Genomic DNA, 47,500 nt, shown 5'->3' on the forward strand with positions numbered 1-47,500 from the left:
CGGCCGTAACTATAACGGTCCTAAGGTAGCGAAATTCCTTGTCGGGTAAGTTCCGACCCGCACGAAAGGTGTAACGATTTGGGCACTGTCTCAACCAGAGACTCGGTGAAATTATAGTACCTGTGAAGATGCAGGTTACCCGCGACAGGACGGAAAGACCCCGTGGAGCTTTACTGTAGCCTGATATTGAATTTTGGTACAGTTTGTACAGGATAGGCGGGAGCCATTGAAACCGGAGCGCTAGCTTCGGTGGAGGCGCTGGTGGGATACCGCCCTGACTGTATTGAAATTCTAACCTACGGGTCTTATCGACCCGGGAGACAGTGTCAGGTGGGCAGTTTGACTGGGGCGGTCGCCTCCTAAAGTGTAACGGAGGCGCCCAAAGGTTCCCTCAGAATGGTTGGAAATCATTCGTAGAGTGCAAAGGCATAAGGGAGCTTGACTGCGAGACCTACAAGTCGAGCAGGGACGAAAGTCGGGCTTAGTGATCCGGTGGTTCCGCATGGAAGGGCCATCGCTCAACGGATAAAAGCTACCCCGGGGATAACAGGCTTATCTCCCCCAAGAGTCCACATCGACGGGGAGGTTTGGCACCTCGATGTCGGCTCATCGCATCCTGGGGCTGTAGTCGGTCCCAAGGGTTGGGCTGTTCGCCCATTAAAGCGGTACGCGAGCTGGGTTCAGAACGTCGTGAGACAGTTCGGTCCCTATCCGTCGTGGGCGTAGGAAATTTGAGAGGAGCTGTCCTTAGTACGAGAGGACCGGGATGGACGCACCGCTGGTGTACCAGTTGTTCTGCCAAGGGCATAGCTGGGTAGCTATGTGCGGAAGGGATAAGTGCTGAAAGCATCTAAGCATGAAGCCCCCCTCAAGATGAGATTTCCCATAGCGTAAGCTAGTAAGATCCCTGAAAGATGATCAGGTTGATAGGTTCGAGGTGGAAGCATGGTGACATGTGGAGCTGACGAATACTAATAGATCGAGGACTTAACCATATAATATGTAGCAATGTTATCTAGTTTTGAAGGAATATGCCTTCATAGTTTGGTGATGATGGCAGAGAGGTCACACCCGTTCCCATACCGAACACGGAAGTTAAGCTCTCTAGCGCCGATGGTAGTTGGGACCTTGTCCCTGTGAGAGTAGGACGTCGCCAAGCAACTAAAAACACAAGTCATTTGACTTGTGTTTTTTTGTATTGTTAAAAAGAATAGGAAAGAAGTAAGGGTAATACAAACACGTTGCCCAAGAGTTAATCATATTATATAAAAGATGGGTGTATATTTTTCTGTAAATTGTTAAGGATTAGAAGTATAAAATAGGTTCACTTAAATAGGGAGGGAAGGTTATGAAATTACAAAGTGAAGTTTGTATTGTTTGTGAGACGAAAAGAAAAGAAGGTATATATGTTTATAATAATTTAATATGCTATGAATGTGAAAAGGATATGGTGAATACAGAGACAGATGATCCGAAATATATACATTATTTAAAGCAGCTTCGAAAACTAGAAGTATCATATTTTTAAATAGGCATATGCCTATTATTTTTTTTGTTCTGTATAATAGATAGAGAATGAATAATAAGGAAGAGATGTAGATGAATCAAAATCGTATGCCTTTATATGAGGCGTTAATAGAGTTTAAAGAAAGAGGGCCGTTATCCTTTCATGTTCCAGGTCATAAGAATGGTTTAAACTTCCCTCAGGAGGCAATAAGAGAGTTTAAAGATATTCTATCTATTGATGTAACTGAGTTAGCAGGACTAGATGATTTGCATAGTCCGTTTGAATGTATAGATGAGGCACAACAATTATTGGCTGAAGTTTATAATACAAAGAGGAGCTATTTTTTAATTAATGGTTCAACAGTCGGGAACTTAGCAATGATTTTGTCTTGTTGCGGGGAACATGATATTGTTCTTGTACAAAGAAATTGTCATAAATCAATTATTAATGCTTTAAAACTTGCGGGAGCAAATCCCATTTTTTTAGATCCATGGATTGACGAAGCTTATAATGTACCAGTGGGAGTTCGTAACGAAATTATTAAGAAAGCAATTGGAAAGTATCCAAATGCGAAAGCACTCATTTTAACGCATCCTAATTATTATGGTATGGGGATGGATCTAGAGGCAAGCATCGCTTTTGCACATGCACATAAAATACCTGTTTTGGTAGATGAGGCACATGGGGCACATCTGTGTTTGGGAGAACCATTCCCGAAGTCAGCATTAACATATGGTGCAGATATTGTAGTTCATTCTGCACATAAAACATTACCCGCAATGACAATGGGTTCCTATTTACATATAAATAGTCACTTAGTAGATGAAGAGAAGGTTACTACTTATTTAAGTATGCTACAATCTAGTAGTCCATCGTATCCAATTATGGCTTCCTTGGATATAGCACGCTTTACAATGGCACGTATAAAAGAAGAAGGTCACAGTGAAATTGTTGAGTTTTTACGAAGATTTAAGGAACAACTACGTTCTATTCCTCAAATCGCCATTTTAGAATATCCGTTGCAAGATGAGTTAAAGGTCACCGTACAAACTCGTTGTCAGTTATCAGGGTACGAATTACAGTCTGTATTTGAAAAGGTCGGTATATATACAGAGATGGCTGATCCGTACAATGTCCTATTTATTTTACCACTACAAGCAAATGAGGGGTATATGAAGGTTATAGAGATGATCCGAGTAGCATTGCAACATTATGAGGTGAAAGACAAGAGAGAATCTATTCGTTATACTTATAAAGGTGAGTTCTCTCTTTTACCGTATACGTATAAACAACTAGAAGGATATAAAACAAAGATAGTATCTATAGAAGAGGCTGTTGGAATGATAGCGGCGGAAATGGTGATTCCGTATCCACCTGGAATTCCATTGATTATGTATGGAGAGAGAATTACTTCAGGGCATAAAGAGCAAATTATGTATTTAGAGAGAGCAGGAGCTCGTTTTCAAGGGAATACGAAATATATGAAAGTGTATGATATAGAAAGTAGGTTTTAGGATGAAGGGATTATTTGTAACAATTGAGGGCCCAGAAGGTTCAGGTAAAACAACGTTAATTAAAAGCTTATTGCCATATTTTGAAAAAAAAGCACAAAAGGTAATGGCGACAAGGGAACCAGGCGGTATTGCAATTTCTGAGGACATTAGGACGATTTTACATAAACAAGAATATACGATGATGGAAGCACGTACAGAAGCGCTTCTTTATGCTGCTGCGCGCAGACAACATTTAGTAGAAAAAGTTATGCCAGCACTTAATGAGAACTACCTCGTGTTATGTGATCGTTTTATAGATAGCTCTTTAGCATACCAAGGCTATGCAAGAGGATTGGGTATGGATAAGGTATTTGAAATAAATCGTTTCGCAACAGAGGACTGTATGCCTAGTTTAACAATTTATCTAGACATTGAGCCTGAGGTTGGTTTGGCTCGGATTGAAAAAGATGCAGGACGTGAAGTAAATCGACTAGATATGGAAGATATCTCTTTCCATAAACGTGTGCGCGAAGGGTATTTACAAGTTGTAGAACGTTTCTCGGATCGTATTGTATTGGTAAATGCTGATCAGCCGATGGAAAAACTTATAGAAGAAGTTGTTCAGATTATAGAAGATAAATTGTTATAATAGAAGGAAAGAATGAAATAAGTGAGGTATGCATTATGACGAAGACGTGGGAGCAGCTTTCTGCTATACAACCCATCGGTGTAAAAATGTTGATGAATAGCATTGCAAAAGAGCGTATATCCCACGCTTACTTGTTAGAGGGAGGGAAAGGGACAGGAAAGTTTGCGACAGCAATTCAAATGGCAAAGAGTTTCCTCTGTTCTGAGCGGAATGGGGTAGAGCCCTGCCATGTATGTACAAACTGTAAGCGAATTGATTCAGGTAACCACCCTAACTTACATATTGTAAAACCAGACGGATTATCTATTAAAAAGCAGCAAATTCATGATTTACAAGAAGAGTTTTCAAAAACAGGATTAGAGGCAAATAAAAAATTATATATTATTGAGCACGCAGATCGTATGACAGCAAATGCGGCAAATACACTTTTGAAATTTTTAGAAGAACCAAGTAGTGATACAACTGCTATTTTACTTACTGAACAAAGTCATCAAATTTTAAATACGATTTTATCTCGTTGCCAAGTTGTTACGTTTAGACCGTTATCTACGGAATCTTTAATTAGAAGATTACAGGATGAAGGGATTACAGCATCTTTATCGACACTTGCTGCTCAACTTACAAATAGTTTTGATGAAGCTTTAGCTTTATGTAGTGATGAATGGTTTGCACAAGCACGAGCTTTAGTGATAAAATTATGTGAAGCGCTCGAAAAAGATAAAACCTCTATTTTTTTTGTACAAGAAAAATGGGGAAAACACTTTGGAGAGAAAGAACAATTACAGCAAGGTTTAGATATGTTACTCCTTATTTATAAGGATTTATTATATGTTCAACTTGGAGAAGAAGATCGTCTTGTTTTTCATGATCAAAAAGAGATGTTTGAATCGTTTTCCTATGCTCAGAAGCGCATTGTATCAGCTCTCTTTAATATATTAGAGGCAAAAAATAGAATCAACGCTAATGTAAATGCGCAGCTTGTGTTCGAACAGTTAGTGTTGCGGTTGCAGGAGGGATGACCGTTTTGTATGATGTAGTAGGTGTTCGCTTTAAGAAGGCCGGAAAGGTATATTACTTTGATCCAAATCAGTTCGATATCTCTGAAAATGAGTTTGTCATTGTAGAAACGGTAAGAGGTATTGAATACGGAAAAGTAGTTATTACCAAAAAACAAGTTGATGAAAACGACGTTGTATTACCGCTAAAAAAGGTTATTCGTATTGCAAATGAAAATGATCGTACCATTGTTGAAGAGAACAAACATGCTGCAAAAGAAGCATATCAAGTCTGTCAACAAAAGGTAGTAGAGCATAATCTTGATATGAAACTTGTAGATGTAGAGTATACATTCGATCGTAATAAGATTATTTTCTATTTTACTGCGGATGGTCGGATCGATTTCCGCGAACTAGTGAAGGACTTAGCCGCAATTTTTAGAACAAGAATTGAACTAAGACAAATTGGTGTTCGTGATGAAGCGAAGATGCTAGGTGGTATTGGTCCATGTGGTCGTATGCTTTGTTGTTCTACTTTTTTAGGGGATTTTGAACCTGTATCCATTAAAATGGCAAAGGATCAAAATTTATCATTAAATCCTGCAAAAATCTCTGGTTTATGTGGTCGCTTAATGTGTTGCTTAAAATATGAGAATGATGAATATGAGGCAGCAAAGGAACAACTTCCTGATTTAGATCAACGTATACAAACCCCGCATGGTACTGGCCGTGTTATCGGATTAAATATTTTAGAAAGATTAATTCAAGTGGAACTAGTAGACAAGGAACGGATAGTAGAATATACGTTAGATGAGTTAGTGAATAAAGGGGTCGTTTCGAGTCAAACCACAGATTAATGAGGTGGGTGCTTGTGGAGAAAAAAGATATTTTTGAATCGGTTTCTAGTATGGAAGAGCAAATTGGACATTTATATAAACAGTTGGGAGAGTTAAAACAGCATCTTGCAGAGTTGTTGGAAGAAAACCAGCATATAAAAATGGAAAATAACAATTTGCGACACCGTTTTGAAGAAGTGCAGAATAAAGAAAAACAAAAAACTCAAAAACGTAAAGAAGTGAAGCCGAAAACAGATATTGGTGAAGGCTATGACAATTTAGCGAGACTGTATCAAGAAGGTTTTCATATTTGCAATCTACATTATGGAAGTGTACGTAAAGAGGGAGATTGTTTGTTCTGTCTGTCATTCTTAAATAAAAAGTGAAATTACCTTTCCAATTATAATTGGAAAGGTAATTTTTTATACATGAAATAGGGTAGGTTAAGGGTAAGAAAAGGAGCAGTATATGAATTTATATGAAGATGAACGTTTAGATTACTTATTAGCACAAGACATGAAGATTATACAAAGCCCATCGGTATTTAATTTTTCTTTAGATGCCGTTTTACTTGCAGATTTTGTATGGGTACCAATTCAAAAGGGGAATTTACTTGATTTGTGTACAGGTAACGCGGTTGTTCCCCTTCTATTAAGTACAAGAACAAAAGGAAATATTACTGGTGTGGAAATTCAAGAACGCTTATATGATATGGGAGTAAGAAGTGTTCAATACAATGGGTTGGAAGAAAGAATTCACCTCATACATGGAGATTTGAAAGATATGCCAGAGAAACTTGGGCGTCATCAATATGATGTTGTTACATGTAATCCACCATATTTTCAAACACCTCAAACTTCAGAGAAAAATATGAATGAACATTTAGCGATAGCTCGTCATGAAATTATGTGTACATTAGAAGATGTTGTATCTGCAAGTAGTCAGTTAGTAAAACAAGGTGGGAAAGTAGCGTTTGTACATCGTCCAGGGCGATTACTAGACATTGTCACATTAATGCGTAAATATAAAATTGAACCAAAGCGTGTGCAATTTGTTTATCCTAAGGTTGGAAAAGAAGCAAATACATTGTTAATTGAAGGAATTAAGGATGGAAATGCAGATTTGAAAATCTTACCGCCTCTCGTTGTATATGAGAACAATAACGAATATACAAAGGAGCTACGTTCAATTTTATATGGAGAAGAATAAGCACTTTTTTTATGTGGTAGAGTGCTCTGATGGAAGTTATTATGCTGGATATACAAACCATATAGAAAAGAGAATTCAGACTCATAATAGCGGCAAAGGGGCTAAGTATACACGTGTCAGGCTTCCTGTCGTTTTAAAATATGTAGAGACCCATGATGATAAGCGTACAGCTATGCAAGCGGAGTATTACTTTAAGAAATTAACGAGAAAACAAAAAGAGGCATATATGCAAAAAGGAGAACGCTATGTGGCAACAAAAAAGCTTTCAACAAAATGAAAAGGGAGTTTTATATTTAGTACCAACTCCTATTGGAAATCTAGAAGATATGACATTTCGTGCAATCCGAATTTTAAAAGAAGTTGATTTAATTGCTGCTGAAGATACGAGACAAACGAAAAAACTTTGTAATTATTTTGAAATTGAAACACCTGTCACGAGTTATCATGAGCACAATAAAGAAGTAAGTGGGAAGAAACTATTAGAGAAATTAGAGGATGGAAAGAATGTAGCACTTGTTAGTGACGCTGGTATGCCATGTATTTCTGATCCAGGTTACGATATTGTCGTTGAGGCAGTAGCTGAGCAATATCATGTAATTCCGCTTCCTGGAGCAAATGCAGCCCTTACAGCATTAATTGCATCTGGTCTTGAAACAAAGCAGTTTTATTTCTATGGTTTCTTGCAGAGAAACAAAAAGGAACGGAAGATGGAGTTAGAAAAGCTTCGTTATGTACAAACTACAATGATGTTTTATGAAGCACCTCATCGTTTAGATGATACTTTAATTTCGATGCAGGAAGTGTTGGGAAATAGAGAGATTGTATTATGTCGAGAGTTAACGAAAAAATTTGAGGAATTTATTCGAGGAACAATCGAAGAAGCAATTGAGTGGACGAAGCAAAATGAAGTACGTGGTGAGTTTTGTATTTTAGTAGCTGGTTCAACAGAAGAACCTGCTCCAGAAGAACAATGGTGGGAATCTCTTTCGGTATATGATCATATTGAATATTATATAAATGAAAAAAGTATGAATTCAAAAGAAGCGATTAAAACAGTCGCTAAAGATCGAGATTTGTCGAAAAGAGATGTATATCAAATCTATCATGTCGATAAAAAATAAGCTTCTCATAATTGAGAAGCTTATTTTGCTGTTTCGATATAATCTTGAAGTTCGTTTAAGATTTGCTCAGCGCCTTCTTTGCTTAAGATGATTTTACCTTCAGCTAAAGAAAGGTTACCGTCAGATACTTCACCAGTTACTTGGCAAGTCATGTTTGGTTTATATTTCTTTAAGATGATTTTTTCGTCATCAACATAGATTTCAAGAGCGTCCTTTTCTGCAATACCTAAAGTACGGCGTAATTCGATTGGAATTACTACACGACCTAATTCATCAACTTTACGAACAATACCAGTAGATTTCATAATTTTTTTCCTCCTAAATAAATAGTTTATAAGTTTCGAGTCTATTTTTAGATTCGTCATTTTTCGACAAAATACCCTATGGACATATGATACCAATCATTTACATTTCCGTCAATTCTTAAATTCTATATTTTTTAAAAAGATTTATAGATTTCTTATTTCTTATATATAATAGATTGAGAGGAAATTCCACAATTATTTACATTATTTTCTGAAAAAATAATAAATTTAAAGTAGATATTGTATATTTTTTTGAAATATGAGCAATAGATGATAAAGATATCGAGCATTAAGACCTAAATTTAAAATTAGGTTGGCGTAAAGAAGATAAGTTAGATTTGGGCTGCTCGTAAAAGCCCAATTAACGTGGGCTAATAATTAGTGGGGAGGAACAAAACCCTACTGATTAAAGTTTCACTTTATATATGAGTTTTTGATATACTGTTTATAAATACATATGAGGTTATTCGGGAGGTCCAAAACAATGACAGAGGAAAATAAGTCCTTTTATATTACTACCCCAATTTATTATCCAAGTGGAAAATTACACATTGGACATGCTTATACGACAGTAGCAGGAGATGCGATGGCACGATATAAGCGTATGCAAGGTTATAATGTGCATTATTTAACAGGAACTGATGAGCATGGACAGAAGATCCAAAAGAAAGCAGAAGAGTTAAATATTACGCCACAGGCATATGTTGATAACATTGTTGCAGGAATCAAAGAGCTTTGGGAGAAGATGGATATTTCTTATGATGATTTTATTCGTACAACTGAAGATCGTCATAAAGATGTTGTCGAAAAAATCTTTAAGCAATTAGTAGATCAAGGTGACATTTATCTTGATGAATATGAAGGTTGGTATTCTGTACAAGATGAGACGTTCTATACAGAGCATCAATTAGTAGATCCAATTATGGAAGGCGACAAAGTAGTTGGAGGAAAAAGCCCAGATAGTGGTCATGATGTAGAACTTGTTCGTGAAGAATCTTATTTCTTTAGAATGGGTAAATATGTCGACAGACTATTAAAGTTCTATGAAGATAATCCACATTTCATTCAGCCGGAGTCTCGTAAAAATGAAATGATTAATAATTTTATTAAACCAGGATTAGAAGATTTAGCGGTTTCTCGTACTTCATTTGACTGGGGAGTTCGTGTTCCTGGTAACCCAAAACACGTTATTTACGTATGGGTTGACGCATTATCTAACTATATTACGGCGTTAGGTTATGGAACAGCAAATGAAGAGAAATATAAAAAATTCTGGCCTGCAGATGTGCATTTAGTTGGGAAAGAAATTGTTCGTTTCCATACAATTTATTGGCCGATAATTTTAATGGCATTAGATTTACCTCTTCCGAAGAAAGTCTTTGCTCATGGCTGGATTTTAATGAAGGATGGAAAGATGAGTAAGTCAAAAGGAAACGTAGTAGATCCAGTTACATTAATCGATCGTTACGGATTAGATGCATTACGTTATTACCTACTTCGTGAAGTTCCATTTGGATCTGATGGCGTATTCACACCAGAAGGATTTGTGGAGCGTATTAATTTCGACTTAGCAAATGACTTAGGTAATTTATTAAATCGTACAGTAGCTATGATTGATAAGTATTTTAACGGAGAAATCCCTGCATTTAAAGAAAATGTGACGGAATTTGATGAAACGTTAGTAGCGTTTGCACAAGATACTTTGAAAAAAGTAGAAGAAGCAATGGAGAATATGGAGTTCTCTGTAGCGTTAGGATCTATTTGGCAACTAGTTAGTCGTACGAATAAATATATTGATGAAACACAACCATGGGTATTAGCAAAAGATGAGAATGATCGTGAAAAGTTAGCCTCTGTAATGGCTCATTTAGCAGAAGTACTTCGTCAAACAGGTATTATGCTTATGCCATTCTTAACAGTAGCACCAAGCAAGATGTTTGCTCAGCTTGGCCTTACTGATGAAGCTCATAAATCTTGGGAAAGTCTATCTACAATTGGCTGCATTCCAGCTGGAACAAAAGTAGAAAAAGGAAACCCAATTTTCCCTCGTTTAGAAATGGAAGTGGAAGTAGAGTACATTAAAGAACAAATGAAAAGCTCTGCTCCTAAAGTAGAAGAGAAAAAAGAAGAAGAACCGAAGGCAGAAGAAATTACAATTGATGATTTCTTTAAAGTAGAATTACGCGTAGCTGAAGTACTATCTGCTGAACCTGTGAAAAAAGCAGACAAGTTGTTAAAAATTCAACTAGACTTAGGCACAGAAAAGCGTCAAGTTGTTTCTGGAATTGCAAAATTCTATTCGCCGGAAGACTTAAAAGGTAAAAAGGTTATTTGTGTAACAAACTTAAAACCTGTAAAATTACGCGGTGAATTATCGCAAGGTATGATTTTAGCGGGCGAAGAGAATGGCGTATTGTCATTAGCATCAATCGACCAAAATCTACCAAATGGTACGAAAATCAAGTAATTAAGACAAGAAAAGAGATGTTTCACGTGTAACATGTGTGAAGCGTCTTTTTTCTTTTTACACTCTCTATTTTTGCATTAAGATTGTAGTATTGTTATCGTTAAGTTATTAAAGAACTTATTTTTGTAGAATAAACTTGATTTCAATATAAAAGGAGTTATGTAGTATGTTGTTTGATACACATTCACATTTGAATGCAGAGCAATTCGAAGAAGATTTGCAAGAGGTTATTTCCCGAATGAAAGAAGCGGGAGTTACTTATACAGTTGTTGTTGGTTTTGATGAAGTAACGATAAAAAAGGCGATGGAATTAGCTGAAGCCTATGATTTTATTTACGCTGCGGTTGGCTGGCATCCAGTTGATGCAATCGACATGACAGAAGAACATTTAGCTTGGTTAGAAGAACTTGCTTCTCATCCTAAAGTCGTTGCACTTGGAGAAATGGGCTTAGATTATCACTGGGATAAGTCTCCAAAAGAAATACAGAAAGAAGTATTTCGTAAACAAATTGCATTAGCGAAAAAAGTAAATTTGCCGATTATTATACATAACCGCGATGCAACTCAAGATATTGTTGATATTCTAGAAGAAGAGAATGCAGCTGAAGTAGGGGGCATTATGCATTGCTTTAGCGGTAGCGTAGAAGTAGCAGAGCGATGTGTTGATATGAACTTTTTAATTTCGTTAGGTGGACCAGTTACATTTAAAAACGCTAAGAAACCGAAAGAAGTTGCTACGGAGATTCCGTTAGAGAAATTGTTAATAGAGACGGATTGTCCCTATTTAACGCCGCATCCATTTCGCGGGAAACGAAATGAACCGAGTTATGTAAAACTCGTAGCAGAAGAAATTGCGAATTTAAAAGGAATTTCTTATGAGGAAGTAGCAGAAATGACAACTAAAAATGCAAAAGTTTTATTTGGTGTTGAATAAAAAGAACGGGGGAAACCTGTTCTTTTTTATTTTGAGAAAAACTAGTAGAAGTAATCAAGAAAATAAATGTGAATGATGAAGTGTTACAATAAGAACAGGGAACAAAGATTTTTCTATTCTATTTTTTAAAATATAAGAATGGGGAAAATAATAATGGAAAAGTCGTCATTTTTTTGTTTTACTAAGTAGAGACGAAATGAGTGTGGAGGCAAGCATGAAAATAAAAGAGATTATCGTTGTAGAAGGTAAAGATGATACAGTTGCGATTAAGCGTGCTGTTGATGCGGATACAATTGAAACGAACGGTTCAGCAATCGGTGATCATGTTATTGAGCAAGTTAAATTAGCGCAGCAAAAAAGGGGCGTTATTATTTTCACAGATCCGGATTATCCTGGAGAGCGTATTCGAAAAATTATTTCTGACAAGGTTCCTGGCTGTAAGCATGCTTTTTTACCGAAGGAAGAAGCGCTTGCTAAAAGGAAAAAGGGTGTTGGGATTGAACATGCTTCTAATGAGTCGATTCGCCGTGCTCTAGAGAATATACATGAAGAAATGGAAGCTTACACAAGTGAAATTAGTTGGAGTGATTTAGTCGATGCAGGCTTAGTGGGCGGAGAAATGGCAAAGAGCCGCAGAGAAAGAATGGGTAAGCTATTAAAGATTGGTTATACAAATGCAAAACAGTTACATAAACGATTACAGATGTTTCAAGTTTCAAAGGAATCATTTGCAGAAGCTTATAAGCAAGTAATACAGGAGGAAAAAAAATGAAGGATATCGCAACGCCAAATCGTACAAAAGACATTGTTGAAAAATATGGATTTTCATTCAAAAAAAGTTTAGGACAAAACTTTTTAATTGATACAAATGTATTAAATCGTATTGTCGATCATGCAGAAATTGGTTCAGAAAGTGGTGCAATTGAAATTGGACCAGGTATTGGTGCATTAACAGAGCAATTAGCGAAGCGTGCTAAAAAAGTAGTGGCTTTTGAAATTGATCAAAGACTATTACCAATTTTAGATGAGACGTTAGCGCCATATGGTAATGTTACAGTTATTAATAAAGACGTACTAAAAGCAGATGTACATGAAGTATTTAATGAGCAATTTGAAGAAGGGCAAGATGTAATGGTAGTAGCTAACTTACCATACTATATTACAACGCCAATTTTATTTAAATTGCTTGAAGAAAAGTTACCAGTTCGTGGATTTGTTGTTATGATGCAAAAAGAAGTTGGAGATCGTTTAGCTGCTAAACCTGGAACGAAAGAGTATGGTTCTTTATCGATTGCCATTCAGTACTATACAGAGGTTGAAACAGTTATGACTGTACCGCGTACAGTGTTTGTACCACAGCCAAACGTTGATTCTGCAATTATCCGCCTTCTAAAGCGTCCTAAACCGGTTGTAGAGGTGACAGATGAAACGTTCTTCTTTGAAGTAGTACGAGCAAGTTTCGCACAGCGCCGTAAAACTTTAATGAATAATTTATCAAATAATTTAAATGGTTTCCCGAAAGATAAGGAGTTATTGGATCGAATTTTAACAGAAGTAGGAATTGATCCAAAGCGAAGAGGCGAAACGCTATCTATTGAAGAGTTTGCAACATTAAGTAATGCATTAGTTCTTCATAAATTATCATAAGAATATGAAAGGGACAGTTCAAGTTGAACTGTCCCTTTTGTCACCTTTCTCTCTCTAAATTCATACTTTAAAAACAGGTAAGATGGCCTAATGAGTTTGGAGGTAGGAGAATGGTTTTACATGTTGGAGAGTTAGTGGAACGATATTCTCATAAGAGGGATATTCTTTTTCGTATTATAGAAATAAAAGGCGAGATAGCTATATTGTTTGGAGAGGAAATTAGACTGGTGGCGGATGCGCCACTGGAAGATTTAATTAGTATAGATCAAAGAGAACATAAAAAAAGGGTGAAGCGTGAGAAAGAAACAATGGAGCGCACGTATCGTTTGTTTCAACAAGATTATGTACTGATGAAACAAAGGCATGAACATACTTCAACTGGTGGATACACAAGTGAGGTAAATTATTTTCAAATGCCGGGACGTGTATTGCATATAGATGGAGACCCTTTATATTTGCGCAAGTGCTTAGATTTATATAATAAAATTGGCGTTCCTGTTCAAGGTATTCATTGTAAAGAAACGGAGATGCATGAAAAAGTAGTAGACTTAATAGATCACTTTCGCCCAGACATTCTCGTTATTACAGGGCATGATGCATATACAAAATCAAAAGGAGTGAAGGGAGATTTAGCGGCATATAGGCATTCAAGGCATTTTGTACAGGCTGTTCGTGAAGTGCGAAAAAAATATCCATCATTGGATCAACTTGTTATTTTTGCTGGGGCATGTCAATCACATTTTGAGGCACTAATTCGTGCAGGGGCCAATTTCGCTAGTTCACCATCTAGAATTAATATTCATGCACTAGATCCTGTATATGTAGTTGGTAAAATTAGTTTTACTTCATTTATGGAGAGAGTCAATGTATGGGATGTCGTACGTAATACAATTACTGGTGAAAAGGGACTAGGTGGAATTGAAACGAGAGGGATTTTACGAACGGGATTACCTTTTCAACATTACGAAGAGTAAGCAGGATACATATGTATCTTGCTTTTTGTATGGAAGGATTTAAATGAATTTGGATAAAAAGAGGTAAGAACGTAAAGACTACGTAATGATACTTTTACAATATAGTATTTCTTCTATCTATTCAAACGCAGGATGATATTAGCTGTGAATCGCGGTTAATAATTAGGATAGATATATCGTGCTTTAAGTGTTCAATCTAAATTACAGCGAGGTGTAGCGAAGTATATGTCAAAACGTTTAGATGAAATTAAAAGCGAATTAGATCACCATCTTGGACAGCGACTTATGTTAAAAGCAAATAGTGGAAGAAGAAAAACTGTGGAGCAATCAGGTGTACTAGCAGAAACATACCGCTCCGTTTTTGTTGTACAATTGGATCAACAAGAAGATGCGTTGCAACGTGTATCTTATAGTTATGCAGATGTTTTAACAGAGACAGTAGAGTTAACATTTTATGGAGACCCTCATAATGAGGTCATTTTATAATCTGTATATCATTACATATATTCCCATAAATGAAAAGCTATATTATTTTGCATACTAACTATACCGTAGCAAAATAAGGAGGGACTCTGCATTGAGTAGACGAAGAGGTGTCATGTCAAACCAATTTAAAGAAGAGCTAGCAAAAGAGCTTGGCTTTTATGATGTTGTTCAGAAAGAAGGATGGGGCGGAATTCGTGCGAAAGATGCTGGTAACATGGTGAAACGTGCTATAGAAATTGCAGAACAGCAATTAATGAAACGAAACCAGTAGTTGTAAGATACTTTCTATGCTACGGTAGCCGAGGAGACATTCCTCGGCTTTTTGTACTCTAAAAGGTGCCATCATTTTACATAAGTAGTTTCATTCTGAATGCTTTTCGTTATAATTAGGGAAGTGTCATCGTCTTACTATAAATTTATGGTAAAATAAACGATAAAAGATTGAGTACATAGAGTGGGTGAATAGATTGAAGCTACTAGTGAAAGCACCAGCAAAGATTAATCTGTCGTTAGATGTACTGGGAAAAAGACAAGACGGATATCATGAAGTGAAAATGATTATGACAACCATTGATTTAGCAGATCGTCTAGAACTAACGGAATTAGCAGAAGACCGTATTGAAATTTTATCCCATAATCGGTATGTCCCAGACGACCAACGAAATTTAGCTTATCAGGCAGCGAAATTATTAAAAGAGAAGTTTAATGTAAAAAAAGGTGTATCTATTACTATTGAAAAAACGATTCCAGTAGCAGCTGGATTAGCAGGTGGAAGTAGTGATGCAGCAGCGACATTACGTGGTCTTAATAAATTATGGAATTTAGGGCTTACAATTGATGAGTTAGCAGAGCTTGGCGCAGAAATTGGATCAGATGTATCGTTCTGTGTATACGGAGGCACAGCAATTGCCACTGGAAGAGGAGAGAAAATTGAGCATATAAAGACTCCGCCTTCTTGTTGGGTTATTTTAGCGAAACCACATATAGGTGTATCTACTGCTGATGTGTATGGAAATTTAAAGTTAAATCGAGTTACACATCCAAATGTAGATAAAATGGTTGATGTCATAAATTCTGGTGATTATAAAGGAATTTGTGATACTGTTGGTAACGTTTTAGAAGATGTAACATTTGGAATGCATCCTGAAGTTGCCCGTATTAAATCACAGATGAAGCGATTTGGAGCGGATGCTGTATTAATGAGTGGAAGTGGTCCAACTGTATTTGGACTTGTACACCATGATTCACGAATGCATCGCATTTATAACGGATTAAAAGGATTTTGTGAACAAGTCTATGCGGTACGTTTATTAGGAGAGCGAGAAACGCTTGAATAAAGACGTATAATACGTTATGATTTGTTTAGAATATTCGTGATTTGAGGTGAGAGTATGAAAATTAGAAGAAGTACAAGATTAGTCGATATGACTTATTACTTGCTACAAAACCCTCGTCAGCTAGTATCTCTCACTTTTTTTGCTGAAAGGTATCAATCGGCTAAGTCTTCCATTAGTGAAGATTTAGTTATTATTAAGCAAACGTTTGAACAACAAGGGGTCGGCACATTGCAAACGATACCAGGAGCAGCAGGAGGAGTGAAATATATACCGTATATAAGTGAAGAAGAGGCAGATCTAATTATTGATGAGCTTTGTGGCTTATTTGAAAACCGAGATCGTATTTTGCCTGGCGGTTACTTATACATGACAGATTTATTGAGTAATCCTCGCCATATTAATGGCGCAGGTCGTTTGTTTGCTTCTGTTTTTGCTAGGCAACCAATTGATGCAGTTATGACGGTGGCAACGAAGGGGATTCCACTTGCTTATGCAGTGGCAAATTACTTAGATGTACCAGTTGTAATTGCAAGGAAAGATAATAAGGTAACAGAAGGTCCGACTGTTAGTATTAACTATGTGTCGGGTTCTTCTAAACGAATTCAAACAATGACGTTAGCGAAACGCAGTCTTCCAGAAGGGTCGAATGTTTTAATCATTGATGACTTCATGAAAGCTGGCGGAACAATTCAAGGTATGATGAGTATGTTAGAAGAGTTCAAGGCTAATGTTGTTGGTATTGGTGTATTAGTAGAATCCACAGATATTGAAGAACGACTAATTAATAATTTTGTATCATTAATTCGTCTATCGGAAGTTGATGTGAAAGAAAAAACGATTCAAGTGGAAAAAGGGAATTATTCTCTTGCGCCATTTGATGAAGGGCTTGTAGAGGCGGAATAAAAGATAGAGCAGATAGCTCTATCTTTTTTTATTTTATTTATAGATTATAAAATAGATGGACAAACTGCCTTTCGTACACTATTTTTAAAGAGTAAAATAAATAATAAAAGGGTGAAAAGTATGAAAGTTGTTCAAACAAGCAAGGCACCACAAGCAATTGGACCTTATTCACAGGGGATTATTGTAAATAACATGTTCTATAGCTCAGGACAAATTCCATTGATGGCAAATGGGGAGCTTGTAACAGGAGATGTAACAGTACAAACAGAACAAGTATTTCAAAATTTACAAGCGGTATTAGAGGAAGCAGGTGCTTCATTTGATACAGTCGTAAAAACAACAGTATTTTTAAAGGAAATGGATGATTTTAATGCTGTGAATGAAGTGTATAGCTCTTATTTCACTACTCATAAACCAGCTCGATCTTGTGTGCAAGTAGCAAAATTACCGAAAGATGTTTCCGTTGAAATTGAAGTAATCGCCCTAGTTAAGTAACCTTTTGTAAGCGATAACCTCCACTAATCTCTATATTCAACTACTTTAAAAATTTTTATCTTAAAAATTTTTAAAAAATTAAAGGGAAAATAGAAAATTTGTGGAATTTATACAAATATATCGCTTATTTAGAAAAGGGTGGTGAACACAAGATGGAAGTGACTGACGTAAGATTACGCCGCGTAAACACAGAAGGCCGCATGAGAGCAATTGCCTCTATTACTCTAGACCATGAATTTGTTGTTCATGATATTCGTGTAATTGATGGTAATAATGGATTATTTGTAGCAATGCCAAGTAAACGTACTCCAGATGGAGAGTTCCGTGACATTGCACATCCAATTAATTCTGGTACACGCTCTAAAATTCAAGATGCGGTTTTAACAGAGTATCATCGTTTAGGCGAGTTAGAAGAGGTTGAGTTTGAAGAAGCAGGTGCTTCGTAAAATTCGAATGAAAAGGGCTTTTGACAAAAAGCCTTATAATTTTGTAGCAAACTCCTGTAAGCATTTACAGGGGTTTGTTTTTTTGCTTTATATTTGGAAACTTCATAATTTATTAACATAAAAAGAAGAAACTACTAATTTTTTCAAAATCATTTTAAATAGTATAGCTTATTTCTTAAAAAAGATACTAAAGAGTAAAACATCTTATAAGAATTATGGTAAAATTTAATAGTTAAAATGTGTTTCTTGAAATATATGATGATTTAGGATAATATCTTTAATGGATAAATAGGTTGCGATGGAGGGTCTATATGTCAAACAGATTTGCAGTGATTCTAGCTGCAGGTAAAGGCACACGTATGAAGTCAAAGCTATACAAAGTGCTGCATCCTGTATGTGGAAAACCTATGGTACAACACGTAGTCGATCAAGTATCTCAATTAGGATTGCAGAAACTTGTAACGGTTGTTGGACATGGTGCTGAAATGGTACAAGAACAGCTAGGGAACGTAAGTGAGTTTGCATTACAAGCAGAACAACTTGGTACAGCACATGCTGTAGATCAAGCTGCAAATGTACTTGCAAATGAAGAAGGAACAACTTTAGTTATTTGTGGTGATACGCCTCTAATAACTGCTGAAACAATGGAAGCATTACTTCAGCAACATAAAGAAGCAGGAGCAATGGCGACGGTGCTAACAGCATACATAGAAGAGCCTGCTGGATATGGCCGTATTGTTCGTAATGAGAATGGTCATGTTGAAAAGATTGTTGAGCATAAAGATGCAAATGAGAAAGAATTAGCTATTAAAGAAATCAATACAGGTACGTATTGTTTTGATAATAAGGCTTTATTTGCTTCACTTTCTAAAGTTTCAAATGATAACGTGCAAGGTGAATATTACCTTCCAGATGTTATTGAGATTTTAAAAAATGAAGGTCATATCGTATCAGCTTATCAAACAGAGCAGTTCGATGAAACGTTAGGTGTTAACGACAGAGTCGCTCTATCGCAAGCGGAAATTATTATGAAAAACCGTATCAATCGAAAGAACATGGTAAATGGTGTTACAATTATTGATCCAAGTAACACTTATATTTCTGCTGATGCAATTATCGGTAGCGATACAGTTCTTCATCCAGGAACAATTATTGAGGGGAACACTGTAATTGGTTCTGATTGTGAAATTGGACCGCATACAGTAATTCGCGATAGTGAAATTGGAGATCGTACGACAATTCGACAATCTACTGTACATGATAGTAAGCTTGGTACAGAAGTATCGGTTGGTCCATTTGCACATATTCGCCCAGATTCAGTTATTGGAGACGAAGTACGCGTTGGAAACTTCGTGGAAATCAAAAAAACTGTCTTTGGTAATAGAAGTAAAGCTTCACACTTGAGTTATATCGGGGATGCACAAGTTGGAGAAGACGTGAATCTTGGTTGTGGTTCAATTACGGTGAACTATGACGGTAAGAATAAATTCAAAACTGTGATTGGTAATGGGGTATTTATTGGATGTAATTCAAACCTTGTTGCTCCAGTAACAGTTGAAGATGGTGCTTATGTGGCGGCAGGCTCTACAATTACAGAGAATGTTCCATCAAAAGCATTATCGGTAGCACGTGCACGTCAAGTTAACAAAGAAGACTATGTTGATCAATTGCTGAATAAGAAAAAATCATAATAATGTGGAGGGTTAATCTAGATGTCGACTCAATATCTAAATTCTAATTTGAAAGTATTCTCTTTAAACTCTAATAAGGAACTTGCTGAGCAGATTGCAAAGCATATTGGAGTAGGACTAGGAAAATGTTCTGTTGATCGTTTTAGTGATGGAGAAGTTCAAATTAACATTGAAGAAAGTATCCGTGGTTGCGATGTATTCATTATTCAATCTACAAGCTTCCCAGTAAACGAACATATCATGGAATTACTTATTATGATCGATGCATTAAAACGTGCATCTGCGAAAACAATTAATATTGTTATTCCTTACTATGGTTATGCGCGTCAAGACCGTAAAGCGCGTTCTCGTGAACCAATTACATCGAAACTTGTAGCAAACTTGCTTGAAACAGCAGGTGCAACTCGTGTAATCACTCTAGATTTACATGCTCCACAAATTCAAGGGTTCTTTGATATCCCAATCGACCACTTAATGGGTGTACCGATTCTTTCTGATTACTTTGAAACAAAAGGTCTTAAAGATATCGTAATCGTGTCTCCTGATCATGGTGGTGTAACTCGTGCGAGAAAAATGGCAGATCGTCTAAAAGCGCCAATCGCTATTATTGATAAGCGTCGTCCTCGCCCGAACGTTTCAGAGGTAATGAACATTATCGGTAATATTGAAGGCAAAACAGCGATTTTAATTGATGACATCATTGATACAGCTGGTACAATTACATTAGCAGCAAACGCTCTTGTTGAGAACGGTGCTTCTGAAGTATATGCTTGCTGTACACACCCAGTATTATCTGGTCCAGCAATTGAGCGTATTCAAAATTCAAATATTAAAGAGTTAGTTGTAACGAACTCTATCGTATTACCGGAAGAGAAGAAAATCGACAAAGTACATGAACTTTCAGTTGCTCCATTAATCGGAGAAGCAATCATTCGTGTATACGAAGAAGAATCTGTGAGTGTATTATTCAATTAATTGGATAGAATGAGACGTAACCAAAATTGGTTACGTCTTTTCGTATCGAAAAAAGAAAGTAGTGGTACAAGAATGAAATTGATAGTAGGACTTGGGAACCCAGGTAGAGAATATGAATTAACAAGGCATAATATTGGATTTATGGCCATTGATGAACTTGCGAAGCGTTGGAACATTTCTTTGAATGAACAAAAATTTAAAGGTGTATTTGGTGCAGGGTTTGTTAATGGAGAAAAGGTAATCTTATTAAAGCCGCTAACATACATGAATTTATCTGGGGAAAGTATTCGTCCACTCATGGATTATTATAAAATTGATGTTGAGGACTTCGTTGTTATGTACGACGATTTAGACATTCCTGTAGGTAAATTGCGTCTTCGCATGAAAGGTAGTGCTGGTGGACATAATGGTGTAAAGTCAACGATTTCGCACCTAGGAACACAAGAATTTCAACGTATCCGTATGGGAATTGATCGCCCGAAAAATGGAATGAAGGTAGTCGATTATGTATTAGGACGCTTTACATCTGAAGAGATTCCGGATGTTAACCATTCTATTGAAAAAGCAGCGGATGCATGTGAAGAGTGGCTAAATAAGCCTTTTCTTCAAATCATGAATACTTTCAATAGTTAAAAATAAGATTGGGAATATTTCTCTTTTGTTTTACCCATACTAGTAGTAATTGAATTTTTAGGAGGCTAGTATGGAAGGGTATTATTATTGCAGACACTGCGGAGGTAATGTAGGCTCCATTAACGCAGAAAAAGTATATAGCGACGTTTTATTTCAACTAACGGAGCAAGAAGTAGTAGAAATGATTCATTTTCATGAGAATGGAAATATATATATAAAAACGATTTGTGAATCGTGTCAAGAAACGCTCGCATCTTATCCTGAGTATTATGAGTATGAAAAATTTCTGCAATAAAATGTTGTCGCTTTGGCATGTCCAAAGCATTTTTCTGTTTTCCTTTTCCAAAATATTTGCATAAAATAGAATGACTTGCTCTTTATGTTGAGAGGAGTTTTAAAAATGATAGGTTTATTAGAGCAATTTTATAAAAATGAAGAGATACAATCGGTTATTAATGGGTTAGAAGATGGGTTAAAAGAACAACTTATATCAGGGATGGCAACGTCTTCTCGTTCATTATTAATGGCGGCTTTATATAAAAAAACAAAAAAATCACAATTAATCGTGACACATAACTTATACCAAGCACAAAAAGTACATGAAGATTTAGTGGCGTTACTTGGTGAAAAAGATGTGTGGTTATATCCAGTGAATGAACTGATAGCATCGGAAATTGGAGTTGCAAGTCCAGAATTGAAGGCGCAACGTATAGAAGTGTTAAACCGCTTGGCTGCGGGAGAGAATGGAATCATTGTAGCGCCAGTGGCAGGATTGCGTAGATTTTTACCAATAAAAGAATTGTGGAAGCAAAAGCAAGTTGAAATCAATCTAGGGCAAGAGATTGATTTAGATGCGCTCTTGCATACTTTACATCATATTGGCTATGAACGTAAGTCGATGGTAGAAGCTCCAGGGGAGTTCAGTTTGCGTGGGGGAATATTAGATATATATCCTTTAACTGAAGAACTACCATTTCGTATTGAATTCTTTGATACAGAAGTCGATTCTATTCGATTATTTGATGTGGATGAACAGCGTTCTCAAGGTAAAAAAGAAAGCGTTAGGTTTGGTCCGGCAACAGAGTTTTTATTTTCACAGGAAGAATTAAAATCAGGAATTCAGCATCTTGAAGAAGGCTTGACTAAGACGATGCAAAAACTTTCTGATGATAAACTAAAGACTAAAGTGCTTGAGACGGTAAGTCATGAAATTGAGATGTTGAAAAACGGGCAAAGTATAGAACAGATGTTTAAATACTTATCTATTTTCTATAAAGAACCTGCTAGTCTGATAGATTATTTACCAGAAGATGGTGTTGTAATTTTAGATGAGATTTCCCGTATTCAAGAAACAGCATCACATCTTGAAACAGAAGAGGCGGAATGGTATATATCACTTCTTGGTGAAGGAACAATTATTCAAGATTTATCTTTCTCTCACCCATTCGAGGGGTTTCTTCATCATAAAAAAAGAAGTTTTGTATATTTAACGTTATTCTTGCGTCATATCGCACACACACATCCGCAAAATATTGTTAATGTAACATGTAAAACAATGCAAGATTTCCATGGACAGATGAATTTGTTAAAAACAGAAATTGATAGATGGAATGAAGGGCATTTTACGACTGTTGTACTCGGAACAGATGATGAACGTGTGAAAAAATTACAACATATTTTAAGTGATTATGATATTGAGGCAGATATTGTAGAAGGTACAGATATTTTATTGCCTGGAAGATTACAAATTGCTGTAGGTGATTTACATGCAGGATTTGAAATGCCGATGCAAAAGCTTGTTGTCATTACTGAAAAGGAGCTTTTTCATAAGAAAGTTAAAAAATCACAACGTAAACAAAAGTTATCGAATGCTGAACGTATTAAAAGTTATTCGGAATTAAAAGTTGGAGATTATGTAGTTCATGTAAATCATGGTATAGGTAAATTTTTAGGTATTGAGACATTAGAGATTAATGGTGTTCATAAAGATTATTTAAATATTAAATATCAAGGTAATGATAAGCTATACGTTCCAATTGAACAAATTGATCAAGTTCAAAAATATGTAGGATCTGAAGGTAAGGATCCGAAAGTTTACAAATTAGGTGGGAATGATTGGAAAAAGGTTAAAACGAAAGTTGAAAAATCTGTACAAGACATTGCGGATGACCTAATTAAACTATATGCTGAGCGCGAAGCTTCAAAAGGCTATGCATATACGCCAGATACGGCAGAACAACAAGAGTTCGAATCATCTTTCCCGTATCAAGAGACAGAGGATCAGTTACGTTCTATTGACGAGATTAAAAAAGATATGGAACGCGGACGCCCGATGGATAGGCTCCTTTGTGGTGACGTAGGGTATGGAAAGACTGAAGTGGCTATTCGTGCGGCATTTAAAGCAATTATGGATGAAAAACAAGTTGCAATTTTAGTACCGACAACGATTCTTGCGCAGCAACACTATGAAACAATTCGAGAGCGTTTTCAAGATTATCCGATCAATATAGGCTTATTAAGTAGATTCCGTACGAGAAAACAACAAAATGAAACAATTAAGGGCTTAAAGGATGGAACAGTAGATATTGTAATCGGAACACATCGTATTTTATCTAAAGATGTTACGTATAAAGATTTAGGGCTTCTTATTATTGATGAAGAACAAAGATTTGGTGTGACACATAAAGAAAAAATTAAACAATTGAAGGCGAATGTTGACGTATTAACATTAACGGCAACTCCGATTCCGCGGACGCTTCATATGTCTATGCTTGGTGTGCGCGACTTATCTGTTATTGAGACACCACCAGAAAATCGTTTCCCAGTCCAAACGTATGTAGTCGAGTATAATCCAGCGTTAATGCGAGAGGCGATAGAGCGAGAGCTTGCAAGAGGTGGTCAAGTTTACTTCCTATATAATCGTGTAGAGGATATTGAAAGAAAAGCAGATGAAATTTCGATGTTAGTTCCAGATGCCCGCGTAACGTACGCACATGGGAAAATGAACGAAAGCGAATTAGAGTCTGTTATGCTATCATTTTTAGAAGGACAGCATGATGTTCTTGTAAGTACAACAATTATTGAGACGGGTGTAGATATCCCGAATGTAAATACGTTAATTGTATTTGATGCAGATCGTATGGGATTATCACAGTTGTATCAGCTTCGTGGGCGTGTTGGACGTTCTAATCGTGTTGCATATGCATACTTTGCATATAAACGTGACAAAGTGCTGTCAGAGGTTGCAGAGAAGCGTCTACAAGCAATTAAAGAGTTCACGGAACTTGGATCTGGTTTCAAAATTGCGATGAGAGATTTATCTATTCGTGGAGCAGGTAATTTGTTAGGGGCAGAACAGCATGGATTTATTGATTCTGTCGGATTTGATCTATATTCTCAAATGTTAAAAGATGCAATTGAACAGCGTAGAGGAACAGATGGGGCTGAAAATATAGTTAATGTTGAAATTGACTTAGAGGTAGATGCATACTTACCAGATGCTTATATTTCAGATAGTAAGCAAAAAATTATGATGTATAAACAATTTAGAGGTGTTTCTGCAATTGAGGATATTGAAGAATTGCAGGAAGAAATGATCGATAGATTTGGCGATTATCCACAAGAAGTTGGTTATTTATTACAAATTGCAAATATTAAAGTGTTGGCAATGAAAGAAAAAATTGAATTAATTAAGCAGAATAAATTTGAAGTAACATTCCTGTTTTCTGAACAAGCAAGTCAAAATATTGATGGTGGAAAATTATTCATGCTCGGAAATAGTTTTGGACGTATGATCGGTTTAGGAATGGAAGGATCACAATTGAAAATTGTTATGAAAACAAATGGCTTAGAGACATCGAAGTGGTTAACGATTGCTGAAAATTTATTAAAAGGCTTGCCAGATGTAAAAAAAGAAGTAATAAATGCCTAAAATAAGATAAAAAAATACAATTCGACGTGCATAGAAGAACTAATGTGTAAAATACTATATCTAACAGTTGGTGATTTTTACATGAACAGGTAAATTCACCACTTTGATCATCAGTAGAAAGTGAGGCAGCATTAGAATGAAAGCAACTGGAATCGTACGTCGAATTGATGATTTAGGCAGGGTCGTAATCCCGAAGGAAATTCGTAGAACTTTACGTATTCGAGAAGGAGACCCACTAGAAATATTTGTTGATCGCGATGGAGAGGTAATTTTAAAGAAGTATTCTCCAATTAGTGAGCTAGGTGATTTTGCAAAAGAATATGCTGATGCTTTATATGACAGCTTAGGACATAATGTGCTTGTGTGTGATCGAGATTCTATCATCGCAGTATCAGGCGTATCGAAAAAAGAATACTTAAATAAAAGTGTTGGCGATTTAATTGAAAAAACGATGGAAGAACGAAAGTCTGTTATTATGACGGATGAAAGTGATATTTCCATTATTGATGGTGTAACAGAAAAGGTTCATTCTTATACAGTTGGACCGATTGTTGCAAACGGAGATCCGATTGGAGCCGTCATTATTTTTTCAAAAGAAGCTATTATAAGCGAGATCGAGCATAAAGCGGTTAATACTGCTGCCAGTTTCTTAGCGAAACAAATGGAACAGTAAGGGTATATTGATTTTAGAAGTAGCAATCTTTCCTAATTATGATCTTTCTTTTTGAGAAATCAATTATTTGGAGATATATGTATATTGAATGAAGGTAGCACTTTGCTACCTTTTTTCGTTGAATATTTTTAACGTGTAGGAACTCATTATTACCCGTGTTGGGAAGGGAGTTTGTTCTTTTCTTTATGATATAATACGAGAGGTGAGAATAGAAAAGGAGTTTTCTTGTATGGAAGCGAAGAAGTATCAAGCCTTTTGGCGTGGGGCTATTATATTAACGATTGCAAGTTTCGTTACAAAAGTATTAAGCGCTTTTTACCGTATTCCATATCAAAATATAGCGGGGGATATTGGGTTTTATATTTACCAACAAATTTACCCGTTTTATGGATTTTGTTTAATTTTAGCTACTTATGGATTTCCTGTTATCATTTCGAAAATGGTTGCAGAACGACTAGAGCGGGGAAAACAAAAAGAAGCAGAAGAAATTATTTGTGTATCTTTTTGGTTCTTATTAGGAATTGGTTTTATAGGCTTCTTTACATTGTTTTTTGGGGCCGAAACAATTGCGGTAGCTATGGGCGATATACACTTAGATAAATTACTACGTGTTATTTCATTTTCATTCTTATTGATGCCATTTTTGTCTGTAGCAAGAGGGTATTTTCAAGGATTCAACAATATGATGCCAACGGCTGTTTCGCAAGTAATAGAACAAACAATTCGAGTTTCTATTATTGTATTTTTATCGCTATTCCTAATTGCTCACGGATTTGATTTATATACAGTTGGTGCAGGGGCTATGTTAGGCTCAATTGCGGGTGGACTTATTGGGATTATTGTACTTATATTGTATATGCGTCAAGATTTTCGTTCTATATTCTTCAAAAGTGCAGCGAGAATTAAGGGTAAAAGGAAGATAGTTAAAATCCTTTTTTGGCAGGGGTTAGCGATTTGTGTTAGTAATTTAGTGCTTATTTTTATACAGATGGCTGATTCAGTGTCCTTTTACAGCTTACTTATTGGTGCGGGAGAACAGGCTGAAAATGCAAAGGTATTAAAGGGTGTTTATGATAGAAGTATTCCGCTAATGCAATTAGGTACTGTTGTGACGACTTCTTTCTCGTTGTCACTTATTCCGATTATTACAGCGGCGAAGGAAAGAGGAGATCTTTCCTTTATTCAAGAAAAGGTAAAGTTAGCAGTGAAAATAACATGTGTTATTGGACTTGCAGCAGCTATTGGACTAACTTGTATTATTCAACCTACGAATATTATGTTGTTTGAAAACAGTGATGGATCAGATGTTTTATCTATTTTATCGTTATCTATTTTATTTAGTTCATTGTCAATTACGACAGCTTCTATTTTACAAGGATTGGGGCAAACGTTTAAGCCAGCATTATTTGTTGTATTTGGAGGTTGCTTAAAGTTAGCGTTAAATTATATATTCATGCCTTATTTTGGTGTGAAAGGTGCAGCCTTTGCGACTTTATGTGCGTTAATTATAATCTCTGGACTAAATACTTTGTTGCTTACGAGAGCTGTATCAGGGTCACTTATCAATAAGCGAAATATGTTAGGGATAGTAATTAGTGGTATCTGTATGGGATTTGTATTAATGATGTTCACACGTGTGTTACAGATGTCTGGATTAGTAATTGATACGGAACATAGAGGAAGCGCGACACTTGAAGCGTTGTTAGGTGTAGCCATTGGCGGATTGACATATATGTTTTTTATTTTGAAATTACGTGTATTTACAAAAAAAGAATTAGGAACCGTTATGAAACAAGAGAAAAAAGAAGGTTCATTGAAGAAGAGTGGATAGAGGTGACTGGTTGTGAGTGGAATCATTACTGTTTTAGGTTTAGGAGCTGGTGAATTAGATCAGCTAACGATGGGTGTATATCGAAAAATAAAAGAAGCAGACCATCTGTTTGTTAGAACGAAAGAACATCCAGTTATAGAAGAATTGGAGAAAGAAGGCGTACAATATACGTCTTTTGATGCTGTATATGAAGCACATGATACGTTTGAAATTGTATATGAAACAATTGCGAATAAATTGCTAGAACAAGCTGAAGGTACAGAAATTATCTATGCTGTTCCCGGGCATCCACTTGTAGCAGAAAGAACAGTTCAGCTACTGTTGGAAAAAGGAGAGGTTTCAAATGTTGAAGTGCGAATTGAGGGTGGACAAAGTTTCCTTGATCCTATGTTTGCAAGTCTAAAGATTGATCCGATTGAAGGATTCCAATTACTTGATGCTACATCATTTGAAAGAGGGCAATTAGAACTGCGTCAACATTTAATCTTTTGCCAAGTATATGATGCATTCGTTGCATCTGATGTGAAATTAACATTAATGGAGATGTTACCAGATGATTATGAAGTGTATATCGTAACAGCTGCAGGAACTTCATTTGAACAAGTAAAGAAGGTACCGTTGTACATGTTAGATCATGAAACGGAATTGAATAATTTAACGAGTGTGTACGTGCCGCCAGTTCAGGAGCGTGCGTCCTTGTATCAACAGTTTGATGTTCTTAGAGAAATTATTGCGGAACTTCGTGGTCCAAATGGTTGTCCGTGGGATAAAAAGCAAACACATCAATCATTAAAGAAATATTTAATTGAGGAAGCTTATGAAGTGTTGGAAGCAATCGATGAAGAGGATGATGATCACTTAGTAGAAGAATTAGGTGATATATTATTACAAGTTATGCTTCATGCTCAAATCGGAGAAGATGAAGGTTGGTTCTCTATAGATGATATCATTCGAACTCTATCTGAGAAAATGGTTCGTCGCCATCCGCATGTGTTTGGAAATACGGATGTAAACAACGCTGATGAAGTGATTGCAAATTGGGAAGAAATTAAAAAACAAGAAAAAGGATTCGTGAAAGAATCTGTTTTAAATGGCGTTCCCAAAAGTTTGCCGCAGTTACTACGCGCCTATGAAATCCAGAAGAAAGCTGGTAAGGTTGGATTTGATTGGGTTGATGTGCAACCGATGATAGAAAAAGCTTTGGAAGAATGGCAAGAGTTCCAACAAGAGGTTACAAATATGGATGAGAAAAAGATGCTAGGTGAGTTTGGTGATTTACTATTTGCATTTGTTAATATAGCTCGTCATTACAAAATAGATCCAGAAGAGGCGTTACGTTCAACTAATGAGAAATTTACTGGTCGTTTTTTATACATGGAGGCAAAAGTAGCTGAAATGAATAAAGAGATGAAAGATTTATCATTAGAACAGTTAGATGTTTTATGGGAAGAAGCGAAACAAACAGAGCGTTAATAGGGGGATTTGATATGCGTCTAGATAAGTTTTTAAAAGTATCACGTTTAATTAAAAGAAGAACATTAGCGAAAGAAGTAGCTGATCAAGGAAGAATATCTATTAATGGTCAAGTGGCAAAAGCGAGTTCTGATGTGAAAGTAGCTGATGAATTAACAATTCGTTTTGGTCAAAAAATAGTGACTGTGAAAATAAATGAATTAAAAGAAACAACTAAAAAAGAAGATGCAGCAAATATGTATAGCTTAGTTCGTGAAGAAAAAGTAAAAGCGGAAGAAGGCTTGTTCTAAAATCATTTATCCCCTCATACATTACTATTAGCTAGTAAAAACCTATGGGGGGATTTACGTGAATAATGGTTACTCACCTACGTCTTCTAATCAACAAAATGTTTCTGTAGAGCATGACATTATTATGCGTGGCAGGCGTATAATTGATATTACCGGTGTGAAGCAGGTAGAGAGTTTTGATAGCGAAGAGTTTTTACTAGAGACCGTAATGGGTTTTTTAACAATTCGTGGTCAAAATTTACAAATGAAAAATTTAGATGTGGAAAAAGGTATTGTGTCGATTAAAGGGAAAGTTAATGAGATGCTGTATATTGATGAAAATCAAGGGGAAAAAACTAAAGGTTTCTTTAGTAAGTTGTTTAAATGAGCTTAACAATTCAGTTGTATACAATGCTTTCAATGATTGGAATGGGTGCTTGGATTGGAGCGTCTTTAGATACATATCAACGTTTTTTAAAGCGCCAAGAACGTAAACGTTGGCTTGTATTTATACATGATATATTATTTTGGATTGTCCAAGCATTATCCGTCTTTTATGTATTGCTTCTCGTAAATGAAGCTGAGCTACGTATATATGTGTTTTTGGCATTATTATGTGGTTTTGCGGCATATCAAAGCTTACTGAAGGCACTATACATGAAGCTGTTAAATTTTCTCATCTATATTTTTATGCAAACAACATATTTTTTTGTTCGAATTATACAGCTACTCATGATAAAACCTGTTATTATTATAGCGCAGCTATTTATTGCATTTATATTATTCTTATTTCGTATACTGCTTTCAATTGGACATGTGTTATGGAAAATGGTGATTTGGATATTACTTTTCATATGGAAAGTTTTTTTCTGGCCTGTTCGATTTATTGCTTCGCTCATATGGAAACTTCTCCCTAATCGTGTTAAACTTTTTATAGTGAAACATATAGGGTTCCTGCAATATATAGCAAAATTGAAGGGACATATCTTCCAACTATGGGAGCATATAAAAAAGAAGTTAGGGGGACCTCGGAAATGAGGGAACTGAGACAAAGAACAATCGAAAAACAGAGTCCAAATCCTGTTAAAGAGCATATAATACAAACGGATGAGAACAGGAAGCGACTTTATCGCCGTTTAGCGGTTTTTCTTGTCTTTACTTTTACAATTATTGCGAGTATTAGTGTAACGTTTTATCAACAAAACAGTTCCATTAAAGCAAAAGAAGCAAAAGTTAAGGACATGAAAAAAGAACTGGATTCATTAACGAATAAAGAAAAAAGTCTAAAAGACGAAGTTCAAAAGTTAAATGATGAAGAGTACGTATTAAAGATTGCTAGAAGGGATTATTTCTTCTCTGGTAAAGGGGAGATAATTTTTCCTGTTTCTAAGTAGAGTATGTCTTATTGACACTATATTTTAGGATTATATATAATAAAGTAAAATTTGACTTTTTAACCACTAAGGAGGAGCATTTTTTTTATGTCAATCGAGGTAGGCAGCAAGTTACAGGGTAAAGTAACAGGTATTACAAATTTTGGGGCTTTTGTGGAGCTGCCAGAGGGCTTAACGGGTCTTGTTCATATTAGTGAAGTTGCTGATAACTATGTAAAAGATATTAACGATCACTTAAAAGTGGGCGACCAAGTAGAAGTAAAAGTTATTAATGTTGAAAAAGATGGAAAGATTGGTTTATCTATCAAAAAAGCGAAAGAACGTGAAAAAACAGAAGGAGATCGTCCACGCGGTGAATACCAACGCGGTGGTGATCAACAACGTTCTGGACGTCCACAACGTAATAATCGCTCTTTCAACAGAGATAATCGCGGTGGCGGTAACGACCGAGCTCCGAAAGAAACATTTGAGCAAAAGATGGCACGCTTCTTAAAAGATAGCGAAGATCGTTTAACTTCTTTAAAGCGTAACACAGAGTCTAAACGTGGTGGCCGTGGCGCGCGTCGCGGATAATAAGGACGTTTAGTTTTTAACATATAGAGAGGTACCCAGAGTGATGGCTCAGGGTGCTTTTTTATATGTTAAAAATATTTTTAAAAAAGTTTTTGAGATGTGTTGACTTTAATTAGTATCTGATGTAAGATACTAATTGTCCGTTAAATAAGACGACATGGCGGTGTAGCTCAGCTGGCTAGAGCGTACGGTTCATACCCGTGAGGTCGGGGGTTCGATCCCCTCCGCCGCTATATTTAATTTAACGGCCCGTTGGTCAAGTGGTTAAGACACCGCCCTTTCACGGCGGTAACACGGGTTCGAATCCCGTACGGGTCATCTAAAAAGATCATGCAAATTTGCATGATCTTTTTTTGTTAAATAAATTAAGATATACAACACTTCTACAAAATCACCCTATATTTTCTGAATATTTAATTAAAATCTCAAAAATAACTTACATACCGTGTATATCTGTAGAGTTATTTCGAATAAAAAGTCGAACGATTATAAAAGTGAAAACTGTTGTTTTGACAAAAAAACCAACAATCATCTTTTATAATGACAGTAATTAAACTATGCAGGTGGTGTTAAAAATATGCCTAAAGCAGGAAGGAATACTATGAATACAAGTGCATTGGCAATGAATGAGAGTCAGCTTGGAGGAATAAAGTGGACGAGTAAGTTGCGAATGAAATTTGAGCAAGTTTTCTTTAGATGGGGATTTATTATTGTTGTTATTGGTTTTCTTTTGGGACGAGCATATATATTAACAAATATTTTACCGTTTGCACTCCCATTTTTTGCTGCTGTTTATGTTATGAAGCGGGATAAGATGCCGCTAGCATTTTTAGCTCTAATGGGAGGAGCTCTTTCGGTATCGATAGATAATTTGTTTTTTACCTTTGCATCTATCTTTACCTTCTTCATTTATAATATCTTCTTTAGTCGATTTACACGTAAAACTGTTGGACTTGTTCCATTTCAAGTATTTATCTCCGCATTAACCGCACACTTAGTTGTTGTATATTTTGCGCAACAAACTGTCACCATGTACGATTTACTCGTTAGTACCATTGAGGCTGGGCTTAGTTTCGTATTAACTATGATATTTTTACAAAGCGTCCCGCTTTTAGTGGAAAGGAAAGGAAAACAACAGGCATTAGAGACGGAAGAAATTGTTTGTTTGATTATATTACTAGCATCTGTTTTAACGGGTACAACAGATTGGTTTGTATATGATGCTTCTATTCAACATATTTTTACAAGGTATTTAGTGCTAGTATTTGCATTTATTGCGGGTGCTGCCACAGGATCCACAGTAGGGGTTGTAACAGGACTAATATTAAGTTTAGCAAATGTGTCTAGCTTGTCTCAGCTTAGCCTTCTTGCTTTCTCTGGATTGCTTGGTGGATTGTTAAAAGAAGGGAAGCGTTTAGGTGTTAGTTTAGGTTTATTAATTGGGACAAGCTTAATTACATTATATGTGGACAAACAGACAAATATTGTAACAACTTTAATTGAGTCAGGTGTAGCGATTGTTATCTTCTTATTAACACCGAAGCTTGTTTTGGATCGTATTGCTAAATTTATGCCAGGTACACAAGAGCATTCGCAAGATCAACAACAGTATTTAAGAAGGATGCGTGATGTTACAGCAAATAAAATCAACCAATTTGCAAATGTATTTGCTGCTTTATCTAATAGCTTTTCTGTATATGGGTATGTAGAGGAAGAAGATAAAGAGACAGAAGCAGATTTGTTTTTGAGTACAATTACTGCGAAAACATGTCAAACATGCTTTAAAAAGGATCAATGCTGGGTAGTGAATTTTGATAAAACGTACGATTATATGAAACAAATAATGAATGAAACGGAAGAAGGAACCCTGCAACATAATCGTAAATTAGTTCGTGAGTGGGACAAGCATTGTGTGAGAGGGAAAAAAGTGACGGATTTAGTAGCGGGTGAATTAGATCACTTCTATGAGGGACAAAAATTACGAAAACAAATGAAGGAAAATCGTAGAATAGTAGCGGAGCAATTATTAGGTGTATCAAAGGTTATGGAGGATTTTGCTAAGGAGATACAACGAGAGCGTGAAAATCATCAAGTGCAGGAAGAACAGATTATGCAAGCATTCCGTGATTTTGGTGTCGAAGTAGAGCATGTTGATATTTATTGTTTAGATAGAGGAAGTATTGATATTGAAATGTTAATTCCAGTTGCATCTAATGAACATGGTGAATGTGAAAAGTTAGTTGCACCGATGCTTTCGGATATCCTTAAAGAAAATATTGTCGTTAAACATGAAGAAAAGTCTTCTTATCCAAATGGCCATAGTTTAATATCATTTGGTTCGGCGAAGACGTATTCTCTTGATACAGGATTGGCTACAGCTGCAAAAGGCGGTGGATTTGTTTCGGGTGACTCTTATGCGATGATGGATTTAAGTGTTGGTAAATATGCACTTGCAATTAGTGATGGTATGGGGAATGGGCAAAGGGCTCATATGGAAAGTAAGGAAACGGTGAAATTATTACAAAAAATACTCCAATCGGGCATTGATGAAGAAATAGCAATTAAGTCTATCAATTCAATTCTTTCTTTGAGAACGACAGAAGAGATGTTTACGACGTTAGATTTAGCTATGGTAGATTTGCGGGATGCGAGTGCAAGGTTTTTAAAGATTGGATCGACGCCGAGTTTTGTTAAACGCGCAAATAATATTTTGAAAATTGAAGCAAGTAATTTGCCGATGGGAATCATTGAAGATGTTGAAGTTGATGTGGTGGGTGAACAATTAAAAACGGGCGATATTCTTATTATGATGAGCGATGGGATTTTTGAAGGAGCACAGCACGTGGAGAATCATGAATTGTGGATGAAACGAAAAATTAAAGAATTGCAAACCGAAGACCCGCAAGAAATTGCTGATATCATTATGGAAGAAGTGATTCGCTCTTGTGATGGTTATATAAATGATGATATGACTATTGTAGTGGCAAAAGTGAAGAAAAATATGCCGAAGTGGGCTACGATTCCGATTGTAGGAATGCAGGCGCAGTAAAATGTAAGTGGAATGTTTATCTATAATTTGATTTTAAAAACCTAGGTGAATACCTAGGTTTTTTTGTGGAAAAAGGTAATGTTATTAATTTTGTGAATATACACGGAGGATGTAAGATAAAAATGTAATTTTTGTATATCTTTTTTTTGCACAATGTTTGTAAAAGTTGTACCATTGTAGACAAGGCAACTAACGTTGCTGTTCTTGTTTAATGAAAGGTGATTACGAAGTTGAAAGATACATTTGTTGAAAAAGTAGATGACTTTGTAAAGCAGCATGATGTATTAAAGAATGATTCAACAATTGTTGTGGGAGTTTCTGGTGGTCCTGACTCGTTAGCGCTTTTATATTATTTATTAGAAAAAAGAGTGGAAAAACAGTTGGAAATTGTAGTAGCTCATGTGGATCATATGTTTAGAGGTGATGAATCTCATGAGGATTTACGGTTTGTGCAGGGCCTTTGTGAAGAACTGGGAATTATTTGTGAAACGATAAGGATTAATGTATCACAATATCAACAGCAATACGGAATGAATGCACAGGTTGCTGCTAGAGAATGCAGATATGCATTTTTGGAAAGAATAATGAAGAAATATGATGCAAGATATGTTGCTCTTGGACATCATGGAGATGATCAAGTCGAGACAATTTTAATGCGTCTTGTAAGAGGGAGTACTCCGAAAGGATATGCAGGAATTGCAGTGAAGCGTCCTTTTCATAATGGGTATTTAATTAGGCCGTTACTTGGGGTAACGAAGGAAGAAATTGTTGATTACTGTAATAAGCTAAATTTAATGCCACGTATAGATCCGAGTAATAAAAAGGAAGTATATACAAGGAATCGATTACGTAAATATGTCCTTCCTCATTTGAAAGAAGAAAATCCACAAGTGCATGAGAAATTCCAAAAATTTAGCGTGCAGATGCAAGAGGATGAGGCTTATTTGCAGGAATTAGCTTTTGAAAAAATGAATAAAGTAATTACAAAAAAAAGTGATAAACAAATTAGCTTATCAATTCCTGCCTTTGAATCCATGTCTATGCCTTTACAAAGAAGAGGGATTCAACTAATATTAAACTATCTTTATGAATATAAGATTCCATCTTCTCTTTCTTCCATACATATTGACAAGGTGATTGAGTTTTTTAAGCGGACACAACCTTCAGGTTCACTTGATTTTCCAGGTGATTTGAAAATTGTTCGTACATACGAGGAGTGTAGCTTTAGATTTAAACAAGAAATTGTTTCTCCTTTTTTACAAGATTTATCAGTACCCGGGACCATTACGCTATTGAACGGGGATGAATTTGTAACAGAGGTGAGCGAAGATATACCAAGTAACATGAATGAAACAGTATTTGTTGCTAAGTATAATGATATATCATATCCACTTCGTATTCGTTCTAGGGAAAATGGAGATCGCATGTCAATACAAGGTATGAATGGCACGAAAAAGATAAAAGCTATTTTTATCGAAGCAAAAGTACCGAAAGAAAAAAGAGAAGAATGGCCGGTCGTTTGTGATGCAAGTGGGACCATTATTTGGGTACCCTTGTTGAAGCGATCTGCATTTGCAATTTCGAAAGAGATGGCAAAGAAGGATAAATATATGATTATTCACTACAAAAGCAAGGAGTCTTCCGGGAGGATAATGAAATGATGAATCAAGATATCGAAAAAGTATTAATTTCTGAAGAGCAAATACAAGAAAAGGTGCGCGAACTAGGTGCAATTGTTGCAGAGGATTATAAAAACACAGTACCTCTTGCAATTGGTGTATTAAAAGGCGCAATGCCATTCATGGCAGATTTATTAAAGAGAACAGATACATATCTTGAAATGGATTTTATGGCTGTATCTAGTTACGGTCACTCTACAGTTTCAACAGGCGAAGTGAAAATTTTAAAAGATCTTGATACTTCTGTAGAAGGTCGCGATATTTTAATCGTCGAAGATATTATTGATAGTGGTCTTACACTAAGCTACTTAGTAGACTTATTCAAATATCGTAAAGCGAAGTCTGTAAAAATTGTTACATTATTAGATAAGCCAACAGGCCGTAAGGTTGATCTGAAAGCGGATTATGTTGGATTTACTGTTCCACATGAATTTGTAGTAGGATATGGATTAGATTATAAAGAGCAGTACCGTAATCTTCCTTATGTAGGCGTATTAAAACCAAGCGTTTACTCAAATTAATTAAATATAGGCTTCACAATTGTATAGGAAAGTTTTTCTATGTTACGATTTACTATAGTGTTTATGCCGTGAGAGGAGGTTAGGAATGAATCGTATCTTCCGTAATACCATCTTTTATTTACTGATATTCTTAGTAGTAATTGGAATCGTGAGCTATTTTAATGGTTCGACACAAAAAACGACATCAGTTAGCTACGACAAATTCATTACTAAACTAGAAAGCGGTGAAGTGCGTAATGTGCAACTTCAACCGAAAAATGGTGTATTTGAGGTAAAAGGACAATTTAATAACTCTAGCCAAGGAGAACAATTTGTTACTTATGCACCAAATACTGAGGAATTACAAAAGAAAATTAATGATAAAGCGAAAGGTGCCGAAGTTAAGTATCAACCAGCAGAAGAAACAAGTGCTTGGGTAACATTCTTTACTTCAATCATTCCATTTGTCATCATCTTCATTTTATTCTTCTTCTTATTAAACCAAGCTCAAGGCGGCGGTAGCCGTGTTATGAACTTCGGGAAAAGTAAGGCGAAGTTATATAATGATGAAAAGAAAAAAGTTCGTTTCAGAGATGTTGCTGGTGCGGATGAAGAGAAACAAGAACTTGTTGAGGTAGTTGAATTCTTGAAAGACCCTCGTAAGTTCTCTGAAGTTGGTGCTCGTATTCCAAAGGGTGTCCTATTAGTTGGACCTCCAGGTACAGGTAAAACTTTATTAGCACGTGCTGTTGCAGGTGAGGCTGGCGTTCCATTCTTCTCTATCAGTGGTTCTGACTTCGTAGAGATGTTTGTCGGTGTCGGTGCATCACGTGTACGTGATTTATTTGAAAATGCAAAGAAAAATGCTCCTTGTATCATTTTCATTGATGAAATTGATGCAGTAGGGCGTCAACGTGGCGCAGGTCTTGGTGGTGGCCATGATGAGCGTGAGCAAACGTTGAACCAATTACTTGTTGAAATGGATGGATTCGGTGCAAACGAAGGTATTATTATCATCGCTGCGACAAACCGTCCTGATATTCTTGATCCAGCATTATTACGTCCAGGTCGTTTTGACCGTCAAATTACAGTAGATCGTCCAGATGTAAATGGCCGTGAAGCTGTACTGAAGGTGCATGCTCGTAATAAACCGCTTGATGAGAATATCAACTTAAGAGCAATTGCAACTCGTACGCCAGGATTCTCTGGTGCTGATCTTGAAAACTTATTAAACGAAGCTGCTTTAGTAGCTGCGCGTCAAGATAAGAAGAAAATTGATATGAGTGACATTGATGAAGCAACGGATCGCGTTATTGCAGGTCCGGCTAAGAAAAGTCGTGTTATCTCTGAAAAAGAACGTAATATCGTTGCTTTCCATGAAGCGGGTCATACTGTAATTGGTGTTGTTCTTGATGAAGCTGATGTCGTTCATAAAGTAACAATTGTCCCTCGTGGTCAAGCTGGTGGATATGCAGTAATGCTTCCGAAAGAAGATCGTTACTTCATGACAAAGCCAGAGTTACTTGATAAAATCACTGGTTTACTTGGTGGTCGAGTAGCTGAGGAGATTGTATTTGGTGAAGTGAGTACAGGTGCTCACAACGACTTCCAACGTGCGACGGGCATTGCGAGACGTATGGTTACAGAATTCGGTATGAGTGATAAGCTTGGACCAATGCAATTTGGTAGTTCGCAAGGTGGTCAAGTGTTCTTAGGAAGAGACTTCCATTCAGAGCAAAACTACAGTGATGCAATTGCACACGATATCGATGTAGAAATGCAAACGATTATGAAAGAATGTTATGCTCGTGCAAAAGACATTCTTACTGAAAATCGTGATAAGCTAGATCTTATTGCAAAAACGTTACTTGAAGTAGAAACGTTAGATGCTGAGCAAATCAATCATTTATGTGATTACGGCAGATTGCCAGAACGTCCAACATCTTCAGATGATGTGAAAGTAAACATCAACATGAAGAAAGACGATGAAGATAAAGAAGATAAGTAAGAAACGAAGGAGTGACTATCGTCACTCCTTTTTTGTTTGTTAAAACCTTTATTAATTACTATTGAGAACTTAGTGGATAAAGTAATTTAAGTAAAACTAGTATTAAAAATTGAAATAGAGAGCGATCTTTTTGTAAAATGATGAGGATAGGAAAGCTGATTATATAAGTATGTGTGATATGATGTTTTTATAAGTTTTATACATACTGCACAAATATAGATTAAATAAGATAAGTGGTGAGAATATGATTTTTGTATTGGATGTAGGGAACACAAATGCTGTACTAGGTGTGTTTGAAGAGGGGGAACTTCGTCAGCATTGGCGCATGGAAACAGATCGTCATAAGACAGAAGATGAATATGGAATGCTTGTAAAGCAATTGCTTGAGCATGAAGGTCTTTCGTTTGAAGATGTGAAAGGTATTATTGTGTCTTCAGTCGTACCACCAATTATGTTTGCTTTAGAGCGCATGTGTGAAAAATATTTTAAAATTAAACCGCTTGTAGTAGGGCCTGGGATAAAAACAGGGCTAAATATTAAATATGAAAATCCGCGTGAAGTAGGCGCAGACCGAATTGTAAATGCAGTAGCAGGAATCCACTTATATGGAAGTCCGCTTATTATTGTTGATTTTGGTACGGCTACTACATATTGTTATATTAACGAAGAAAAGCATTATATGGGTGGAGTTATTACGCCAGGAATTATGATTTCAGCAGAGGCTTTATATAGCAGAGCAGCAAAACTTCCTCGTATCGAAATTACAAAACCAAGCAGTGTAGTTGGGAAAAATACAGTAAGTGCGATGCAATCGGGTATTCTTTATGGTTATGTTGGACAAGTGGAAGGTATTGTTAAGCGTATGAAAGAAGAAGCTAGACAAGAACCTAAAGTTATTGCAACAGGTGGATTAGCAAAATTAATTTCCGAAGAATCGAATGTAATTGATATTGTAGATCCATTTTTAACGTTAAAAGGTTTGTACATGTTATATGAACGTAATGCAAATTTACAGCATGAGAAAGGTGAATAAATACGTATGAAAGATTATTTAGTAAAAGCGTTAGCGTTTGATGGAGAAGTGCGTGCGTATAGTGTACGTACAACAAATACAGTAAGTGAGGCGCAAAGACGTCATGATACATGGAGAACAGCTTCAGCGGCACTAGGGCGTTCTTTAACTGCGGGTACAATGATGGGCGCAATGTTAAAAGGTGAGCAAAAGTTAACGATTAAGGTAGAAGGTAACGGTCCGATTGGTCCTATCTTAGTAGATGCTCATGCAAATGGAGATGTACGTGGTTATGTAACGAATCCGCATGTTGATTTTGAAGGAACAGAACAAGGGAAGTTACGTGTATATCAAGCGGTAGGTACAGAGGGGTTTGTAACTGTAATTAAAGATATTGGAATGCGTGAGCCGTTTATTGGTCAATCTCCAATCGTTTCAGGAGAATTAGGAGAAGACTTTACGTATTATTTTGCAGTTTCTGAACAAACGCCTTCTTCTGTAGGTGTTGGTGTTCTTGTAAATGGAGATGATAGCATATTAGCGGCAGGTGGATTTATCCTTCAAATTATGCCGGGTGCGCAAGATGAAACGATTTCATTTATTGAAGACCGTTTACAAAAAATTCCCCCTGTATCAACGTTGATTGAACAAGGCCTTTCTCCGGAAGAGCTACTATATGCAGTTCTTGGAGAAGATAAAGTAAAAGTATTAGAAACGATGGATGTTCAATTTAATTGCACATGCTCACGCGAGCGTATTGAGAGTGTATTAATTAGTTTAGGTAAAACAGAGTTAGAGCAAGTTCGTGAAGAAGAGGAAGAGACAGAAGTGCACTGTCATTTCTGTAATGAACGATACACGTTCTCTAAAGAAGATATTACAAATTTAATCGAGAATTTGTAATAAGGGAATTAAGAGGAGCAATCCTCCAAATGAATTGACAAACAGGGAATTTTCTGACAAAATCTAAATATAGATAAAACCAATAAAAATACTCGGTGTTAGGAGTGACAGGAATGCGAGTGGCACAATCAGTTTCAGAATTAATCGGGAAAACGCCGATCGTCAAGTTGAACCGCATCGTAGAATCAGACAGCGCAGATATATACTTAAAATTAGAATTTATGAATCCGGGGAGTAGCGTTAAAGATCGTATCGCATTAGCTATGATTGAAGATGCTGAAAAAAATGGATTATTAAAAGAAGGCGATACAATCATTGAGCCGACAAGTGGTAACACAGGAATTGGTTTAGCGATGGTAGCGGCTGCTAAAGGATATAATGCAATCTTAGTAATGCCAGAAACAATGAGTATTGAGCGTCGTAATTTATTACGTGCTTACGGTGCGGAATTAGTATTGACTCCAGGGCCTGAAGGAATGGGTGGAGCAATTCGTAAAGCGACTGAATTAGCAAAAGAGCATGGCTACTTTATACCACAACAGTTCAAAAACCAATCGAATCCAGAAATTCACCGTTTAACAACAGGTCCAGAAATTATTGAACAAATGGGCGACCAATTAGATGCGTTTATTGCAGGTATTGGTACAGGTGGAACGATTACTGGTGCGGGTGAAGTACTGAAGGAAGCGTATAAAGATATTAAAATTTATGCAGTAGAACCTGCAGATTCACCAGTATTATCTGGTGGGAAACCAGGTCCACATAAAATCCAAGGAATTGGGGCGGGATTTATTCCGGAGACGTTGGATGTAGAAGTATATGATGAAATTATTCAAGTGAAAACAGAGCAAGCATTTGAATATGCGAGAAGAGTGGCTAAAGAGGAAGGTATTTTAGTTGGTATCTCTTCAGGTGCAGTTATTTATGCAGCAACAGAAGTTGCGAAAAAGTTAGGTAAAGGGAAAAAGGTACTTGTTATTATCCCGAGTAACGGTGAACGTTATTTAAGTACACCACTTTATCAATTTGAATCATAATTAAACGCGATTGAAAAAGCATCCTTGAAAAAGGGTGCTTTTTCTTTTGGGATTGGAAATAGGAAAAGAGTGAATGACTAGAAAACTTCATGTAAAATAAGAGGTAGTATAATTAAATTATTTTCACTAGCCTTCGAGTATAATCAATCTCTATATAAATAACTTATGTAGTTTGAGCTGGTTAATCTAAGAGGGTGGGATAAAAGAAGACGGGGTGTTGATATGCAACGAAGAAAATCTTTAGCGCTTTCTATTCCATATCAGTTAGATTTCTTTAAGCAATATAAATTTCTTTCTCAGGGTAAATCGCAACATATTTTGTTAGAAAGCGGCCGTGGCGGTCGTTATAACATTGTAGGGCTGAACCCAGTAGCGGTAATCCGAGGGAAGGATGAAACGTTACATATAAGTGAAAGTGGTAAGGAAACAATAAAACGGGGGAATCCGTTAGATTTAATGCAAGAATATATGGAACAATGGAAGACGGACTATAACCCAGAGTATCCGCCTTTTCAAGGTGGTGCAATTGGCTATTTCAGTTATGACTGTATCCGTTATATTGAAAAGCTACCTTCTCTTGCGGAAGATGATATTAATATACCTGACATCTTCTTTTTATTATTTGATGACGTATTTGTCTATGATCAAAAAGAAAAAGTGTTATGGGTTATTACGCATTATGTAGATAAATATGAAGAGGCAAAAGAACGGCTAAATGAGTGGAAGAGTCTTTGGATGACAGAAGCGCCTGAAGTGACCGTGCCCTTTGAAAGTCCTGAAAAGAAAAGTGAAGCAGTTGCTTTTACTGAAGCCAGCTTTATGAAGGCAGTTGAATGTATTCAAGAATATATTGGGGCGGGTGATGTGTTCCAAGTAAACTTGTCGACGAGACAAGAAAGAACGTTACAGACACACCCACTAGAAATTTATACAAGTCTTCGTGAAATTAATCCATCTCCATATATGGGTTACCTGGAGCTTGGGGATTTTCAAATTGTTAGTGGATCGCCAGAGTTGTTAATTAAGAAACAAGGAACTGAAGTAAGTACAAGACCAATTGCTGGAACGAGATCTAGAGGCGCGGATGAGCAAGAGGATGAAGAATTAGCAAGAGAATTAATTGAGAACGAAAAAGAAAGAGCAGAGCATGTAATGCTTGTGGATTTAGAAAGAAATGATTTAGGACGTGTTTGTAAATATGGCACTGTAGAAGTAGATGAATTTATGGTGATTGAGAAATACTCACATGTTATGCATATTGTTTCTAATGTACGTGGTGAGGTGGAAGAAGATAAAGATGCTTTTGATTTAGTGAAGGCTGTATTCCCTGGGGGAACAATTACTGGTGCCCCGAAAATACGTACGATGGAAATTGTTGAGGAATTAGAACCTGTTCGGAGAGGGATTTATACAGGTTCAATCGGTTGGATTGGTTATTCTGGAGATACAGAATTGAATATTGTAATTAGAACACTTCTTGCTAAAGATGGAAAAGCTCATGTGCAAGCAGGGGCGGGAATTGTAATTGATTCAAATCCAGAAAATGAATATAAAGAGTCGTTAAAAAAGGCGATTGCTTTATGGCGTGCAAAAGAACGTAGCGAAGAAACGGTTAGGTGAGAGAAATGATATTAATGATTGATAATTATGATTCTTTTACATTTAATTTAGTGCAGTTTCTTGGAGAACTTGGACAAGAGCTCGTTGTTAAACGTAACGATGAAGTGACCATTTCAGATATTGAGAATATGAAACCAGATTTTCTAATGATTTCTCCAGGTCCATGTAGTCCTAATGAAGCGGGGATTAGTATGGAAGTTATTAAATACTTTGCTGGAAAGATTCCGATTTTTGGAGTTTGTCTTGGGCATCAATCCATTGCACAAGTGTTTGGTGGAGAGGTTGTCCGTGCAGAACGATTAATGCATGGGAAAACGTCGCTTATGCATCATGATGGAAAGACGATTTTTTCGGATATTCCTAATCCGTTTACTGCGACGCGCTATCATTCCCTTATTGTTAAGAAAGAGACGTTACCCGATTGCTTAGAGGTAACATCTTGGACAGAGGAAGGAGAAATTATGGCACTTCGTCATAAGACATTGCCGATAGAGGGTGTGCAATTCCATCCGGAATCTATTATGACTTCTCATGGGAAAGAGTTGTTACAGAATTTCATTCGTAAATACAGTCCAAGTGCAACATTATGTTAATTTACGTAAATGGTCAGTATGTAGAAGCAAGTGAAGCGAAAATTTCTCCTTATGATCATGGTTATTTATATGGTCTTGGAGTTTTTGAAACGTTTCGTATTTATAATGGTCATCCTTTCTTATTGGATGATCATTATGACCGTTTAATAGAAGCGCTGGATACATTGCAAATTAAATGGACAATGACAAAAAATGACGTGATGCTTATTTTAAAAAATTTACTCGCTAAGAATGAATTGGAGCATGCATATGTACGTTTTAATGTATCAGCGGGTATAGATGAAATAGGATTACAAACGGAAATGTATGAAGAGCCTTCGGTTATTGTTTTTATAAAACCTTTAACAGCTCCAGGAGATGTAGTGGAAAAAGAAGGTGTTATTCTAAAACAAGTGCGAAATACACCGGAAGGAACATTTCGCCTGAAGTCTCATCATTATTTAAATAATATTTTAGGGAAGCGTGAAATTGGAAATGTTGTGAGTAAGGAAGGTATTTTTCTTACTGAAGCAGGTTATGTTGCAGAGGGTATTGTTTCCAATCTATTTTTTGTGAAAGGTGATGTTTTATATACACCTTCGTTAGAGACAGGGATTTTAAATGGTATCACTCGTGCGTTTATTATAAAGAGTGCTGAAGAATTAAATATAGAAGTAAAGGAAGGTTTCTTTACAAAAGATGAGCTACTTTCAGCGGATGAAGTCTTCGTAACAAACTCCATTCAAGAAATTGTTCCGCTTTATCGTATAGAAGCGCAGGATTTCCCGGGTAAAGTAGGAGTGGTTACAAAAAGTTTAATGTACCTTTATGGAATGCAAAGAGAGAAATTATGGAGCAGAAATGAATTACGAAGAGGAGATGTGTAGTTTGAAGTGGGATTATGATTTACGCTGCGGCGAATATACATTGAATTTAAATGAAAAGACATTAATTATGGGGATTTTAAATGTAACACCAGATTCGTTTTCTGATGGTGGGAGTTACAACGAGGTAGATGCTGCGGTACGTCACGCAAAAAAAATGCAAGGTGAAGGTGCTCATATTATTGATATTGGTGGCGAATCTACTCGCCCAGGTTTTGCTAAAGTATCAGTAGAAGAAGAAATAAAGCGAGTTGTCCCGATGATTCAAGCAGTTTCAAAAGAAGTAAAGTTGCCTATATCTATCGATACATATAAAGCTGAAGTTGCAAAGCAAGCAATTGAGGCTGGTGCTCATATTATTAATGATATTTGGGGAGCGAAGGCGGAGCCGAAAATTGCTGAAGTCGCAGCTCATTACGATGTACCTATCATTTTAATGCATAACCGCGATAACATGAATTATCGTAATTTAATGGCGGATATGATTGCTGATTTGTATGACAGTATTAAAATTGCTAAAAATGCTGGTGTGCGAGATGAGAATATTATTTTAGATCCAGGTATCGGTTTTGCTAAAACACCTGAGCAGAACTTAGAGGCGATGCGTAATTTAGAACAGTTAAATGTGCTAGGTTATCCGGTTCTCTTAGGTACTTCGAGAAAGTCCTTTATTGGGCACGTATTAGATTTGCCAGTAGAGGAACGCCTTGAGGGAACGGGAGCTACTGTTTGTCTTGGTATTGAAAAGGGCTGTGAGTTTGTTCGTGTCCATGATGTGAAAGAAATGGCGCGTATGGCTAAAATGATGGATGCGATGATTGGTAAGGAGGTAAGGTAATTGGATAAAATTTATATCCATGATATGGAGTTTTATGGTTATCATGGCGTGTTCCCAGAGGAGAATAAATTAGGTCAGAGATTTAAAGTTGACTTAACGGTGGAGTTGGATTTAAAGCGTGCAGGGGAAAGTGATGACTTAGAGCATTCGGTCAATTATGGAGAGCTTTTCGAATTATGTAGAAAAGTTGTTGAGGATAGAAAGTATAAGCTTGTGGAGAGTATCGCTGAAAATATTGCTGCAGATATATTAAAACAATATGAAAGTATTTCGCGCTGTACAATTAAGGTAATTAAGCCGGATCCACCGATACCGGGTCATTATCGTGCTGTAGCAGTAGAAATTACGAGAGAACGTCCATGAACAATATAGCTTACATTGCATTAGGGTCAAATATTGGAGAGCGTTATACGTATCTAACCGAAGCGATTCAGTTTTTAAATAAAAATCCTTATATTCAGGTTGATGATATTTCATCTGTATATGAAACTGAGCCAGTTGGCTATACTGACCAAAGTTGCTTTTTAAATTTAGTTATAAAAATTTCTACCAATTTATCACCACAAGAATTATTGAAAGTAACACAAAAAGTAGAAAATGACCTAGGAAGAAAAAGGGAAATTAGGTGGGGGCCGAGGACTATCGACCTTGACATTTTACTTTATAATCAAGAGAATATTGAAGCAGAGAATCTTATTGTTCCGCATCCGCGGATGTTTGAAAGAGCTTTTGTTATCGTTCCGTTGTTAGAAATTAATCAAGACATAAAACAAAACATTTCATGTTCACAAGTAGAAGAAATGAAAAGGCGAGAGGGAGTAACGGTATGGAAGCAGAAAAATGGGGAAGACGCATTCGTGCTTTTCGAAAGCTAAAAGGTTACACACAAGAAGGTTTTGCTAAAGCACTAGGGGTATCTGTATCTGTTTTAGGTGAGGTTGAGAGAGGGAATAGATCGCCTTCTCAAGATTTTGTAGTAGAAGTTGCTAAGGCATTAAATGTTTCGATAGAGGAATTAATGCCAAAGTGATTGTACAGGAAGGAGTAGATTGATTGTTAAAGATTGCAAATATCGAGATGAAAAATCCGGTTGTACTAGCACCGATGGCGGGAGTGTGTAACTCTGCATTCCGTTTAACAGTAAAAGAATTTGGTGCCGGCTTAGTTTGTGCTGAAATGGTAAGTGATAAGGCAATATTACTTAATAATAAAAGAACATTAGATATGTTATATATCGACGAGAGAGAAAAGCCATTAAGTTTACAAATTTTTGGTGGAGAGAAAGAAACTCTTGTAGATGCTGCGAAATATGTAGATAAATATACGACAGCAGACATAATTGATATTAATATGGGTTGTCCAGTGCCGAAAATCGTTAAATGTGATGCTGGGGCAAGGTGGCTTTTAGACCCGAATAAAATATATGAAATGGTAGCAGCGGTTGTAGATGCTGTTGAAAAGCCGGTTACAGTTAAAATGCGTATCGGTTGGGATGAAGAACATATTTTCGCAATAGAAAATGCTAGGGCTGTTGAGCGTGCTGGTGGCCAAGCTGTGGCGGTTCACGGACGTACACGAGTGCAAATGTATGAAGGAAAAGCGGATTGGGATATTATTAAACAAGTAAAACAAGCTGTAAATATCCCGGTTATCGGAAATGGTGATGTCGCAACGCCGCAAGATGCAAAGCGTATGCTTGATGAAATTGGTGTAGATGGTGTTATGATTGGTCGTGCTGCTCTTGGAGATCCGTGGATGATTTATCGTACGGTAAAGTATTTGGAGACAGGTGAATTAATGCCGGAACCAACAGTGCGCGAGAAAATTGATGTATGTATGTTGCATCTAGATCGTCTTATCAACTTAAAGAATGAAAGTGTCGCTGTAAGAGAGATGAGAAAACATGCAGCTTGGTATTTAAAAGGTGTTCGTGGTAATGCGAGTGTACGTAATGGTATTAATGCTTGTAACACACGGGAAGACCTTGCGAATGTGTTAGGTACATTTGTAGAAGAAGTGGAAGCGAAACAACAAACAATTTACGTTGGTTAATAATGGACATAGGAGATTGACATTCTTCTATACACTTCCTATAATTACGTGAAAGAAAGAAGAGCTGCCAGTTAGTTGCTGGCAGTTTTTCTAGTTGAG

The 47,500-nt window shown here is 36.4% G+C and carries 49 protein-coding genes, 2 tRNA genes and 2 rRNA genes (1 of these 53 only partly in view); 52 read left to right on the forward strand and 1 reads right to left on the reverse strand.

Annotated elements, in window-relative coordinates; all coding sequences use genetic code 11:
* The 11 genes from MKY21_RS00165 to rsmI all read left to right on the forward strand — a co-directional run.
* Positions 1-995: ribosomal RNA gene (locus MKY21_RS00165) — 23S ribosomal RNA — on the forward strand (it extends 1,928 nt beyond the left edge of the window).
* 48 nt (positions 996-1,043) lie between these two features.
* Positions 1,044-1,159: ribosomal RNA gene (gene rrf, locus MKY21_RS00170) — 5S ribosomal RNA — on the forward strand.
* A gap of 189 nt (positions 1,160-1,348) precedes the next feature.
* Positions 1,349-1,528 carry a sigma factor G inhibitor Gin gene (locus tag MKY21_RS00175; protein WP_000776279.1) on the forward strand — a complete coding sequence of 60 codons (180 nt, stop codon included), beginning with the start codon at positions 1,349-1,351 and terminating at the stop codon, positions 1,526-1,528.
* Between the two features lie 71 nt (positions 1,529-1,599).
* Positions 1,600-3,021, forward strand: coding sequence for an aminotransferase class I/II-fold pyridoxal phosphate-dependent enzyme (locus MKY21_RS00180; protein ID WP_016118984.1), 1,422 nt, complete (start codon positions 1,600-1,602; stop codon positions 3,019-3,021).
* Position 3,022: 1 nt separating this feature from the next.
* A complete protein-coding gene (tmk, locus tag MKY21_RS00185) occupies positions 3,023-3,649 on the forward strand; it encodes a dTMP kinase (RefSeq protein ID WP_000677214.1) in 627 nt (208 codons plus the stop codon).
* Positions 3,650-3,684: 35 nt separating this feature from the next.
* Positions 3,685-4,668 carry a DNA polymerase III subunit delta' gene (holB, locus tag MKY21_RS00190; RefSeq protein WP_341075242.1) on the forward strand — a complete coding sequence of 328 codons (984 nt, stop codon included), beginning with the start codon at positions 3,685-3,687 and terminating at the stop codon, positions 4,666-4,668.
* A gap of 5 nt (positions 4,669-4,673) precedes the next feature.
* Positions 4,674-5,501, forward strand: coding sequence for a PSP1 domain-containing protein (locus MKY21_RS00195; RefSeq protein ID WP_000272429.1), 828 nt, complete (start codon positions 4,674-4,676; stop codon positions 5,499-5,501).
* 14 nt (positions 5,502-5,515) lie between these two features.
* Positions 5,516-5,866, forward strand: coding sequence for a DNA replication initiation control protein YabA (yabA, locus tag MKY21_RS00200; protein ID WP_000412063.1), 351 nt, complete (start codon positions 5,516-5,518; stop codon positions 5,864-5,866).
* Positions 5,867-5,948: 82 nt separating this feature from the next.
* On the forward strand, positions 5,949-6,689 hold the full coding sequence (locus tag MKY21_RS00205; protein ID WP_016118985.1) for a tRNA1(Val) (adenine(37)-N6)-methyltransferase: 741 nt from the start codon (positions 5,949-5,951) through the stop codon (positions 6,687-6,689).
* The gene (locus tag MKY21_RS00210) at positions 6,676-6,966 is read left to right on the forward strand and encodes a GIY-YIG nuclease family protein (protein ID WP_061663944.1); all 291 of its coding nucleotides are present in this window, start codon (positions 6,676-6,678) and stop codon (positions 6,964-6,966) included. The genes MKY21_RS00205 and MKY21_RS00210 overlap by 14 nt, the downstream gene beginning before the upstream one ends.
* Positions 6,935-7,810, forward strand: coding sequence for a 16S rRNA (cytidine(1402)-2'-O)-methyltransferase (gene rsmI, locus MKY21_RS00215; protein WP_000267821.1), 876 nt, complete (start codon positions 6,935-6,937; stop codon positions 7,808-7,810). The genes MKY21_RS00210 and rsmI overlap by 32 nt, the downstream gene beginning before the upstream one ends.
* A gap of 20 nt (positions 7,811-7,830) precedes the next feature.
* Here the strand turns inward: rsmI and MKY21_RS00220 are convergent, their stop codons facing one another.
* Positions 7,831-8,115: an AbrB/MazE/SpoVT family DNA-binding domain-containing protein gene (locus tag MKY21_RS00220; protein WP_000843036.1), complete on the reverse strand. Its 285-nt coding sequence runs from the start codon at positions 8,113-8,115 to the stop codon at positions 7,831-7,833.
* Between the two features lie 484 nt (positions 8,116-8,599).
* On the opposite strand from MKY21_RS00220, the gene metG reads away from it, so the two are divergent.
* The 41 genes from metG (at position 8,600) to dusB (ending at position 47,401) form a co-directional block, all read left to right on the forward strand.
* On the forward strand, positions 8,600-10,582 hold the full coding sequence (gene metG / locus MKY21_RS00225; RefSeq protein WP_000134135.1) for a methionine--tRNA ligase: 1,983 nt from the start codon (positions 8,600-8,602) through the stop codon (positions 10,580-10,582).
* 166 nt (positions 10,583-10,748) lie between these two features.
* Positions 10,749-11,516, forward strand: a complete 768-nt coding sequence (locus tag MKY21_RS00230; RefSeq protein ID WP_000895846.1) for a TatD family hydrolase — start codon at positions 10,749-10,751, stop codon at positions 11,514-11,516.
* 214 nt (positions 11,517-11,730) lie between these two features.
* Positions 11,731-12,288, forward strand: coding sequence for a ribonuclease M5 (gene rnmV / locus MKY21_RS00235; protein WP_000692835.1), 558 nt, complete (start codon positions 11,731-11,733; stop codon positions 12,286-12,288).
* Positions 12,285-13,163: a 16S rRNA (adenine(1518)-N(6)/adenine(1519)-N(6))-dimethyltransferase RsmA gene (gene rsmA / locus MKY21_RS00240; protein ID WP_000651548.1), complete on the forward strand. Its 879-nt coding sequence runs from the start codon at positions 12,285-12,287 to the stop codon at positions 13,161-13,163. The genes rnmV and rsmA overlap by 4 nt, the downstream gene beginning before the upstream one ends.
* 110 nt (positions 13,164-13,273) lie before the next feature.
* Positions 13,274-14,137: a sporulation peptidase YabG gene (gene yabG / locus MKY21_RS00245; protein ID WP_000242868.1), complete on the forward strand. Its 864-nt coding sequence runs from the start codon at positions 13,274-13,276 to the stop codon at positions 14,135-14,137.
* A 225-nt stretch (positions 14,138-14,362) separates the two neighbouring features.
* Positions 14,363-14,623, forward strand: a complete 261-nt coding sequence (gene veg / locus MKY21_RS00250) for a biofilm formation stimulator Veg (protein WP_000044347.1) — start codon at positions 14,363-14,365, stop codon at positions 14,621-14,623.
* Positions 14,624-14,714: 91 nt separating this feature from the next.
* Positions 14,715-14,894, forward strand: a complete 180-nt coding sequence (sspF, locus tag MKY21_RS00255) for an acid-soluble spore protein SspF (protein WP_002094215.1) — start codon at positions 14,715-14,717, stop codon at positions 14,892-14,894.
* Between the two features lie 196 nt (positions 14,895-15,090).
* On the forward strand, positions 15,091-15,960 hold the full coding sequence (gene ispE / locus MKY21_RS00260; protein ID WP_000772104.1) for a 4-(cytidine 5'-diphospho)-2-C-methyl-D-erythritol kinase: 870 nt from the start codon (positions 15,091-15,093) through the stop codon (positions 15,958-15,960).
* Positions 15,961-16,014: 54 nt separating this feature from the next.
* Complete coding sequence (purR, locus tag MKY21_RS00265; RefSeq protein WP_000702468.1) at positions 16,015-16,863, forward strand: pur operon repressor; 849 nt, start codon at positions 16,015-16,017, stop codon at positions 16,861-16,863.
* Between the two features lie 120 nt (positions 16,864-16,983).
* Entirely contained in the window at positions 16,984-17,358 is a 375-nt protein-coding gene (locus MKY21_RS00270) for a RidA family protein (RefSeq protein ID WP_341075243.1), read from the forward strand.
* A 152-nt stretch (positions 17,359-17,510) separates the two neighbouring features.
* On the forward strand, positions 17,511-17,804 hold the full coding sequence (gene spoVG / locus MKY21_RS00275) for a septation regulator SpoVG (RefSeq protein ID WP_000454041.1): 294 nt from the start codon (positions 17,511-17,513) through the stop codon (positions 17,802-17,804).
* 311 nt (positions 17,805-18,115) lie between these two features.
* Positions 18,116-19,495 carry a bifunctional UDP-N-acetylglucosamine diphosphorylase/glucosamine-1-phosphate N-acetyltransferase GlmU gene (glmU, locus tag MKY21_RS00280; protein ID WP_000071033.1) on the forward strand — a complete coding sequence of 460 codons (1,380 nt, stop codon included), beginning with the start codon at positions 18,116-18,118 and terminating at the stop codon, positions 19,493-19,495.
* A 21-nt stretch (positions 19,496-19,516) separates the two neighbouring features.
* Positions 19,517-20,470 carry a ribose-phosphate diphosphokinase gene (locus tag MKY21_RS00285; RefSeq protein ID WP_000107420.1) on the forward strand — a complete coding sequence of 318 codons (954 nt, stop codon included), beginning with the start codon at positions 19,517-19,519 and terminating at the stop codon, positions 20,468-20,470.
* 72 nt (positions 20,471-20,542) lie between these two features.
* Entirely contained in the window at positions 20,543-21,103 is a 561-nt protein-coding gene (gene pth / locus MKY21_RS00290) for an aminoacyl-tRNA hydrolase (RefSeq protein WP_000767702.1), read from the forward strand.
* 70 nt (positions 21,104-21,173) lie between these two features.
* Complete coding sequence (locus MKY21_RS00295; protein ID WP_000399438.1) at positions 21,174-21,398, forward strand: anti-sigma-F factor Fin family protein; 225 nt, start codon at positions 21,174-21,176, stop codon at positions 21,396-21,398.
* Positions 21,399-21,503: 105 nt separating this feature from the next.
* Complete coding sequence (gene mfd / locus MKY21_RS00300) at positions 21,504-25,034, forward strand: transcription-repair coupling factor (protein ID WP_000579680.1); 3,531 nt, start codon at positions 21,504-21,506, stop codon at positions 25,032-25,034.
* 136 nt (positions 25,035-25,170) lie between these two features.
* Complete coding sequence (gene spoVT / locus MKY21_RS00305) at positions 25,171-25,707, forward strand: stage V sporulation protein T (RefSeq protein WP_000648302.1); 537 nt, start codon at positions 25,171-25,173, stop codon at positions 25,705-25,707.
* A 229-nt stretch (positions 25,708-25,936) separates the two neighbouring features.
* Positions 25,937-27,538 (forward strand): putative polysaccharide biosynthesis protein, encoded by a 1,602-nt coding sequence (locus MKY21_RS00310; protein ID WP_000387590.1) that lies wholly within the window; start codon positions 25,937-25,939, stop codon positions 27,536-27,538.
* A 12-nt stretch (positions 27,539-27,550) separates the two neighbouring features.
* Positions 27,551-29,011: a nucleoside triphosphate pyrophosphohydrolase gene (mazG, locus tag MKY21_RS00315; RefSeq protein ID WP_000014279.1), complete on the forward strand. Its 1,461-nt coding sequence runs from the start codon at positions 27,551-27,553 to the stop codon at positions 29,009-29,011.
* A gap of 14 nt (positions 29,012-29,025) precedes the next feature.
* Positions 29,026-29,301, forward strand: coding sequence for an RNA-binding S4 domain-containing protein (locus MKY21_RS00320; protein WP_001234876.1), 276 nt, complete (start codon positions 29,026-29,028; stop codon positions 29,299-29,301).
* A 58-nt stretch (positions 29,302-29,359) separates the two neighbouring features.
* Entirely contained in the window at positions 29,360-29,668 is a 309-nt protein-coding gene (gene yabP, locus MKY21_RS00325; protein WP_001059104.1) for a sporulation protein YabP, read from the forward strand.
* Positions 29,665-30,318: a spore cortex biosynthesis protein YabQ gene (yabQ, locus tag MKY21_RS00330; protein ID WP_000059777.1), complete on the forward strand. Its 654-nt coding sequence runs from the start codon at positions 29,665-29,667 to the stop codon at positions 30,316-30,318. Before yabP ends, yabQ begins: the two co-directional genes overlap by 4 nt.
* Positions 30,315-30,674, forward strand: a complete 360-nt coding sequence (gene divIC / locus MKY21_RS00335) for a cell division protein DivIC (RefSeq protein WP_001208739.1) — start codon at positions 30,315-30,317, stop codon at positions 30,672-30,674. Before yabQ ends, divIC begins: the two co-directional genes overlap by 4 nt.
* Before the next feature lie 87 nt (positions 30,675-30,761).
* Positions 30,762-31,247 (forward strand): S1 domain-containing RNA-binding protein, encoded by a 486-nt coding sequence (locus tag MKY21_RS00340; protein WP_000021451.1) that lies wholly within the window; start codon positions 30,762-30,764, stop codon positions 31,245-31,247.
* Positions 31,248-31,406: 159 nt separating this feature from the next.
* Positions 31,407-31,480: transfer RNA gene (locus MKY21_RS00345), tRNA-Met, on the forward strand.
* Between the two features lie 13 nt (positions 31,481-31,493).
* Positions 31,494-31,565: transfer RNA gene (locus MKY21_RS00350), tRNA-Glu, on the forward strand.
* A 259-nt stretch (positions 31,566-31,824) separates the two neighbouring features.
* Positions 31,825-34,296: a stage II sporulation protein E gene (spoIIE, locus tag MKY21_RS00355; protein WP_001123552.1), complete on the forward strand. Its 2,472-nt coding sequence runs from the start codon at positions 31,825-31,827 to the stop codon at positions 34,294-34,296.
* Between the two features lie 230 nt (positions 34,297-34,526).
* Positions 34,527-35,957, forward strand: a complete 1,431-nt coding sequence (gene tilS / locus MKY21_RS00360) for a tRNA lysidine(34) synthetase TilS (protein WP_341075245.1) — start codon at positions 34,527-34,529, stop codon at positions 35,955-35,957.
* Positions 35,954-36,496, forward strand: a complete 543-nt coding sequence (gene hpt / locus MKY21_RS00365; RefSeq protein WP_000981844.1) for a hypoxanthine phosphoribosyltransferase — start codon at positions 35,954-35,956, stop codon at positions 36,494-36,496. Before tilS ends, hpt begins: the two co-directional genes overlap by 4 nt.
* Before the next feature lie 85 nt (positions 36,497-36,581).
* A complete protein-coding gene (gene ftsH, locus MKY21_RS00370) occupies positions 36,582-38,483 on the forward strand; it encodes an ATP-dependent zinc metalloprotease FtsH (RefSeq protein WP_001079672.1) in 1,902 nt (633 codons plus the stop codon).
* Between the two features lie 244 nt (positions 38,484-38,727).
* Positions 38,728-39,516 carry a type III pantothenate kinase gene (locus MKY21_RS00375; RefSeq protein WP_000578368.1) on the forward strand — a complete coding sequence of 263 codons (789 nt, stop codon included), beginning with the start codon at positions 38,728-38,730 and terminating at the stop codon, positions 39,514-39,516.
* A 6-nt stretch (positions 39,517-39,522) separates the two neighbouring features.
* Positions 39,523-40,398, forward strand: coding sequence for a redox-regulated molecular chaperone HslO (hslO, locus tag MKY21_RS00380; protein ID WP_341075247.1), 876 nt, complete (start codon positions 39,523-39,525; stop codon positions 40,396-40,398).
* 113 nt (positions 40,399-40,511) lie between these two features.
* Complete coding sequence (gene cysK / locus MKY21_RS00385; RefSeq protein ID WP_001261718.1) at positions 40,512-41,435, forward strand: cysteine synthase A; 924 nt, start codon at positions 40,512-40,514, stop codon at positions 41,433-41,435.
* A 222-nt stretch (positions 41,436-41,657) separates the two neighbouring features.
* Positions 41,658-43,055 (forward strand): aminodeoxychorismate synthase component I, encoded by a 1,398-nt coding sequence (gene pabB / locus MKY21_RS00390; protein ID WP_061663947.1) that lies wholly within the window; start codon positions 41,658-41,660, stop codon positions 43,053-43,055.
* Between the two features lie 5 nt (positions 43,056-43,060).
* A complete protein-coding gene (gene pabA / locus MKY21_RS00395) occupies positions 43,061-43,648 on the forward strand; it encodes an aminodeoxychorismate/anthranilate synthase component II (protein ID WP_000602297.1) in 588 nt (195 codons plus the stop codon).
* Positions 43,642-44,514, forward strand: coding sequence for an aminodeoxychorismate lyase (gene pabC, locus MKY21_RS00400; RefSeq protein WP_000909876.1), 873 nt, complete (start codon positions 43,642-43,644; stop codon positions 44,512-44,514). The genes pabA and pabC overlap by 7 nt, the downstream gene beginning before the upstream one ends.
* A complete protein-coding gene (gene folP, locus MKY21_RS00405; RefSeq protein WP_033682753.1) occupies positions 44,489-45,349 on the forward strand; it encodes a dihydropteroate synthase in 861 nt (286 codons plus the stop codon). Before pabC ends, folP begins: the two co-directional genes overlap by 26 nt.
* Entirely contained in the window at positions 45,350-45,712 is a 363-nt protein-coding gene (gene folB, locus MKY21_RS00410) for a dihydroneopterin aldolase (RefSeq protein WP_000358062.1), read from the forward strand.
* A complete protein-coding gene (gene folK / locus MKY21_RS00415) occupies positions 45,709-46,224 on the forward strand; it encodes a 2-amino-4-hydroxy-6-hydroxymethyldihydropteridine diphosphokinase (protein ID WP_001059447.1) in 516 nt (171 codons plus the stop codon). The genes folB and folK overlap by 4 nt, the downstream gene beginning before the upstream one ends.
* Positions 46,176-46,379 carry a helix-turn-helix domain-containing protein gene (locus MKY21_RS00420; protein WP_000387024.1) on the forward strand — a complete coding sequence of 68 codons (204 nt, stop codon included), beginning with the start codon at positions 46,176-46,178 and terminating at the stop codon, positions 46,377-46,379. The genes folK and MKY21_RS00420 overlap by 49 nt, the downstream gene beginning before the upstream one ends.
* 23 nt (positions 46,380-46,402) lie before the next feature.
* On the forward strand, positions 46,403-47,401 hold the full coding sequence (gene dusB / locus MKY21_RS00425) for a tRNA dihydrouridine synthase DusB (RefSeq protein ID WP_000912248.1): 999 nt from the start codon (positions 46,403-46,405) through the stop codon (positions 47,399-47,401).
* Positions 47,402-47,500 lie beyond the last annotated feature (99 nt).

It is taken from the genome of Bacillus sp. FSL R9-9497 (genome assembly GCF_038005805.1).
GTDB classification, from domain to species: domain Bacteria; phylum Bacillota; class Bacilli; order Bacillales; family Bacillaceae_G; genus Bacillus_A; species Bacillus_A cereus.

What these genes read in the sequence shown, in the direction of transcription:
- MKY21_RS00270 (WP_341075243.1), top strand. Translation starts at nt 16,984, where the DNA reads ATGAAAGTTGTTCAAACAAGCAAGGCACCACAAGCAATTGGACCTTAT.
- folP (WP_033682753.1), top strand. Translation starts at nt 44,489, where the DNA reads ATGAATTACGAAGAGGAGATGTGTAGTTTGAAGTGGGATTATGATTTA.
- MKY21_RS00180 (WP_016118984.1), top strand. Translation starts at nt 1,600, where the DNA reads ATGAATCAAAATCGTATGCCTTTATATGAGGCGTTAATAGAGTTTAAA.
- spoVT (WP_000648302.1), top strand. Translation starts at nt 25,171, where the DNA reads ATGAAAGCAACTGGAATCGTACGTCGAATTGATGATTTAGGCAGGGTC.
- pabC (WP_000909876.1), top strand. Translation starts at nt 43,642, where the DNA reads ATGTTAATTTACGTAAATGGTCAGTATGTAGAAGCAAGTGAAGCGAAA.
- MKY21_RS00210 (WP_061663944.1), top strand. Translation starts at nt 6,676, where the DNA reads ATGGAGAAGAATAAGCACTTTTTTTATGTGGTAGAGTGCTCTGATGGA.
- MKY21_RS00420 (WP_000387024.1), top strand. Translation starts at nt 46,176, where the DNA reads ATGGAAGCAGAAAAATGGGGAAGACGCATTCGTGCTTTTCGAAAGCTA.
- yabQ (WP_000059777.1), top strand. Translation starts at nt 29,665, where the DNA reads ATGAGCTTAACAATTCAGTTGTATACAATGCTTTCAATGATTGGAATG.
- hslO (WP_341075247.1), top strand. Translation starts at nt 39,523, where the DNA reads ATGAAAGATTATTTAGTAAAAGCGTTAGCGTTTGATGGAGAAGTGCGT.
- glmU (WP_000071033.1), top strand. Translation starts at nt 18,116, where the DNA reads ATGTCAAACAGATTTGCAGTGATTCTAGCTGCAGGTAAAGGCACACGT.
- ftsH (WP_001079672.1), top strand. Translation starts at nt 36,582, where the DNA reads ATGAATCGTATCTTCCGTAATACCATCTTTTATTTACTGATATTCTTA.
- holB (WP_341075242.1), top strand. Translation starts at nt 3,685, where the DNA reads ATGACGAAGACGTGGGAGCAGCTTTCTGCTATACAACCCATCGGTGTA.
- MKY21_RS00340 (WP_000021451.1), top strand. Translation starts at nt 30,762, where the DNA reads ATGTCAATCGAGGTAGGCAGCAAGTTACAGGGTAAAGTAACAGGTATT.
- MKY21_RS00230 (WP_000895846.1), top strand. Translation starts at nt 10,749, where the DNA reads ATGTTGTTTGATACACATTCACATTTGAATGCAGAGCAATTCGAAGAA.
- MKY21_RS00175 (WP_000776279.1), top strand. Translation starts at nt 1,349, where the DNA reads ATGAAATTACAAAGTGAAGTTTGTATTGTTTGTGAGACGAAAAGAAAA.
- folK (WP_001059447.1), top strand. Translation starts at nt 45,709, where the DNA reads ATGAACAATATAGCTTACATTGCATTAGGGTCAAATATTGGAGAGCGT.
- MKY21_RS00220 (WP_000843036.1), bottom strand. Translation starts at nt 8,115, where the DNA reads ATGAAATCTACTGGTATTGTTCGTAAAGTTGATGAATTAGGTCGTGTA.
- rsmA (WP_000651548.1), top strand. Translation starts at nt 12,285, where the DNA reads ATGAAGGATATCGCAACGCCAAATCGTACAAAAGACATTGTTGAAAAA.
- MKY21_RS00285 (WP_000107420.1), top strand. Translation starts at nt 19,517, where the DNA reads ATGTCGACTCAATATCTAAATTCTAATTTGAAAGTATTCTCTTTAAAC.
- mfd (WP_000579680.1), top strand. Translation starts at nt 21,504, where the DNA reads ATGATAGGTTTATTAGAGCAATTTTATAAAAATGAAGAGATACAATCG.
- rnmV (WP_000692835.1), top strand. Translation starts at nt 11,731, where the DNA reads ATGAAAATAAAAGAGATTATCGTTGTAGAAGGTAAAGATGATACAGTT.
- divIC (WP_001208739.1), top strand. Translation starts at nt 30,315, where the DNA reads ATGAGGGAACTGAGACAAAGAACAATCGAAAAACAGAGTCCAAATCCT.
- yabG (WP_000242868.1), top strand. Translation starts at nt 13,274, where the DNA reads ATGGTTTTACATGTTGGAGAGTTAGTGGAACGATATTCTCATAAGAGG.
- metG (WP_000134135.1), top strand. Translation starts at nt 8,600, where the DNA reads ATGACAGAGGAAAATAAGTCCTTTTATATTACTACCCCAATTTATTAT.
- MKY21_RS00320 (WP_001234876.1), top strand. Translation starts at nt 29,026, where the DNA reads ATGCGTCTAGATAAGTTTTTAAAAGTATCACGTTTAATTAAAAGAAGA.
- cysK (WP_001261718.1), top strand. Translation starts at nt 40,512, where the DNA reads ATGCGAGTGGCACAATCAGTTTCAGAATTAATCGGGAAAACGCCGATC.
- hpt (WP_000981844.1), top strand. Translation starts at nt 35,954, where the DNA reads ATGATGAATCAAGATATCGAAAAAGTATTAATTTCTGAAGAGCAAATA.
- MKY21_RS00205 (WP_016118985.1), top strand. Translation starts at nt 5,949, where the DNA reads ATGAATTTATATGAAGATGAACGTTTAGATTACTTATTAGCACAAGAC.
- spoVG (WP_000454041.1), top strand. Translation starts at nt 17,511, where the DNA reads ATGGAAGTGACTGACGTAAGATTACGCCGCGTAAACACAGAAGGCCGC.
- pth (WP_000767702.1), top strand. Translation starts at nt 20,543, where the DNA reads ATGAAATTGATAGTAGGACTTGGGAACCCAGGTAGAGAATATGAATTA.
- MKY21_RS00310 (WP_000387590.1), top strand. Translation starts at nt 25,937, where the DNA reads ATGGAAGCGAAGAAGTATCAAGCCTTTTGGCGTGGGGCTATTATATTA.
- MKY21_RS00295 (WP_000399438.1), top strand. Translation starts at nt 21,174, where the DNA reads ATGGAAGGGTATTATTATTGCAGACACTGCGGAGGTAATGTAGGCTCC.
- rsmI (WP_000267821.1), top strand. Translation starts at nt 6,935, where the DNA reads ATGTGGCAACAAAAAAGCTTTCAACAAAATGAAAAGGGAGTTTTATAT.
- MKY21_RS00375 (WP_000578368.1), top strand. Translation starts at nt 38,728, where the DNA reads ATGATTTTTGTATTGGATGTAGGGAACACAAATGCTGTACTAGGTGTG.
- pabA (WP_000602297.1), top strand. Translation starts at nt 43,061, where the DNA reads ATGATATTAATGATTGATAATTATGATTCTTTTACATTTAATTTAGTG.
- spoIIE (WP_001123552.1), top strand. Translation starts at nt 31,825, where the DNA reads ATGCCTAAAGCAGGAAGGAATACTATGAATACAAGTGCATTGGCAATG.
- purR (WP_000702468.1), top strand. Translation starts at nt 16,015, where the DNA reads ATGAAAATTAGAAGAAGTACAAGATTAGTCGATATGACTTATTACTTG.
- pabB (WP_061663947.1), top strand. Translation starts at nt 41,658, where the DNA reads ATGCAACGAAGAAAATCTTTAGCGCTTTCTATTCCATATCAGTTAGAT.
- tmk (WP_000677214.1), top strand. Translation starts at nt 3,023, where the DNA reads ATGAAGGGATTATTTGTAACAATTGAGGGCCCAGAAGGTTCAGGTAAA.
- veg (WP_000044347.1), top strand. Translation starts at nt 14,363, where the DNA reads ATGTCAAAACGTTTAGATGAAATTAAAAGCGAATTAGATCACCATCTT.